This window comes from Latilactobacillus sp. VITA-14, assembly GCF_046580785.1.
Taxonomy (GTDB): Bacteria; Bacillota; Bacilli; order Lactobacillales; family Lactobacillaceae; genus Latilactobacillus; species Latilactobacillus curvatus.
Map to the genome: position 1 here is coordinate 1 of NZ_JBJKTM010000010.1, position 57,671 is coordinate 57,671.

Annotated in this window: 54 protein-coding genes, 1 pseudogene and 1 riboswitch (1 of these 56 running past the window's edge); of the genes and pseudogenes, 10 read left to right on the forward strand and 45 right to left on the reverse strand. The window is 41.1% G+C overall.

Features of this window, described 5'->3' with window-relative positions:
- Nucleotides 1-529 precede the first annotated feature (529 nt).
- The 5 genes and pseudogenes from ACF1X7_RS05530 to ACF1X7_RS05550 all read right to left on the reverse strand — a co-directional run.
- Nucleotides 530-1,195, reverse strand: a complete 666-nt coding sequence (locus ACF1X7_RS05530) for a Crp/Fnr family transcriptional regulator (protein WP_039098924.1) — start codon at nucleotides 1,193-1,195, stop codon at nucleotides 530-532.
- A gap of 20 nt (nucleotides 1,196-1,215) precedes the next feature.
- Nucleotides 1,216-1,764 carry a ferritin-like domain-containing protein gene (locus ACF1X7_RS05535; protein ID WP_039098925.1) on the reverse strand — a complete coding sequence of 183 codons (549 nt, stop codon included), beginning with the start codon at nucleotides 1,762-1,764 and terminating at the stop codon, nucleotides 1,216-1,218.
- Between the two features lie 12 nt (nucleotides 1,765-1,776).
- Nucleotides 1,777-1,998: a heavy-metal-associated domain-containing protein gene (locus tag ACF1X7_RS05540; RefSeq protein WP_035186794.1), complete on the reverse strand. Its 222-nt coding sequence runs from the start codon at nucleotides 1,996-1,998 to the stop codon at nucleotides 1,777-1,779.
- Between the two features lie 76 nt (nucleotides 1,999-2,074).
- Complete coding sequence (locus ACF1X7_RS05545; RefSeq protein ID WP_146955097.1) at nucleotides 2,075-3,937, reverse strand: heavy metal translocating P-type ATPase; 1,863 nt, start codon at nucleotides 3,935-3,937, stop codon at nucleotides 2,075-2,077.
- Between the two features lie 144 nt (nucleotides 3,938-4,081).
- Nucleotides 4,082-4,753 (reverse strand): annotated as a pseudogene (locus ACF1X7_RS05550) (glycoside hydrolase family 1 protein); the annotation flags it as partial.
- 73 nt (nucleotides 4,754-4,826) lie between these two features.
- Between ACF1X7_RS05550 and ACF1X7_RS05555 the strand changes: the two are divergent.
- Nucleotides 4,827-5,546, forward strand: coding sequence for a GntR family transcriptional regulator (locus ACF1X7_RS05555; RefSeq protein ID WP_004270964.1), 720 nt, complete (start codon nucleotides 4,827-4,829; stop codon nucleotides 5,544-5,546).
- Between the two features lie 51 nt (nucleotides 5,547-5,597).
- Here ACF1X7_RS05555 and ACF1X7_RS05560 read toward each other — a convergent pair whose 3' ends face one another.
- The 3 genes from ACF1X7_RS05560 to ACF1X7_RS05570 all read right to left on the reverse strand — a co-directional run bounded on the left by ACF1X7_RS05560 (nucleotide 5,598) and on the right by ACF1X7_RS05570 (nucleotide 11,721).
- On the reverse strand, nucleotides 5,598-8,432 hold the full coding sequence (locus ACF1X7_RS05560) for a YhgE/Pip family protein (protein WP_411162519.1): 2,835 nt from the start codon (nucleotides 8,430-8,432) through the stop codon (nucleotides 5,598-5,600).
- Between the two features lie 218 nt (nucleotides 8,433-8,650).
- Entirely contained in the window at nucleotides 8,651-9,931 is a 1,281-nt protein-coding gene (gene serS, locus ACF1X7_RS05565) for a serine--tRNA ligase (RefSeq protein WP_146955103.1), read from the reverse strand.
- Between the two features lie 296 nt (nucleotides 9,932-10,227).
- Nucleotides 10,228-11,721, reverse strand: coding sequence for a helix-turn-helix domain-containing protein (locus ACF1X7_RS05570; RefSeq protein ID WP_411162520.1), 1,494 nt, complete (start codon nucleotides 11,719-11,721; stop codon nucleotides 10,228-10,230).
- Nucleotides 11,722-12,018: 297 nt separating this feature from the next.
- On the opposite strand from ACF1X7_RS05570, the gene ACF1X7_RS05575 reads away from it, so the two are divergent.
- The gene (locus ACF1X7_RS05575) at nucleotides 12,019-12,687 is read left to right on the forward strand and encodes a deoxynucleoside kinase (RefSeq protein WP_004271313.1); all 669 of its coding nucleotides are present in this window, start codon (nucleotides 12,019-12,021) and stop codon (nucleotides 12,685-12,687) included.
- 46 nt (nucleotides 12,688-12,733) lie between these two features.
- Here the strand turns inward: ACF1X7_RS05575 and ACF1X7_RS05580 are convergent, their stop codons facing one another.
- The 3 genes from ACF1X7_RS05580 to ACF1X7_RS05590 all read right to left on the reverse strand — a co-directional run bounded on the left by ACF1X7_RS05580 (nucleotide 12,734) and on the right by ACF1X7_RS05590 (nucleotide 15,417).
- Nucleotides 12,734-14,152: a helix-turn-helix domain-containing protein gene (locus tag ACF1X7_RS05580; protein ID WP_411162521.1), complete on the reverse strand. Its 1,419-nt coding sequence runs from the start codon at nucleotides 14,150-14,152 to the stop codon at nucleotides 12,734-12,736.
- A 342-nt stretch (nucleotides 14,153-14,494) separates the two neighbouring features.
- A complete protein-coding gene (locus ACF1X7_RS05585; protein ID WP_146955106.1) occupies nucleotides 14,495-14,854 on the reverse strand; it encodes a hypothetical protein in 360 nt (119 codons plus the stop codon).
- A 26-nt stretch (nucleotides 14,855-14,880) separates the two neighbouring features.
- Nucleotides 14,881-15,417 carry a hypothetical protein gene (locus tag ACF1X7_RS05590; RefSeq protein ID WP_411162522.1) on the reverse strand — a complete coding sequence of 179 codons (537 nt, stop codon included), beginning with the start codon at nucleotides 15,415-15,417 and terminating at the stop codon, nucleotides 14,881-14,883.
- A 164-nt stretch (nucleotides 15,418-15,581) separates the two neighbouring features.
- On the opposite strand from ACF1X7_RS05590, the gene ACF1X7_RS05595 reads away from it, so the two are divergent.
- Entirely contained in the window at nucleotides 15,582-16,994 is a 1,413-nt protein-coding gene (locus ACF1X7_RS05595) for a polysaccharide deacetylase family protein (protein WP_411162523.1), read from the forward strand.
- Nucleotides 16,995-17,066: 72 nt separating this feature from the next.
- Here ACF1X7_RS05595 and ACF1X7_RS05600 read toward each other — a convergent pair whose 3' ends face one another.
- From ACF1X7_RS05600 to ACF1X7_RS05620, 5 genes are all read right to left on the reverse strand, one after another.
- The gene (locus ACF1X7_RS05600) at nucleotides 17,067-18,497 is read right to left on the reverse strand and encodes an amino acid permease (protein WP_411162524.1); all 1,431 of its coding nucleotides are present in this window, start codon (nucleotides 18,495-18,497) and stop codon (nucleotides 17,067-17,069) included.
- A 117-nt stretch (nucleotides 18,498-18,614) separates the two neighbouring features.
- Nucleotides 18,615-18,792, reverse strand: a riboswitch (Lysine riboswitch).
- A gap of 86 nt (nucleotides 18,793-18,878) precedes the next feature.
- On the reverse strand, nucleotides 18,879-19,919 hold the full coding sequence (locus ACF1X7_RS05605) for a DUF916 and DUF3324 domain-containing protein (RefSeq protein WP_064777534.1): 1,041 nt from the start codon (nucleotides 19,917-19,919) through the stop codon (nucleotides 18,879-18,881).
- A 270-nt stretch (nucleotides 19,920-20,189) separates the two neighbouring features.
- Nucleotides 20,190-20,705 carry an Rrf2 family transcriptional regulator gene (locus ACF1X7_RS05610; protein ID WP_004270106.1) on the reverse strand — a complete coding sequence of 172 codons (516 nt, stop codon included), beginning with the start codon at nucleotides 20,703-20,705 and terminating at the stop codon, nucleotides 20,190-20,192.
- A 30-nt stretch (nucleotides 20,706-20,735) separates the two neighbouring features.
- Nucleotides 20,736-21,272, reverse strand: coding sequence for a hypothetical protein (locus ACF1X7_RS05615; protein WP_052202725.1), 537 nt, complete (start codon nucleotides 21,270-21,272; stop codon nucleotides 20,736-20,738).
- Between the two features lie 90 nt (nucleotides 21,273-21,362).
- Entirely contained in the window at nucleotides 21,363-21,887 is a 525-nt protein-coding gene (locus ACF1X7_RS05620; protein WP_223315866.1) for a GNAT family N-acetyltransferase, read from the reverse strand.
- 167 nt (nucleotides 21,888-22,054) lie between these two features.
- Here ACF1X7_RS05620 and ACF1X7_RS05625 point away from each other — a divergent pair, with 167 nt between their 5' ends.
- Both ACF1X7_RS05625 and nhaC read left to right on the forward strand, forming a co-directional pair.
- Complete coding sequence (locus ACF1X7_RS05625) at nucleotides 22,055-22,339, forward strand: hypothetical protein (RefSeq protein ID WP_411162525.1); 285 nt, start codon at nucleotides 22,055-22,057, stop codon at nucleotides 22,337-22,339.
- 460 nt (nucleotides 22,340-22,799) lie between these two features.
- Nucleotides 22,800-24,173, forward strand: a complete 1,374-nt coding sequence (nhaC, locus tag ACF1X7_RS05630) for a Na+/H+ antiporter NhaC (RefSeq protein ID WP_004270096.1) — start codon at nucleotides 22,800-22,802, stop codon at nucleotides 24,171-24,173.
- Nucleotides 24,174-24,215: 42 nt separating this feature from the next.
- Here nhaC and ACF1X7_RS05635 read toward each other — a convergent pair whose 3' ends face one another.
- The 4 genes from ACF1X7_RS05635 to ACF1X7_RS05650 all read right to left on the reverse strand — a co-directional run bounded on the left by ACF1X7_RS05635 (nucleotide 24,216) and on the right by ACF1X7_RS05650 (nucleotide 28,841).
- Nucleotides 24,216-24,809: a TVP38/TMEM64 family protein gene (locus ACF1X7_RS05635; RefSeq protein WP_039098837.1), complete on the reverse strand. Its 594-nt coding sequence runs from the start codon at nucleotides 24,807-24,809 to the stop codon at nucleotides 24,216-24,218.
- Between the two features lie 89 nt (nucleotides 24,810-24,898).
- A complete protein-coding gene (gene spxB, locus ACF1X7_RS05640) occupies nucleotides 24,899-26,635 on the reverse strand; it encodes a pyruvate oxidase (protein WP_039098838.1) in 1,737 nt (578 codons plus the stop codon).
- Nucleotides 26,636-26,990: 355 nt separating this feature from the next.
- The gene (locus ACF1X7_RS05645; RefSeq protein WP_411162526.1) at nucleotides 26,991-28,208 is read right to left on the reverse strand and encodes an IS1380 family transposase; all 1,218 of its coding nucleotides are present in this window, start codon (nucleotides 28,206-28,208) and stop codon (nucleotides 26,991-26,993) included.
- A gap of 501 nt (nucleotides 28,209-28,709) precedes the next feature.
- Entirely contained in the window at nucleotides 28,710-28,841 is a 132-nt protein-coding gene (locus ACF1X7_RS05650) for a QueT transporter family protein (protein ID WP_311133686.1), read from the reverse strand.
- Between the two features lie 300 nt (nucleotides 28,842-29,141).
- On the opposite strand from ACF1X7_RS05650, the gene ACF1X7_RS05655 reads away from it, so the two are divergent.
- From ACF1X7_RS05655 to tnpC, 4 genes are all read left to right on the forward strand, one after another.
- Nucleotides 29,142-30,005, forward strand: a complete 864-nt coding sequence (locus ACF1X7_RS05655; protein ID WP_039098841.1) for a DegV family protein — start codon at nucleotides 29,142-29,144, stop codon at nucleotides 30,003-30,005.
- A 45-nt stretch (nucleotides 30,006-30,050) separates the two neighbouring features.
- Entirely contained in the window at nucleotides 30,051-30,233 is a 183-nt protein-coding gene (locus ACF1X7_RS05660; protein ID WP_039098842.1) for a hypothetical protein, read from the forward strand.
- Nucleotides 30,223-30,579 (forward strand): IS66 family insertion sequence element accessory protein TnpB, encoded by a 357-nt coding sequence (gene tnpB, locus ACF1X7_RS05665; RefSeq protein WP_411162527.1) that lies wholly within the window; start codon nucleotides 30,223-30,225, stop codon nucleotides 30,577-30,579. The genes ACF1X7_RS05660 and tnpB overlap by 11 nt, the downstream gene beginning before the upstream one ends.
- Before the next feature lie 146 nt (nucleotides 30,580-30,725).
- Nucleotides 30,726-32,306, forward strand: coding sequence for an IS66 family transposase (gene tnpC, locus ACF1X7_RS05670; RefSeq protein WP_411162528.1), 1,581 nt, complete (start codon nucleotides 30,726-30,728; stop codon nucleotides 32,304-32,306).
- A gap of 233 nt (nucleotides 32,307-32,539) precedes the next feature.
- Here tnpC and ACF1X7_RS05675 read toward each other — a convergent pair whose 3' ends face one another.
- The 5 genes from ACF1X7_RS05675 to flgM all read right to left on the reverse strand — a co-directional run bounded on the left by ACF1X7_RS05675 (nucleotide 32,540) and on the right by flgM (nucleotide 38,404).
- Nucleotides 32,540-34,621 carry a methyl-accepting chemotaxis protein gene (locus ACF1X7_RS05675; protein WP_411162529.1) on the reverse strand — a complete coding sequence of 694 codons (2,082 nt, stop codon included), beginning with the start codon at nucleotides 34,619-34,621 and terminating at the stop codon, nucleotides 32,540-32,542.
- A gap of 198 nt (nucleotides 34,622-34,819) precedes the next feature.
- Entirely contained in the window at nucleotides 34,820-35,761 is a 942-nt protein-coding gene (gene flgL, locus ACF1X7_RS05680) for a flagellar hook-associated protein FlgL (RefSeq protein WP_039098844.1), read from the reverse strand.
- A 3-nt stretch (nucleotides 35,762-35,764) separates the two neighbouring features.
- Nucleotides 35,765-37,294 carry a flagellar hook-associated protein FlgK gene (gene flgK / locus ACF1X7_RS05685; RefSeq protein WP_039098845.1) on the reverse strand — a complete coding sequence of 510 codons (1,530 nt, stop codon included), beginning with the start codon at nucleotides 37,292-37,294 and terminating at the stop codon, nucleotides 35,765-35,767.
- 392 nt (nucleotides 37,295-37,686) lie between these two features.
- Nucleotides 37,687-38,061, reverse strand: a complete 375-nt coding sequence (locus tag ACF1X7_RS05690; RefSeq protein ID WP_039099282.1) for a hypothetical protein — start codon at nucleotides 38,059-38,061, stop codon at nucleotides 37,687-37,689.
- Nucleotides 38,054-38,404, reverse strand: coding sequence for a flagellar biosynthesis anti-sigma factor FlgM (gene flgM / locus ACF1X7_RS05695; protein ID WP_411162530.1), 351 nt, complete (start codon nucleotides 38,402-38,404; stop codon nucleotides 38,054-38,056). Before flgM ends, ACF1X7_RS05690 begins: the two co-directional genes overlap by 8 nt.
- Nucleotides 38,405-38,575: 171 nt before the next feature.
- On the opposite strand from flgM, the gene ACF1X7_RS05700 reads away from it, so the two are divergent.
- Entirely contained in the window at nucleotides 38,576-39,592 is a 1,017-nt protein-coding gene (locus ACF1X7_RS05700) for an IS30 family transposase (RefSeq protein WP_411162531.1), read from the forward strand.
- A 62-nt stretch (nucleotides 39,593-39,654) separates the two neighbouring features.
- Here ACF1X7_RS05700 and fliY read toward each other — a convergent pair whose 3' ends face one another.
- From fliY to fliP, 20 genes are all read right to left on the reverse strand, one after another.
- Nucleotides 39,655-40,794, reverse strand: a complete 1,140-nt coding sequence (fliY, locus tag ACF1X7_RS05705; protein ID WP_039098661.1) for a flagellar motor switch phosphatase FliY — start codon at nucleotides 40,792-40,794, stop codon at nucleotides 39,655-39,657.
- Nucleotides 40,791-41,798, reverse strand: a complete 1,008-nt coding sequence (fliM, locus tag ACF1X7_RS05710; RefSeq protein WP_039098660.1) for a flagellar motor switch protein FliM — start codon at nucleotides 41,796-41,798, stop codon at nucleotides 40,791-40,793. Before fliM ends, fliY begins: the two co-directional genes overlap by 4 nt.
- Before the next feature lie 37 nt (nucleotides 41,799-41,835).
- The gene (locus tag ACF1X7_RS05715; protein ID WP_039098658.1) at nucleotides 41,836-42,231 is read right to left on the reverse strand and encodes a chemotaxis protein CheW; all 396 of its coding nucleotides are present in this window, start codon (nucleotides 42,229-42,231) and stop codon (nucleotides 41,836-41,838) included.
- Nucleotides 42,232-42,278: 47 nt separating this feature from the next.
- Entirely contained in the window at nucleotides 42,279-42,641 is a 363-nt protein-coding gene (locus ACF1X7_RS05720; protein ID WP_039098657.1) for a response regulator, read from the reverse strand.
- A gap of 14 nt (nucleotides 42,642-42,655) precedes the next feature.
- The gene (locus tag ACF1X7_RS05725; RefSeq protein ID WP_010498211.1) at nucleotides 42,656-43,246 is read right to left on the reverse strand and encodes a chemotaxis protein CheC; all 591 of its coding nucleotides are present in this window, start codon (nucleotides 43,244-43,246) and stop codon (nucleotides 42,656-42,658) included.
- Between the two features lies 1 nt (nucleotide 43,247).
- Complete coding sequence (locus ACF1X7_RS05730; protein ID WP_411162532.1) at nucleotides 43,248-45,326, reverse strand: chemotaxis protein CheW; 2,079 nt, start codon at nucleotides 45,324-45,326, stop codon at nucleotides 43,248-43,250.
- 215 nt (nucleotides 45,327-45,541) lie between these two features.
- Nucleotides 45,542-46,321 carry a CheR family methyltransferase gene (locus ACF1X7_RS05735; protein WP_039098655.1) on the reverse strand — a complete coding sequence of 260 codons (780 nt, stop codon included), beginning with the start codon at nucleotides 46,319-46,321 and terminating at the stop codon, nucleotides 45,542-45,544.
- A gap of 7 nt (nucleotides 46,322-46,328) precedes the next feature.
- Entirely contained in the window at nucleotides 46,329-47,336 is a 1,008-nt protein-coding gene (gene cheB, locus ACF1X7_RS05740; protein WP_039098654.1) for a chemotaxis-specific protein-glutamate methyltransferase CheB, read from the reverse strand.
- Between the two features lie 102 nt (nucleotides 47,337-47,438).
- Complete coding sequence (locus tag ACF1X7_RS05745; RefSeq protein ID WP_010498207.1) at nucleotides 47,439-47,942, reverse strand: chemotaxis protein CheD; 504 nt, start codon at nucleotides 47,940-47,942, stop codon at nucleotides 47,439-47,441.
- Entirely contained in the window at nucleotides 47,926-48,426 is a 501-nt protein-coding gene (locus ACF1X7_RS05750) for a chemotaxis protein CheW (RefSeq protein WP_411162533.1), read from the reverse strand. Before ACF1X7_RS05750 ends, ACF1X7_RS05745 begins: the two co-directional genes overlap by 17 nt.
- A gap of 43 nt (nucleotides 48,427-48,469) precedes the next feature.
- The gene (locus tag ACF1X7_RS05755) at nucleotides 48,470-49,777 is read right to left on the reverse strand and encodes a methyl-accepting chemotaxis protein (RefSeq protein WP_039098650.1); all 1,308 of its coding nucleotides are present in this window, start codon (nucleotides 49,775-49,777) and stop codon (nucleotides 48,470-48,472) included.
- A gap of 107 nt (nucleotides 49,778-49,884) precedes the next feature.
- Entirely contained in the window at nucleotides 49,885-50,592 is a 708-nt protein-coding gene (locus ACF1X7_RS05760; protein ID WP_010498204.1) for a cell division ATP-binding protein FtsE, read from the reverse strand.
- A gap of 14 nt (nucleotides 50,593-50,606) precedes the next feature.
- Nucleotides 50,607-51,362 carry a flagellar hook-basal body protein gene (locus tag ACF1X7_RS05765; RefSeq protein WP_039098649.1) on the reverse strand — a complete coding sequence of 252 codons (756 nt, stop codon included), beginning with the start codon at nucleotides 51,360-51,362 and terminating at the stop codon, nucleotides 50,607-50,609.
- Between the two features lie 104 nt (nucleotides 51,363-51,466).
- The gene (locus tag ACF1X7_RS05770; RefSeq protein WP_039098647.1) at nucleotides 51,467-52,168 is read right to left on the reverse strand and encodes a flagellar hook-basal body complex protein; all 702 of its coding nucleotides are present in this window, start codon (nucleotides 52,166-52,168) and stop codon (nucleotides 51,467-51,469) included.
- Nucleotides 52,161-52,868 carry a sigma-70 family RNA polymerase sigma factor gene (locus ACF1X7_RS05775; protein WP_250800305.1) on the reverse strand — a complete coding sequence of 236 codons (708 nt, stop codon included), beginning with the start codon at nucleotides 52,866-52,868 and terminating at the stop codon, nucleotides 52,161-52,163. The genes ACF1X7_RS05770 and ACF1X7_RS05775 overlap by 8 nt, the downstream gene beginning before the upstream one ends.
- 424 nt (nucleotides 52,869-53,292) lie before the next feature.
- Nucleotides 53,293-55,368, reverse strand: a complete 2,076-nt coding sequence (gene flhA / locus ACF1X7_RS05780) for a flagellar biosynthesis protein FlhA (RefSeq protein ID WP_382385310.1) — start codon at nucleotides 55,366-55,368, stop codon at nucleotides 53,293-53,295.
- A 50-nt stretch (nucleotides 55,369-55,418) separates the two neighbouring features.
- Nucleotides 55,419-56,483, reverse strand: a complete 1,065-nt coding sequence (locus ACF1X7_RS05785) for a flagellar biosynthesis protein FlhB (protein WP_039098644.1) — start codon at nucleotides 56,481-56,483, stop codon at nucleotides 55,419-55,421.
- Between the two features lie 23 nt (nucleotides 56,484-56,506).
- A complete protein-coding gene (locus tag ACF1X7_RS05790) occupies nucleotides 56,507-57,262 on the reverse strand; it encodes a flagellar biosynthetic protein FliR (RefSeq protein WP_411162534.1) in 756 nt (251 codons plus the stop codon).
- Between the two features lie 5 nt (nucleotides 57,263-57,267).
- Complete coding sequence (fliQ, locus tag ACF1X7_RS05795; RefSeq protein WP_039098642.1) at nucleotides 57,268-57,531, reverse strand: flagellar biosynthesis protein FliQ; 264 nt, start codon at nucleotides 57,529-57,531, stop codon at nucleotides 57,268-57,270.
- 12 nt (nucleotides 57,532-57,543) lie between these two features.
- On the reverse strand, nucleotides 57,544-57,671 hold the 3' end of the coding sequence (gene fliP / locus ACF1X7_RS05800) for a flagellar type III secretion system pore protein FliP (RefSeq protein WP_039098641.1). The gene runs 643 nt beyond the window's last position; only the last 128 of its 771 coding nucleotides appear in the window; its start codon lies beyond the right edge, outside the window — the gene reads right to left on this strand; it ends in the stop codon at nucleotides 57,544-57,546.

Genomic DNA, 57,671 nt, shown 5'->3' on the forward strand with positions numbered 1-57,671 from the left:
AGGATCAAACTCTCGATTAAAAGTTTGTAGCTCTTGTTTTGTTACTTAATTTATTTGCTAGCGAAATTGACTTTGCAAATATGTTTTGTGCCCCGAAGGGCGACCCTACACATTTGGTTTGTCGAAACTTTGTTCAGTTTTCAAAGGTCTACATCAGATATTAGTTAATCACTTATTAAGTTAAAACTCATAAGCAACACAATCTATCTTATCATGTATAAACCCGAATGTCAACAACTTTTTTTAAGTAATATTCATTCAACGTTTTGCTACATGCTCATCTCTCGACGACATAGAATATCTTACCATCCTAGTGGGACAACGTCAATCACTAATTTGAAAAAATTTCAAAAAAATTGAATTCCTGTATAAATATCGAAAAAATAATTCATATCACCCGGATTCTCATCCCTAATCTGCGCTATTGATTATCCCTCATAATACTTTTAAACTGCTATTTGTTCCAATTTTATCCAAATTGGTATAGGTAAACAAAAAGATCCTGCAAAATTCGCAGAATCTTCACGTCCTAATAGAAGTCTTCTAGGTTTTCATAGTCTAATATCGCAATCTTTCGACCGTTTCGTTCAATTAGCGCATGACTTTCTAACTGTTTTAACTTACGCGATAAGGTTTCAGGCGTTGTTCCAATATATGTTGCCAGTTCTTTTAACTTCATCGGAATCATCACTTCAGTTTCTCCGCTCGCTTTAGCTAAATCAAGTAGATAAGTCACGATTCTGGATTCAACTGACTCGATATTGATTAAGTTCGCCTGTTTTTCCAAACGCGTCATCTTATCAGTAGTTGCTTCTAGTAACTTTAAACTAATTTCGGGATAGGCTAACAGTAACTGTTGAAAATCACTCCGCGATAACGTACAAATTGTACTATCTTGCAAGACCTCACCGTACAACGGCTCATCTTCCGTTTTAAAAAGTAACTTTTCTCCTTCAAAATCACCGGGTTCCATCATGCGTAGCAGTTGCTCTTTGCCTGCTGTAGAGAGCTGATAGACCTTAATGCTCCCCTTAGCTAAGATCACTAACCGCTTCTGATCCATCGGGCTCATCACCAACGTCCCTTTTTTAACGCGTTCATGATGGGTAACTGCCGAAATCTTGACCAAACTATCACGGTCTAAATGATTAAAAATCGGTGCTATCTCAGCACAAATATGTTGTTCGTCAGTCACCTAGCCCACTTCCCTCTATCTTAATCGTCGTCTTCTTCATCTAATCCTTCGCGCGCTGCTTTTCCTAGTTGGCTTTGCAATTTACGGATTTGGTGTTGGTTGTAGCCCATTAAAGAAACCATATCCGCCGCTAGAGCAAATCGTTCTTCTTTTTCCGCAAGTTTAATCGCACGGGAAACAAATAGATTAGCAGTATTATAGTCCGCAACCATTTCCGCAATCATCGCTGGCATCTCCCAGTACTTAATCCGCGGCTCTTCTGTCAGCATCCCATACTCGGTATACTCAGCTTGCGTCGTCGGAAGCACTTCACCTTCGTCTAGTAGCCGTTCGGCCGTCTTGTCTAATAGCATATCATTTTCTGCAAGCAATGTGGTTAATTGCGCTTTAAAAGCTTGGTTATTGATTCCTTTAGCGTACCACTTCATTTGACGGAGTTTACGCCGTTGAATCGTTAAGTTAGCCATCACATGGCCGATCATGGCACCCGCGGTTGGTGTATGGTGATCAACATCAGCTTGTTTAACTTCTGCTTGGTAACGTGTTTCGATTTCTTCATTAGATAACATATTAATTGCCCCCTATTTCACTTTGATACTTTGAACGCTGTAGCCCAAGTCAGTTACAGCTTGTGTTAATTCATCTGGGTTTGTCACGGCTTCATCGTATTCTGCTTTCACTTTACTAGCATTAAAGAGAACTTTCACTGATTCAACCCCATCTTGTTGACTGACACCCGCTTGAATCTTTTGCATACATGACGGACATGATAGCTCGTCTAATTGCATCACCAATTTTGCCATTTCAATGACCACCTTTTCGTTTGATTACTGTTACTATATCGCGCGCTACATGATTAAAAATTGACCGCCATCAAGTTTAGCGAACTTTAAACCGAATCAGTCGCATCGCATTGAAAATCACGACCAGAATACTAATTTCATGAACAAACATCCCACTAGCCATCTGTACCCAGCCAAGCATCAGGCCAAGCAATAACAATCCGACCGTTCCAACAGCAATCACAATATTTTGAACTGTATTACGTGCCGTCGCCTTCGTGAGGTAATCGGCATACACTAATTCGGATAACGTCGATTGCATTAACACAATATCGGATGTCTCAATCGCGACATCTGTCCCAGAACCCATCGCAATTCCAATGTCAGCCAGTGCAAGCGAAGGACTATCATTAATCCCATCCCCGATAAAAGCCACTTTTTGACCGTTTGCTTGGTAGGTCTTAATGAATTCAACCTTCTCTGCCGGTAAAAGATTCGCGTGGTATTCAGTAATCCCGACGGCTTTGGCAATTGCTGCGGCCGTCTGGTCATTATCGCCCGTCAACATGACTAAATGTTTAACGCCCGCTTTTTTCAAACGCGTTAATGCTGCCTTGGCTTCCGGTTTAACAGTATCAGCAATCCCAATTAATAAAACAACTTGTTGGTCAACTGCGACTAACACGGTTGATTGCCCTGCTGTTTGACTGGCCGTGATCGCCGCAATCTGCGCACCGGTTAACCGGATCCCTGCTTCAGTCATCATCTTGGCCCGCCCAATCCGAATTGTTTGACCAGCGACTTCAGCTTGTACCCCCAACCCTTTGAGCGTTTCAATTCGTTCAATAGTTGGTAAGTCTGTCACCCCTCGTTCCCGTGCATACTGCACAATCGCAGTCGCCAGTGGATGATCTGACTGTGCTTCAACCGCGGTAGTCACTGCCAACGTTGCTTGTTCTGCCGCTGTATAAAATTGCACATGTGCAACTGCCGTGTCCCCTTTAGTCAATGTCCCAGTTTTATCAAAGACCATCGTATCAATGCCAGCCATCGCATTAACGACTTCGCCGCCTTTAATCAAAACCCCATGCTTCGCGCCATTGCCAATCCCCGCCACGATTGAAACTGGCGCACCAATTACTAGCGCACCTGGACAACCAAGCACCAGAATCGTAATCGCAAGTTTAAAGTCGCGCGTGATTAAGCCAATCGCTAATGCCAACACTAAAACGGCCGGTGTGTAATACGTCGCAAAACGATCAATGAATTTTTCCGCGGGTGACTTACTATCTTGGGCCTCTTCAACCAATTCAATAATTTGGGCAAAAGTTGTATCATCCCCAACCTGCGTTGCGGTAACCGTCAATGTCCCGTTATCCACAATTGCCCCGGAATAAACAGCATCACCCACTATTTTCTTAACGAGTTGTGCTTCGCCAGTGATGCTAGCCTCATTGACATAGGCACTACCTTGGACGACTTGCCCATCAACCGGCACCTGAGCGCCAGCTTTAACCAGTACTTGATCATCGATCTCGACATCATCAACACCCACCGTCGTAGTGGTGCCATCGGCCGCTAACACTTGTGCCGTTTGTGGCGCCATTGCAGACAATGCGCGAATTGATTCCCGTGTCTTTTTCAAGGTTCGTTGTTCAAGATAGCTCCCGAATAAAAAGAGGAACGTGACAATCGCCGATTCATTGAACTCACCAATGATTAGCGCTCCCAATACCGCAATCGTGACCAGCAAATCAATGCTGACGACTTTCACTTTTAGTGCTTGATACGCCTGCATCAAAATCGGTGCAACCCCCATCATTGACGCAACCAATAACAGCCCTTGCATCACAATTACCGCCCCACCAAGCCAATACCAGCCATAGGCCACTGCAATCAATCCGCCAACAGTCAGCGCAATCTGATTCTTCACGGATTGTAACCATCTTTGAAATTTCATTTAAAATCCCTTCTTCCTAACGATTGTCTTTAGTATAGAAGAAAGTCGATTTTAAGAACTTGATGGTTATCAAGTTTACCCGAATATAACAGACAAAAAAGCACAATCAACGATTGTTTCGTCGATTGTGCTTTTTCAATTCGATTAGGCTTCAAACCCATTTTGATCAGCGACTTGCTTGAACCAATGACCTGATTTTTTAATCGTCCGTTGGCAATCATGGTCTAAGTCCACCGCAATAAAACCGTAGCGGTTCTTATAGGCATTGGTCCATGACCAGTTATCCATACACGTCCACATATGATAACCGAGACAGTTGCTGCCTTCTTGAAGGGCTTGATGGACATACTTCAAATGATCCTGTACAAATTCAATCCGGTAGTCATCATTAATCTGGCCATCCGCATTGCGATAACGTTTTTCGCCTTCAACGCCCATCCCGTTTTCCGAAATGAAGCATGGAATGTTGCCGTAATTTTCGCGGACGTTCTTCAAAATATCGTAAATCCCACGTTCGTAGATTTCCCACCCGCGATACGGATTGACTTTCTTACCCGGCATATCGTAATTGTCGAAAAAATCATCCGGCATCGGGCCGTTTGTATGGTCGATTGGGGTTTCCTTGGCCTTCACGCGCCGTGGTTGATAATAATTAATCCCCAATAAATCCACAGTGTTCGCCTTAATCAATGCTAAGTCAGCTGGTTGATAGTCAGGTAAGATGGCTAGATCTTTTAAAATCGCGACTAAATCAGCGGGGAATTCCCCCTTCACGGCAGGATCTAAGAATGAACGGTTGAAAAAAGCATCTGCAAGATCCTCTGGCAAACTAAAGATTGTTTTACCCCGTTGTTTCCACTAAACTATAAGTAGAAAGCGGGGTATTTTTTTGCCAAAATACGAAGAAATTGCCAACATTATTCGACAACGGATTAAACAAGGGCGCTATCCTGCTAATACGTTGTTACCCAATCAAACCGACTTAGTTCAAGAATTCGATGCTAGTCGAATGACGATCAAAAAAGCAATCACGATTTTAACGATGGAAGGACTCGTTCTATCACGACGCGGCGCTGGTACAAAGGTGTTAGACCACTCTTTTTGGAATAAATCAACGGCACCGGCGGATCAATACCGTGGGATGTCACGTGACTTAGCCGACATTGGTAAAACACTCTCAAGTAAGGTCATCACGTTTGAGGTGACTTTCCCAACGCCTGAGATTAAAGAGCGCTTAATGCTTGCTGATCAACAGCCCGTCTACAAAATCATTCGACTGCGGATTATCGACGGCGTTAATAGCGTCCTCGAACATACCTACATGCCAGTGAGTCTAGTTCCCGGATTAACTGATGATGTTCTCGCACAGTCAATCTACACCTACCTTAAGGAGACCCTACACCTCACGTTCGCGGGTGCCTTTCGCAATATTCAAGCCGATAAGGCCGATGAATATGACCAGCAATATCTGGACTGCGCCCCAACTGATCCCGTCTTAGAAGTTGAACAAGTTGTTTATCTCGATAATGGCCAACCGATTGAATACTCAAGAAGTCGCAACCGTTATGATCGCCGCGGTTATACATTCTTAGACGTTAAGAATACTTAATTGCACTAAAAAAAGCCTGCCAGCATTTAGCTGACAGGCTTTTTCTAGTGATTATTTTTCGACATCTTGTAATTTTTGGTTATCGTCTAATTGTGAGCGACCACCGTTGCCGATTTTTTGTAAATGATTCATTCCTAACCATAATAGCAAGAGTGCTACGACGATGAAGGCTAAGAGAACAAAGAATGATTGAACAATTTGACCGGTACCTAAACCAGATGTAATTGCTTCTCTGAGCCCTAGAATTGAATACGTCATTGGTAAGAATGGGTGAATGACGTTGTAGAAGTGGTTCGTGATTTCCATTGGGAATGTACCACCTGAACCCCCTAATTGAAGCATCAAGAGGACCATTGCTAAGAAACGACCAGGATTATCAAATGTCATTGATAAGAACATAATGATCGACATCGAAGCAAGTGAGAAGGTAATTGCCATTAGGAAGAATTGTGCTGGATGATCGACGTTTAATCCAGCAACCATCATTAAGGCAGGTTCGATAATTGCCATCCCGACAGCGACTAAAGCGCCAACCGTGATTTTACTTAAGAACCATGCTGTTGATGATTGACCAGTCATTGAGATCTTCCGAATTGGATAAGCAAAGTTGAAGACAATTGCGCCAACGAACAATGCTACTGAAAGGACGTAAGGTGCTAAGGCATGACCGTAGTTAGGCACATAGCTGTAATTTGAATGTTTCAATTCAGCTGGTGCAGCAAACATATCGGCTGTCTTATCCGTTAATTGAATTGAGTTAACTTCATTTGCACCAGATTTCAATGCAGATGCTAATGTTTTATTACCATCTGTTAATTGACCAGCACCATCTGTTAACTTAGCTGAGTTATCCGTTAATTGATTTGTACCAGCAGCTAATTGATCAACACCGCTTGTTAACGTTGGAATTTGACCATTTAATTGACCAAGACCATTGTTCAAGGCTGTTGAACCAGTTGCCAATTGACTGATACCACTTGTCAATTGAGGTACTTGGGCATTTAAAGCACCAGTACCGGCAGCAAGTGCAGCTGAACCAGTTGCTAATTGGCTAACACCGCCTGTTAAGGCTGGAATTTGACCGTTTAATTGGTTTGTACCTGCGCTTGCTTGTGAAACACCAGCAGTGTAAGCATTTAATCCTGGAATTAAGCCCATTTGACTTGGTGTACCAACAAGGCCTAATTTCATTTGACGTAAACCAGCATTAATTGTTGCAGTTGCTTGAATAGCACCCATTGTATCAGCAGTATTACCGGTTCGTGTTAAACCAGCGTTAACAGTTTTTAACCCACCTGTTAATGTATCGATGGCTGCATTTACACTGGCTTTTGCTTTGGGTGATTTGGCACTTAAATTCTTAAGGCCATCTTTTAATTGTTGAAGACTTCCCATCAGTGTAGTCATTTGTGCTTGAATTGATTTTAAGCGCTCCTTATTGTCAGCAGCTTTACCACCAATAGCAACTGCATCTGCACTAGATGATGTTAATTGATCACCCGTAGCTTTAACACTAGCACCTGCACTTGCTAGCGCAGCATTTAATTTCGTTTCTAACGCTGGGTTAGCTTTTAATGTTGCTTGCATAGCAGGATCTGCCATAACTGCTTGGATTGTACCTAATTGGGCACCCGTATTAGCTACTTGACTTGCAGCACTTGTGCTTGAATCCGTATCGTATAACTTCGCTTTAATTTGGTTAAGTGATTCCGCTGTACTTGCGGTATTTGCACCAATACCAGTTAAATCAGCAGTTACTTGATTTGTCACTGCATCCATAGCAGGGTCATGAATACCAGCGTTCAATCGTTGAATGCCATCATCCAGGGCAGTCATACCATCTTGAAGTTCTTCAATCTTAAGTTGACCTTTTTCTAATTGATCAGAAATTTGGTTAGATGCATCCGTTAATGCTGCGTTCAATTTTTGGCTACCATCAATTAATTGATCAGTCCCACCATCTAATTGACCGACACCACCGACTAGTTGGCTACTACTACTATTTAATGTGTTTAAACCAGTACTTAGCTGAGTAACACCACTAGATAACGCACCTGTTTTACTGTTCAATGTTTGGAGACCAGCGTTCAATTGACCTGCACCGCTATCTAATTGGCTTGCGCCTGATGCGAGTGCACCCGTCTTGCTATCTAATAATAGTAAGCCGTTGTTAAGTGTGTTTGAGCCATCAGCTAATTGTTTAACACCATCTGATAATGGCACAACACTTGTTTTCATCGTCATGATACCATCGTTGACTTGGGCAACACCGGCTGTATAAACATTTAAACCATCTGATAACGTTACAGAACCGTCTGTTAATTGTTTAGCACCCTTGGCAGCAGTACTGAACCCTTTACCGGCAGTCTTAACCTGTTTGAACATCACTTTAGCGTAAGCATTTGTGACAGTTTCCCGAACTTGGGCGTTCAATTCCTTGGCACCCATTTCACTGATCACTTCACCGATGAAGTTCAATGAATCGTTGGTTTTGTATTGAATTTGCATCTTCTTAGGATTCTTATCCAAGACTGTAGCAGCATTGGCAGAGAAGTTCTTAGGTAGGGTCACTACAGTGTAGTATTCCTTATCTTTAAGCCCTTGTTGTGCTTTTTTTGCTGATACGAAACGCCAACCAAGTTGGTCGTTTTTCTTCAATTCTTTTACCATATCTTTACCAGCGCTCAACGTTTCACCGTTGTAAGTGGCTGGTTGATCATTATTAACGACAGCGACTGGTAATTCACCAGAGCTACCATAAGGATCCCAGACAGATTTAAGGAAAAAGATACTGTACAAGAATGGAATAAACACGATTGCGATTAACGAAATCATGATTAAACGATTCTTGGCAATGAACTTAAATTCGTTTTGAATCATCTTCATGCTAAAATCTCCTTTAATTATATAAGTTGCTTAATTGATTACATTCAATATCCACGATAACTAAATTAGTCTAACCTTTTTTCATTTAAATTTCAAGTCTTATGCGCCAAACTATTCTCTATTCACAACTGTTTCTAATCTAACAAAAAAAGACGGTCGTTATTTATATAACAACCGTCTCCCTTATGGAAGAAACAAATGACTTCCTATTAAATTAATTATTTTGCTTCAATCTTCGTCATGCCACCCATGTATGGTACCAATGGTTCTGGGATTGTGACGCTGCCGTCTTCGTTTTGATAGTTTTCCAAGATGGCGGCAACTGTCCGGCCGACTGCTAAGCCTGAACCGTTCAATGTGTGGACCAAGTTGACGTGGCCATCTTCGTCACGGTAACGAATTTGGGCGCGGCGTGCTTGGAAGTCTGTACAATCTGAACAACTTGAGATTTCACGGTACGTATTTTGAGCTGGTAACCAAACTTCGATATCGTATGTCTTAGCTGATGTGAAGCTGGCATCGCCAGTTGCCAATGTGATGACGTGATATGGCAAGTTCAATGCTTTTAAGATATTTTCAGCATCGGCGGTCATTTTTTCTAGTTCATTGAATGATTCTTCTGGTTTCGTGAATTTCACCATTTCAACTTTGTTAAATTGATGCATCCGGATTAAACCACGGGTATCACGGCCGGCACTTCCTGCTTCTGAACGGAAAGCTGGTGATAAGGCAGTGAAGTAGATTGGCAATTGTGCGCCATCCAAGATTTCGTCGCGGTAGAAGTTCGTCAATGGCACTTCGGCGGTTGGAATCAAAGTCATGGGTTCGCCTTCGTTGGTCATTGTGTAAACATCTTCCGTAAACTTAGGAAATTGGCCAGTCCCAAACATTGATTCGCCATTCACTAAGTACGGCGTAATCATTTCTTCATAGCCTTCTTTAGCATGTTGATCCAACATGAAGTTATAAACGGCCCGTTCAAGACGTGCACCGGCACCCTTATAGTAAACAAAGCGACTACCTGATACTTTAGCGGCGCGTTCAAAGTCTAAGATGCCTAATTTTTCACCGATATCCCAGTGTGCTAATGGTTCAAAATCAAATTCACGGGGTGTTGACCATTTGCGTTCTTCACGGCTAAAACTTTCATCTGGGCCAACGGGTGCTGAATCATCTGGGAAGTTGGGTAAGCGTACTAAGATGTAGTCCACTTTGGCCTTCACTTCAGCCAATTCGCTATCCAAAGCCTTGATTTCGGCCCCAACATTCTTCATGGCAGCGATTTGTTCAGTCGCATCTTCTTTATTGCGCTTGGCAATGGCAATGGCTTCTGAAGCAGCATTGCGATTTTTCTTCAATTCTTCGGTCTTCACAATTAAGGCACGGCGTTTTTCATCTAATGCGATGACCTCATCAATTTCTGCAGCTTGAACACCGCGGCTAGCTAACTTATCCTTTGCCCATTGGACATTTTCTCGAATGACTTTAATATCTAACATTGCACTCTCTCCTTTTAATGATCTTTAATTAACAACAATAAAAAAAGCCTTCTCATCCCTTAATTGGGACGAAAAGACTTCAATTCGCGGTACCACCCAAGTTCACCCACTACAAATAATAGGTGCCCTCAATTACTGATAACGGCCAGGAACCGTGTAGTTCATCACTACCCACTATTGCGCTGGAATGCTGGATTCAATACCTTCCACCAACCGGTATCTCTCTGTCAATCCATATAGGCGCTTATTCACGTGTTTACTTCTTAATGTAAGAATACCGCATTTAATCTTTAAATTCAATCATCAATAGATGATTTTTGAATCCATAGACCTCGTAATAAACCGAGCATACGTCCAAAATGATCGCTATCTGCATTTTGATGCCATTTAAACATCACCGCTTCTGGGTTAACGATGCCAGTTAAATCAATGATCGAAGTCGTAACCACCATATCAGCATCCATTAAATCCGCGTCAGATTGACTAACATCCACATACAAAACACTATTCAGTGCAGTCATCAAATCAAAGTACCCGAGGAAGGATTGTTCCGTCACAACGACAACCTTCACTTTATTCATCGGTGCAAACCGTTGAATCATCTGACGCAAGACGTTGTAGTAACCACTGACCAATTCTTCACGTAATTTGACTAAGAATGACACTTTCGGATTGATTAATAAGTAATCCACCGTATCATCAATATTTTGTTTTAGGACATCATTTGGCTTGAGATATTCAACACTTTCCATCATTTGGTCAGCGAGCACCGATGTCACATCTTGTTTAAACATGTAAGTGGTCATCGTCATCGAAATCATCGTTTGCACGAAACCTTGATAATTCGCATCGTCTAAGTTTAGGTATTTCTTGATGTCAAATGGAATTTGATCAATAAAAGCTTCTACAAACTCGTAAATCACTGGAATATACCGCTTGTATCGCGTTTCGTAAGATTCCATGTAGGGATTAGCATCCTGAATCTGAATCGGTCCAAAATTAATGATGTCATATATATTGAATGATTCAGCCATCGCTTCTTCTTGGGTCATTTGTGCAAGGATGCTCTTGATCCGTAAAGCTTGGTCTTCAAAGGGCTGTTTTAGATATTCAGAAACCATATTGGGAACTGGATAACGGATAAAATCGCCATCTAGTTCAGTTGAAACCGTGTGACCTTGTAGTAATCGGAAATAGGTTATGACGATTGAATACGCCCCTAGTTCACGGGTCAAAATATTGGTTTTTTCCAATTGGAACCGATCAATCGCAACATCGAACGCCTTAAGTGCATCGTCTCGTTTAACATCTTCAAAGGGCCAGGTATGCCCTTCCGTTGCCATCCAGAATAACATCGTTAAGACTAAACGAATTTTATTTTCGTCGCCTTTTAACCGAAGTGGATCATAATACATACGGATATCAAATGAGCGAATTAAGTCGCGCACCCCTTTTAAATGGCGTAGCACCGTTGCCTTACTCGTATCATGGGCTTCCCAGAATTCTTGGAATGTAACGGTCTCACCCTTGAGTAAGATTTTGATAAAATCAAACGCTTCTGACTTATTCACTAATAAATAGTGATAGGCATCTGTTGGAACGCTGAACAAGGTTCTAATATCATCAACATCCGGTCCGGTAATTTCCTTTAGGTCCCCAATAATGCTCATGTACATATTGTACAAGCTACCGTAACTGCGATTTAATAGTATTGCTACTTGTTTTAGATTCACATCTTCAACGAGCGGCTGATTATTACGCGATAGTTCAATCCGCTTTTTAACAGGCAACTCATCCCGTTTTAAACCAACAATCTCCATTAATAAGGCGTACTTATCATTTTCCGCTTACGTTAGAAAAATACTCTCACTTGCGTTCAAACCGACTCCCCCTAGTAAAAATCCTTATAATTAGTAATTAACCCTACCATAAATTGTGCAAATAGTAACTATTGCGTTGTCTAAAATCAAAGATTGCTTTTTACGTCAGAAATGCTAGAATATTTAAGTGACGTTTGGTTGTAAAACACCATATGTTGTATATCAATAATAATTTAAACACATTTTATGGTCAAAAGAGGGAGACTGATGACATTGCTCGTACTTGCTGGCACAATTGGTGCAGGAAAAACTAGTTTAACCAAATATCTATCTGATCACTTAGGCACTGAAGCCTTTTACGAATCAGTAGACGATAATGAAGTATTACCATTATTCTACAAAGATCCAACTAAATATGCGTTCTTACTACAAATCTATTTCTTAAACAAACGATTTGATAGTATCAAACAAGCATATACAGATGATAACAACATCTTAGACCGTTCAATTTTCGAAGATTCATTACTCTTCCACTTGAACGCTGATCTTGGTCGCGCTACCGCAACCGAAGTCCGTGTCTACGACGAATTATTAGCCAACATGATGCAAGAATTGCCATTTGCTGCCCACAAGAAACGCCCTGACTTATTAATCCATGTACGCGTTAGTTTCGAAACAATGCTTTCACGGATTCAAAAACGTGGTCGTTCATACGAACAACTAGAAGCCGATCCAACCCTCTACGACTATTATAAAGAATTAAACAGCCGTTATGATGCTTGGTATGAAGCCTATGACGAAAGTCCCAAGATGCAAATCGATGGTGACAAATTAGACTTCGTTGAAAACGAAGCTGATCGTCAAAAAGTCATCGAAATGATTGACGAACGGGTGAAAGCCTTAAACGCAGAACAAGAAGCAAATATGGGTGCCTAATTGCACAAAAAAAAGCCGTTCGACAAATTGTCGAACGGCTTTTTTATTATGCTTGGGTACCTTTTTGCATCCATAATTCATGAATAATGCCATACAGCCGGGCATAGTGATCGCTACTAGCATTTAAGCGCCACGTAAAATACAACGCCTCCGGATTAACGTTTTCGGGTAAGGCAATGCTCGACGTCCGAACAATCAGGTCTGCATCCCGTAAAGCTTCATCGGTCGTACTAACAGCGACATATTTGATATTATCGAGTGTTGTTAAGATATCCATATAGCCAATGTAATCTTGCTCAATCACGAGTGCGACCTTCACCTGGCTTACAGGATGATACTGCTGGATGACTTGTTGAATTAAATTATAGTAAGCCTTTATCAAATTCTCCCGCCCACTTGCTAAAAAACTAAAAGCTGGTTCGAATAAGAGGTAATCTACGGTATCACTAATTTTTTTATGGAGTAGTTCATTGGGTTTTAGCTGCGGCATACGAATGACTAATTCATTAAAAACGACAGAGGTCGCGTCCATCCCAAGGATATAGGTCGTCACCGTAGTCGTTAACAACGCATTTTTGAAAATATCATATGTGTGCTGCGAAATCTCTAACTCATGCATAATATCAAATGGAATACGCTCCAAAAAGGCAGTCACAAAACGATGAATTTCTGGTATATAACGTTCATCTGCCCAATCAGCAGTCACCTTAGTACTTGTTATTGAGCGTAACGGCACTGGACAATACCGTAACAAGAAGAATAGTCCAGCGGCTTCTGAACGCCCTTCCGTTAACGTTAACTCTGCCAAACAAGTTCGTAATCCCGTTGATTCTTTAGTGAAATCGGCTGCAAGTAAATCACTGATTAAATTAGGATAGGGATACCGAATAGTTGCTAATTTTTCATCGGGCTGCACGACTGCACCGGCCATCACTCGATAATAAGTTACTGCCAGAATCGTGGCGCCAATTTCGTGCGTTAATAGGTTAGGCTTTTGCAATTGAAATTCATCACAGACATAGTCAAAGGCCGACAAAACACATTCGTGATTGATTTCTTCAAATAGCCATTGATGCCAACCAGATGCCAACCAGTATAAGGCGGATAAGACCAATCGAATTCTCTTCTCATCACCTTCCAACCGGATTGGTTCGTATGAAACCCGTAAGTTGAAAGCGCGGGTTAGATCGCGGACTTGCTTCAAATGACGTAATACAGTTGCTTTACTACTATCATGCTCTGCTAAGAAGGTTTTAAACGATATATCCCCGCCCCGCAATAGAATCTGTACGAAATCATAGATGTCAGAATGTTGTACTAAATATAAATGATAGACATCACTTGGAATTGCGAAGAGTCGCTTAACATCATCTTCCTCCGTCCCTAATATTGCCTGCAGATCCCCAACAATACTGACATACGTATTGTATAAGCTACTATAATTACGGTCTAACAATGTTGCCACTTACTTCAAATTGACGTCATCGATTAGTGCTTCGCCCTTTTTAGCCATGCTCATTCGTTTTCTAATGGGTAATTCATCCCATTTGACATTAATAATATCTAAGAAAAGAGCATACTTATCTTTTCTGCCGATGTTAAATAAACACTATTGGTATCCACATTGCCTAACCCCTTGTTCCAAATAATTGATATATATTTTACCATCAATCGATATTAAAGCATAACCATTCTACAGCGATATTTGTTGCGTATAACAAAAGGCGATGCGTTATTAATACACACCGCCTCAAAAGCTGAAAATAATTTCATCATCAGCTCTAATTAAACCTAACACGCTAATAACTTAAATCACCAATTGCCATTTCAAATCAGCATTATATGGGCCAATCTGATAAGCATCATTATAAGGTAGTGATAACTGCAACTGACTTTGTTTCCAACCAACTGTGGTTCCATAACTCGTTAAATCTTGCTCACTGATTGGCCGCTGTAGAATCCCATCAACCCATTGATTATCAGGCGACTCATTAGTTAATGCTTTTGCATCACTATCATTTAAGCGGTATTTAAAATTTTCTTGCATATAAAAGGGATTATTGGGTCGTTGATTTATCCCCAGATAGCCTAGTTGTAAATCAAAATGACTACACAACGGATTACATATGACTACTTTCGGCGCTTTTGGTGTACCAGTATCTGCCACTTTTAGTTGTACACTTGGTACCTCATTTAGCGCAATCGTCCGATTAGTCCCCCCCTACTTTGACCCAAAATTTCGTCATCAAACGTAATTGTTTTCGGGATGCCAACCTCTACTGCCCCGTTTAAAGTTAATTTGAATTGGAATTTAGCAATTGGATTTAAATCATCATTTGCAATAGGTGCACTTGCCGCCTTTTCAGACAACGTAAACTCAATGTCGCTTGTCCGCATGACATCACACTGCAGCCCTTGCTCCGTAGTAGTCGGATTCCCTGTCTGATTCTGACTAGCATTAATTAGCTGTGCCATAAAGCTCTCCGATAAATGCAACTGCGAATCGGTTATCACCGGTTGCCACACTGCATTTTGATCTGCATTAACACGATAGTATAACCCAAAAGAATCAGGCGGGTTAACTAGGTCGACTTGTCCTGTAATCCCGTAATGCGGGGCCGCATGCAGTGTGCCATCCGCATAATTAAACTGCGCATGGCCATTCGATTTTACAGACTGTGCATTTTTGGCACCCGGATCAGCTAATGTGACAGAGCGAATCTCAGGCACCTGAATGCCTGGAAAATCGTGGCCCTGACCAAAAACGGCTTTATCATGATTGGGTGAAATCGGAGCATCGGGTATGTAGATTAGTTCACGAATAATACTTTCAAGTCGCGATTAAATTCAGTATACTAAATTTAGATAAACAAACTTACTGGAGGATAGTATTCATGCGGACTTGGCAAAAATGGACTTTGATTGTTCTGACACTCTTCTTAATACCAATTATGTATTTTGAGAACCAATATTTTATGAGAGAGCAGTTTAAACAGTCGCAAAAGAATATGCAGCAGTCAACTTTAAGTGATTTTAATGACCAAGCAAGTGGTCAATACGCGGCCTTTAAAATCTACGCTACAGCCAAACCGCATGGAAAAATCTATTATTTTGTCCCACAAAACCAAAATGGGGCCAATATCGATTTACAAAAACAAGAAGTCGCACTCGGTAATCAGCTTTATGCAAAAGCACACAAAGAATCACCCGACATTGACCATATCACATTGTACGTCAGTTATACTGCTAAGAACTTGCAAGACAATACGTATGCTTTTAAGCCAACCGCCGAGGCTTATGGTTTTGTGAAATCACGGTTTAAGACCCGTTATCAACGCTTATTTTCACAAACTGGAACTGAAGCCATCTATGATATGCAGCACAATACAACATCGGTTTCGTTTAAAGATTTGCAAAAAGATAGCACAACAATTCCGATGATTCGTCAACTTGCAATTGACCAACAATTACAAGCCCATAATTATACCCCCGAACAACTTACACAATTGGAAGCACTTGATTTCCCAGGAAATGATCAAGCAACCAATTTCGAATTTACAACCGATGGTCTAACATTGAAATTCGCAAAGAATCCTCTTGATATCGAAACAATTGCCCTGCCAATGGCAACGGTTGGTCCATACCTCAATCCCAACCTTGTCCCAGAAGACAATCAAATGCCTTCCAAAAAAGGTGGTGCTAAAAAGATTGCACTCACCTTTAATACGACATTAAAACCTAGCACTATTACGAGTGTCATTAATCAACTAAACGATTTAAACATCAAAGCAACTTTTTTCACTACTGGTAAAGCAGCTAAAGAACATCCGGATCAACTGAAGCAATTACTCAAAGCTGGCCATGTCGTTGGCACCCAAGCGTATAACAACGATGATGACTTGGACACAATGAGCGCGTCAGAAATTGCCGATAACCTCAAGCAAACCGATGCCGCCTACTTCAAAGCCAGTGGTCAATTGCCACACTTATTACGGGTCACAACCGAAACCCCTAGTACGGAATTAACAACCGCTGCTAGCCGGGCACTAATCGCTTGGAGTGTTGATTCGGAAGATTGGCGCTTAGATATTGATGCGCCGACAGTTGCCAAAAATGTAAATGAACGTATTACAGGTGGTGATATTGTCTTACTGCACACAAGTGAGGCAACGATTAAGGCATTACCCGCAATTGCTAAAGAACAAACCGCTCAAAAACGACATTTCGTGACAGTCAACGAGCTCTTCAAGCAACGATTAACACCTTATCAACAATATTTCAAAGCTGGTGATCAACGCTCGCTATAATAACGCAAAAAGGCCCGACAACTTAAATTGTCGGGCCTTTTTGTAATCTAAACGTGCTCCGTAAGCCGCACGCTATTTATGTTTTGATAAATCAACTTCTTCTAGTGGAATCATCTTAGTTTTGTACCGTACTTTATAGTAAACATATAGTACGACAAACAATGGAATGCTCATATAACTAATCCCAATCGCTGTCCAATCGAAGTTCTTAAAGGCTTGAATATCTTGCCCTGCAATCACCAATAAACAAAGCACGAATGCAAAAATGGGACCAAATGGGAACCAACGTGCATGATATTTCAATTCGCTCAACTGATGACCTTGTGCCTTGAACGCACGACGGAAACGATAATGTGACACAGCAATTCCTAACCAAGCAATAAACCCAGTCAACCCACTAGCTGCCACTAAGAATAAATAAATCCGAGTTCCAAAAATACTTGTCACAAAGGTTAAAGCTCCTACGATTGTTGTCCCAATCAGTGCCATTACTGGGATGCCACGTTTGCTTGTCTTAGCGAAGATTTTAGCTGCATAGCCATCTTCAGCCATTGACCACAACATCCGGGATGAAGCGTACATCCCTGAGTTTGCCGCTGATAACACTGATGTTAAGATCACTGCGTTCATGATGCTAGCTGCAGAAGCTAACCCAGCCCGTTTGAACACTAACGTAAATGGACTAACAGCAATATTCGTTTCACTCGCGCCCAACAATGAGTGGCTATCATAAGGAATTAAACAAGCAATCACGAAGATTGAAAGAATATAAAATAGCAGAATGCGCCAGAAAACTTGTTTAATGGCCTTTGGAATACTCTTTTCTGGAGTCTTTGATTCACCAGCTGTAATCCCAATTAGTTCGGTGCCTTGGAATGAGAAGCCAGCAACGACGAAGACACTCAACATCATTGGTAACCCACCAACAAATGGGGCCTTCTTATAAGTGAAGTTACTCAAGCCAGTATGATGGCCACCCATAATCCCGAGAATCGTTAGTAACCCAACACCTAAGAAAATAATGACCGTAATCACTTTGATTAACGCAAACCAATATTCCGTTTCGCCGAATGATTTAACACTCGTGATGTTAATCAAGAAAATTAATAATAGTGCGACTAAGCTAAAAATCCACCCTGGCATATCAGGAAGCCAGAATTCCGTAACGAGTGCCGCGGTACTAATATCAACCGCCAACGTAATCGCCCAGTTAAACCAATAATTCCACCCTAACGCAAAACCAAGGGCTGGATCAACAAACCGCGTTGCATAGGTTGAGAAAGAACCTGAGACAGGCAAGTACGTTGCCATTTCACCCAAACTGGTCATCAAGAAGAAGACCATAATCCCAATCCCACAATAGGCTAACAATGCACCACCTGGACCTGCCTTTGCAATTGCTGAACCACTTGTCACAAACAAGCCCGTCCCGATACTACCGCCCAACGCAATCATCGAAAGATGCCGCGTCTTTAACTCCCGCTTCATTTCATTTCCTGCCATAATACTTCGCTCTTTTCTCTATGATTTCAAGAAAAAGCCCCAACCACGTTCTAGCAAACAAAAAAACAGTCTTTTTGTCTGCTAAAAACGACAAAAAGACTGATAGCCTTATAATATCCGTTGATAGCGCCCCGTAACATTTCGTTACGACAGTCCTTGATTTATTCAACCAAGTCCCAACATCAAAATGAATAAGCAATTTGACATTTCGGCAAATTCCCCTTTAATTATCCCTCATTACTGCTTAGTCAGTTCAGGATAACGACTCATGGTTTTTGCGACCTCTTATCTTGTTAGAAATGAGTATACAGAATTCACACAACCACGTCAATTATTTCCATTAAAAAACCACGATTATTTCAATCGTGGTTTTCATTTTGCTTATTGTTCTTTATCTTTGCGTGATTTCCGCCATAAAAGAATTATCAATAGTAGGATAATGACAATCATAATACCGATAATGACATATAACCACCAGTTATTGTTCTCTGGTAATTCAACGGCCTTATCGTTATATTTTGCAACTTCCTGACGGGTAATCTCGAAGTTTTTAGAAAGTAGCCAACTCCCCTTATTCGATGTTACGCGTAACTTAATATTATATTTACCGGCTTTTAATGGTTGATTCTTTAAATCAATCCCGTAATTAAAGTTTGAATTAGGGGCCATCTCTAAGTCGCTGCGTTTGTTCTGATACAGAACCTTGTTTGACCCAACTTTGCGGATTTCACCTTTAACAACCATCTTACCGACTGAATTAGCTTTGACGTTCTGAACATTGGCTAAAACAGCAGTATGACTATTGATCAATCCTGCTTTCACCTTATTCAGCCGTAGACTAGGATGCACCATTTCATCTGATTCAGTCAGTTTAGCTGCAAGAATGTAGGAATATTGGTTGGTTAAAGTAGCCCCACCTTTTCGTTCCAACGCCTGATCAACCTGACTCTTAGGGACTTGTGAAATATAAAAGCCACCTAAAACCAGCCCTTTAAATGATTCATTTGGCACTGTTAAATCGAAAGTCACCGTCTGTTCACCGTTAGCCGGTACCTTTACCCGTTGCGCGCCCGACATCATATCACTAAACGAATACTTTAACGAGCTATCTCGCTTAGTATTGGTTCCTGTATAATCAATCAATCCATTTTCGTTGGTTGTCGCTGTCGTAGGGGTCACATCGACCGTAATTGGTTTTGTTCCACTATTTTGAACCCGCACACCAACTTCTTGTTTTTGACCAGGAGTAACTTTTAAATCATAATAGCCCAACTCCGTATCCGTTTGATTATCAGGATAGACGGGCGTAACCGAATAAGTCACTTTCTCCGCCTGAACTGGTTGATGACTAACCATCAACATCAGGCCAAAAGTGGCAACCACCGCTAATAACAATCCAAATCGTTGCTTCATTCGTCTCATTCTATTCGCTACTCCTTCTAATTCATAGTACGTTTTATGTAATAAAATAATAAGTTTTCAGCAAATATATATTTTTAATTTTGGTGTTAATTATTTTCTTCACTATTAATCTTAATCCTTTGTTAACAAGTGGTACGGCGTTAATTGGATATGCCATTGTCCATTTTTTAAATAAATTATCAATTTTCTGAAACTATCAACTAATCAATTGAAAACTAATTTTCAATTCCAGCACAAAAAAAGCAATCCAACAACCGGATTGCTTTCACTCTATTTTAAATTTTTAATGATCTTCTGGATGAGTAATTCACGTTGTTCGGCTGATTGATTCCAATCAATCACTGGAATGGCTTGGTGCCCAATTGTCTCAATAATCAAGCCAGAAACAGTTTGCCGTTTTAACTCGTTCGCCCATAGCATGTCCGCCTTGTGGAACGCAGCGTTAATAATCAATGTTCCTTGTTTAGCAACGGGTTGGAAGTCATTGAAGACCGTATCCAACTTACCCGTATCTGGATAAGACTTAATTTGTCCTTCCGTGGCCAACACAACATCGTAGATTGAAACTTCATCAGCTGGCCGCGCTAGTGTAAAACCACCACTATTACCAGAAGCCGATTTCACTAGCCCAGCCACTACTAACTTACGAATAATTTTGCGTAGGTAAGTCTGTGACCCGCCTAAGCGATGATGAATGACTTCAGACGAAATTGTGTGTTCAGGATCTTGCGTCGCCAAAAGTACGATAATACAAGTTGCTTGTTCAAACGCCCGTGTTAAATGCATTAGCCCTATCCCCTTTTTAACAGTCGCGCACTACGCCTTTCGCGTCTTAATGAATGAACCAGAGGATTGACCTGCGTCGGTTTGTACCTCAAACCCATATTTTTCAAGAATGTGTGCAACTTTCTTAAAATCATCTCTATCGAACGTACTGATATTACCATCAATTGTTTCGATTTCCAACTTATTCGCTAAATTACAGAAGGCTTTCACTGCCAATTGTGCTAAACCAAGATTTTGGAAATCATAAACAGCTAAGCGTGAAGCTGCTCCCAATGTTTCAAGAACTGTAATGTGCATTTCTTTTTTCCATTTATTGGTTTCAAATAAGAGTTGTGCTTGAAAATCAACCGTTGAATGTCCAAAGCGGTCGACATTAGCGTATGGTGTGTAGACAAAAATCGAACTTGTCGATTCTTGTTGACCATTTTCGCGATAGTCTGTATAGACGATGTACTGCTTAACCTTTTCATCATTAACCTGATTCATACTTGATAGAATCGTCAAATTTTCGTTTGCCTCAATTTGCGCTAACTTTCGTGCATAGGCTTGGTCGTTTTCGTTTGCCATTTGATTAACCCCCCATTTGTCTTTCAAACCGATTATACCATAGCTTTCTCATTTAAACCGTGATTTATTACGGTTATAACCATGTTATTTTTACAATTTGAAAACGTTCACTATTCGGCGGTAGTACTGAACTCGTTGCCCGCCTAAATAATCCGGTAGTTGTGATTGATAAGTCTTCTCGAACTGAACTTTCTGTAAACTCGCTTGCGATGCTTGGTTGGTTAAAAAGCAGGCCGCATTAAAGGTGTTTACACCAGTTTCTTGCGCATAGGCTTGCATCGTTGCCGGCAATACTGCGCTGATAATCCCACGTCGTTGATATGCCGGTAAGATGGCAAAACTGAGTTCATATGCCGCGACTGATTGTCCATCCGCACTAAGGGTAGGGGCGAGCATTATCAATCCTTGCACCACCTGCGTTGTGCGATCAACAATCGCCCAAGCATCCTCATCATTCATCAACATTGTTAGAAACGACTGTGCTTCTTGTTGAGATTGAAAAGCCGTCATATTTAGCTGCGTCACAATCTTTTTTTGACAACCAATTTGATAGACCACTTCAAGATCCATTAGTTGAAAATGCCGTAGTTCAGTTGTGGCAGTCCTAATCTGCATCTGGAACAACTCCTTTGTCATATCAACACTCATAGTAACCCACTTACAGTGTTGCGCCAAGTAAATTCTTATGTTTCCATTAAACAAAAGCGCCAAATTTGTGGTATACCACTTTTTCAGTTTATACTAATAACGATTAATTACTCTTGTAGAAAGCGAGCATACCGATGACATTCCGCGATTATTTCCATTTATTTTCGACCGTTTCTCAACAAGCCGAATCCCATGATTATTTTTTACACTTTATTGAGACACCCGTTCCTGATTTACAACGGTATCCCGAATTAACTAAAATTTGTGACTGGGCCGCTTATGATGATCACAGTTTTCGTCTGTGGACAAGCTTGCCCCTCGACGAATTCGAGCAGCGTTTTGCTGAAACTGTCCCATTACCAAGCGATTCTTACCAGTTAGATTACAGTTACAATTTGCAAGATACAAATTTTTTCTAAAGTTCATGCTTGACTTTTAATTCGAACTACCGTAAATTGAATAACAATCATAAGTCATCTTAATTCAAACTAAGTAGTGCATTATCTGGGTGTCAGAAAGTCGGTGGTTGCTGCAAACCGATCAGGGTAATTGTTACGAAATACTGAATGGATGATTCGGCTAATTAACAGGACCGTTATCACCTGTAAGAGTGGTGTGTTACCTTAAAATGACACGTTAACTGGGTGGTACCGCGGTTTCCAATCGTCCCTATTCGCATCAGCGAGTAGGGACTTTTTTTGTAGAGTGCGTGATTTAGCGCTTAATATCTAAACATTTGCATAGAACATTGCCAATCAAAAACACATTTCAACTATGGAGGGATTTTCATGTTCAAGATTGCATCGTGCGGGGGAATCCTCCGTTATCAGTCTTTTGTCGCACCAGCCTAACCATTAAACTTAAAAGGATGCGATTTAAATGACAAAACACAAAACTAGTTTATTAGAAGCAAGTATCGTTTTACTTATTCTGCTAGCCATCATGGGTAGCGGCGTGATTGTTTTCCAACTTTCACCACAAACACCCGTCTTAACGGCGATTGCCCTCTTGATTCTATGGGCCCGTTGGCGGCACTTTAGCTGGGACGCCATTCATTCTGGTATCGAAGATGGTCTCAAAAGCGGAATCATTCCTATCATTATTTTCATTCTCGTCGGCGCCTTAATCAGTATCTGGATTGCCGCCGGTGTGATTCCTAGCCTGATGGTCTGGGGCTTCAAAATGGTCAGTGTACACTGGTTCATTCCCTCGATTTTCGTCGTCTGTGCGCTTGTCGGCAGTGCCATCGGGAGCGCCTTTACCGTCATTTCAACCGTCGGCATTGCTTTCTTCGGGATTGGAGCCACACTCGGACTAAACACTACCATCGTGGCCGCAGCTATTATTTCCGGGGCAATATTCGGTGATAAGTCATCACCACTTTCACAATCAACAAACTTAACCGCAGCGGTTACTGAAACAGATCTATTTGAACATATTAAGAACTTGATGTGGACCACGGTTCCAGCGTTTGTTGGCTCATTAATTTTATACGCTATCATTGGCCATACCTCGAAAAATGTCTCCCTCGATAAAATTGGTGCGACGGTTGCTGTCTTAAACACGCACACTTCAGTTAGCCTACTTGCACTAATTCCAATCATCTTAATTTTCGTTTGTGCTCGCCTTAAAATGCCAGCAATTCCAACACTCTTTTTAAACATTGCCGTTTCAATCGGTTTAATCTTTTTCCACAACCCACACACACCAATTGCTAAAATTGCGAGTTACATTGAAAATGGGTTTGTTGCCCACACCGGCGATAAAAGTATCGATGCCTTGCTCTCACGCGGTGGGATTAATAGCATGTTAAGCACCGTCGCCTTAATTATCTTGACCTTAACCCTCGGTGGCCTCTTAATGAAGCTTGGTTTAATCGAACGCGTGATGGCCCCTCTTGCTACTCATCTTAAGACGCCAGGTCAATTGCTCAGCGCCGTTATTGCTTCTGGGATTGGCGTTAACCTCTTTATCGGTGAAGAATTCCTTTCTGTGATTCTCCCTGGTAAAGCCTTCAAGAGCACCTTTGAAAAATCAAACTTGAGTAATCTTGCTTTAGGGCGCGCCCTTGAAGATGGTGGGACAGTTATCAACTACCTCGTTCCATGGGGCGTCGCTGGCGTTTTTGCCGCTAATACTTTAGGCGTCCCTACCTTGAGTTACCTTCCATTTTGTTTCTTCAGTCTCTTATCACCAATCTTCTCAATTCTCAGTGCCGTTACTGGCATCGGGTTAAAGAGAAAAACCGCCTAAACACGCAAAAAAGGCCCAGGATAAAATATCCTGGGCCTTTTTTTACATTAATTGCATTAGGAATTGACCGCCATACACCAGCGCAAAACTATACACTGCAATTGAAGCTGGCTTGCATAAAATAATGATCCATGTAAATTTCTTCAATGACATCTCGGTGAGCCCAGCCATCAAGCACAAGACATCGTCTGGTGCGACCGGTAAGAAAATCGCAAGTGCGAAGAAGCGCGCAAAGTTTTTCTTTTCCGTAATTGTCCCGATATACTTGTCATACGTTTTTTCACTGATGACGTGTAAGATGAACGGCTTCCCAAATTGTCGTGCTAATAAGAAGTTCAAGATAGAACCAATTGCAATCCCGACGTAATTATAAACAAACCCCCAAAGTGGGCCGAATACCAAAACCCCGGCTGCGGTGCTAATCCCGCCTGGAATGACAGGAATCACAACTTGAATAATCTGAATCGTGATGAAAATCAGCGGACCAATTAGCACAGAGTGCCCCAAATACGCCTGCAACGCGGTCGTGTTATTAAAAAGACCAAGCCGAGACCAATAAATAGCCAATGAGATGCTTCCGATTAATGCCATGAGAGACGTTGCGCTGATTAAGCGTCTTGAAATTGTTCTACTCATCCGCTGAATTCCTTCCAAGGTTAATTTTAATTATAATTTACCACATTCAACATTATTTTTTATCGGTCGCTAGTCTGATTTAAAAAATCTTAACTTTCTAAGAACGTCCGAAATGGTTTCAATCCTTGTGCATGATATTTTTCAACAAAGGCCGCTACTTCTGCTGGATCCTGTGTTTGATCATCAATCACGAGTTGTTCAACGGGTAACGGACGTTCGTTAGCAATTTTAACATCAATCACAACAGGTTCCTTCGTGCCTTTAGCAGCAGCAAAAGCAGCTTTCAATTCAGCTAATGTCCGTACCGTAAATCCTTTTGCGCCCATCGCTGTTGCTGCTGCACCGTAATCTGCCCCCTGAATGGCAACCCCTGAGTGTGGTTGACCCTTATCATCTTGTTCAGCTTCAATGAATCCGAATGAATCGTTGCTTAATACAACGTTGATGATTGGCATTTGGTATTTAACTTGCGTGATAATATCTTGCATCACCATCGTGAAGCCACCGTCACCACTAATCGACCAGATTTGACGGTCAGGGTAGGCAGCCTGGGTCCCGATTGCTGCAGGCACTGCGCAACCCATTGTGGCATACCATGCTGATAACGTCATACGTTGGCCTGGATGCATTTTCAAGAAACGCACCCCATCGATTGAAACATTCCCAACATCGAGATTAAAGATGGCATCGTCAGTGGCCATCTCATTGATTTGTTTGAAGACGGGTTCCACACGTAACGGTGTTTGATCGTTTTCTTCAAAACTGGCTTTCCATTCATTCCAGTTTTCTTTGTTGGCGAGTGCTGCTTTATAAAAGGCAGATTTTTTGGCAACTGGTTCACTCGCGGCTAGCAATGCCTTTAATGCCGTCTTAGCATCCGCTAAAATTCCGACATCCACATGGTGTCTGTGTCCTAGTTTAGTAGGATCGATATCAATTTGAATAAATTTGGCATCTGGCTTGAAGAAGTATTGACCGAATTCATAATTGCTACCGACAAATAAGATTAGATCAGCAGCTTCTGCCAAATCAACTCCGGGTTTCGTGGCTACTCGCCCAGCTGAAACCATATAAGCTGGATGGTCATCGGCAACAATCCCTTTTGAAAGGGCTGATGACATCATTGGGATACTCAACCGATCAGATAAAGCAACCAATTCTTCACCCGCAGCACGTGCACCCTGACCAAAATAAATAATGGGTTGTTTTGCATCTTTAATTAACTGTAATGTACGATCAATATCCGCGCTTCTTGGCTCTGGATAATTGCCCATTTGGAATAAGTTTGCAGTAGCCTCGAAGTTATCTTCAATCGGTTCCCAGCCTAGGTTAGTTGGAATCGTGACAACTGCTACGCCGCGGTGTTTATAGGCTTGTTGAATGGCTTGGTCGACTACAAGTGGCATCTGTTCAGCCGTCATTACCGTCCGATTATAGACTGCCACATCAGCAAACATGGGGTTTTCATTCATTTCTTGGAAATAATCCGTATTCATCACACCCGTAGCAACTTGTCCAACTAATGCTAATACAGGAACATTATCATATTTAGCATCGTAGAGACCATTTAACAAGTGGACTGCACCAGGTCCGGCTGAGCCAAATGTAGCAGCAATCTTGCCAGTTGCTTTGGCTTCACCCGCCGCTGCTAGTGCACCGACTTCTTCATGGCGCACTTGAATGTAACGCATAATCGCTTTCTGGTTATGTAGTGCATTCATCGTTGAATCAAACGAGCCACCGGGTAAACCAAAAATATGGTCAATTCCCCAGTCTGCCATGACTTTTAACATTGCATCTGATGCGTTTATTTTCTGTGCTACCATTAATAAAGACCTCCTGATGATTTTATGTTTCACTTACTTAAGTATACCGCTTAAAATGTAAGCGTTACAAATAATCCTGAATAATTCATACTTTGTTGCGTAAAGGTAATTTGCCCCTTTTAACGTTTAATTTAGCTCAAATTTAATCCGCAACTATTTTTGAGTGTATTTGAGCTATTTTTAAGACAATTTTATTTTTGATTGGTGTCAAAAGAGTAAACTACTCCCTTGATCGTACTTAAATTTTTTAAATTGTCTTTTTTAATTACTAGTGAGCTGAAATTCTTGAATCCTAAACAATGTTTGCCAGTATAAATCATCAAAAACATTGGTACTAGAAAGATGCAGCCATAATTTACGTGCATGTTGGGTGACTCTGCCGGCCAAATGAAAGAGCTTGAAACGTAAAGTGGCGCTTCGTTGCGTTCCCTAATTCAGCTGGGAAAACCAGTTTTTTCATGGCTTGAACTAAGTTATAAGCCACACCGGCGAGTAACATTCTAAACTGGTTAGCCGTAAAACTGGAACTATCCGTTTTATCAAAGGCAAAGCCACTTTTAACTTCTTTGATCAGATCCTCCATGGCTCCACGTTGGTGATAGAGTTCAAAGACGTCACTGGCAAAAGCCAGCTCCAAGTTAGTCACGATAAATTCGTGTTTAAAGAGTAGCTCGCCAGCAGGGCGAGTTGATTTAATGATCACGGGGTAAGCGCGACCCCAAGTGTCCGGTTGGTAATCTGTCAAACGGTGCCACTGGACATCTTTTTCGGCGAAGTCTTCCCCAGGTTGCCCCACATGGATCAAGTGCTCGGCGATCCGTTGTAGTTTTGGATTAGCCTTGAGACGGATCGTAAACTTTGCCCCAGCTTCTTCACAGGCGGCATAAATTTCTGGCTTGGCAAAACCCGAGTCAGCCCGGATTAGTACATCTAAAGCAGCGTATTGTTTCAGTAGCGGTTTCAAAAAAGCTTCCGCATTTTTGGAAGTGTATTCGTTACCTGGCCGTAATTTAGCTCCTAAGAGACAACCCGAAAAACCATCAAAAGCCAACAGGGGATGATAACCGTTCGTTTGATAATGGGTGTTAAAAGCACTGCCTTTCTGGTAACCAAATGTATCGGAATGAGTCGAATCAAGATCAATGATCAGTTGACGTTGCTTCTTTTGTGTGATCACTAACTGCGCTAACTTGGCGACTAATTTTGTGATCCCGGCCAAGTCGTCTGCGGAAATTTGGTTGATATAGCGTGAAAGAGTTGGTTGCGAAGCAACTAAATTATCTAAAACAAGCTCAAAGCTCATGTCTGCGGTCAGTTTATTAGCGGCAGTATCGTCGAAATAACCCGCAATCAGCTGAATCAACAGTTGTTTAAACAGCTGGTTCTTATGGTACCTATAGAACTTGCGGTTTTCCTTAAAATGGAGAGTTTCTTTCAAAAGGCGCTTAAAGTGGATCTGATGCATAAATTCAGCCACTAAAATTAGACCCGCATCGTTAGATAAATGACCACCATTATTAGAAAGAACCAGATTTTTGTTGAAGTTAACGGTTTGTTGTTGTAAAGTCGACATATGGAGCACTCCTGTTCTGTGTTGGTTTTGGTCGACTTAACAATAGCACAGGCTGTGCTCTTTTTGTATACGCAATTAAACACCTAAAAGGTGTTGGTTTGGATCACGGACAAACAAGATGATAACAGGCAAAGAAAGAAAAACTGTTAAAGATATGAATTATTCAGGATTATTATTAGTAAAAATATGACTCCTAACAAGCAACCGCAGCCGATGTTGAAAAAGAAGCTCAAAACGCTCCACACAAAAAGGACGCATAATATAAACAGGAATGTCAGCATCATTGCCACCTCTTTATTTGCAAACCACGCTCACTTTTACCGGCTTAGATCAACTTTTTCATTGATCAGCCACACAACAATGTCGCCAATTAAAACCACAACAAATTCACCAATGCCGACTGTCAAATATGTCATCCAAAACAAAACTTCACTGACCAGATGTAATTCTAGTGCGACTGCCTATGACATTCCGGCCCCATTGATGACTATAAATTAGCAATCAAACACCCCTCATGTAACGTTTGTTGAAAACCACCATAGTATTGAGCAGTTCTGACAAACGAAATTGAATCGGTCTATAACTCAATGGTGTAAAAGCAAACGTTAAAACTACATAAAGTGCAGCAATCAAAACTGTTTTAGTGATCTCAGCAACTTTATTATTAAGACGTGCCCTTTTTAAGAATCTCCTAGTTTTTAGGTGGGATGGTCACGAACCACCATGTAACAAGTAATTATTCCATTAATACTGTACTTTCAAGTATAGAAAAAAGACGACCGTTTATCAACCTGAAAAGCATGTTATAATTTTATTATTAGACATTTTAACAACCGAGTAACTAGTCGCTAAAAATCGTGGATCAACTAACTGTCTAGCCTAACAAATATTTGACACGACCCACGAAATTTATACAATGAATGGATATTACTAATGAAAATCGCTATTTTAACTGACAGCGCTGCGATGATCAGCAGTAAAGTCGGATCACAACCGAATATTAGGGTCTTACAGATCCCACTTTCATTGGATGGAGAAGCTTATTATCCCAATGAATTACCAGAAGTTGCTGGAATAGAAACGCTAAGGGAAGCCACGCTTAACACTGTAACAGAAGAGCAGATCCCTCTAACCACAATTTCTGCAGTAACCGATGAACTTCAACAAGCTGGTTATACTGACGTACTTTGTATACATATTGCCAGTTCGATCAGTGGCTTAGGCTCAAATCTCTCTACTTTCGCCAAAAGCTGTCAACAGCCGCTTAAGATCCATCTCTTTGATTCTCATACTCTTGGTCCTGCAGAAGGAGCGTTGGTTGAACGAGCACTTACTATGATTACTCACGGACTAAAAATTGCTGACATTTTAGCAGAACTAACCAAGTATCGCCAAAAGCAACATACACTGGTCATAATGGAAAATCTCAAAAACTTGCGTCGGATCGGTTCTATTTCAAATAATGCACATCTCTTCAGTAATAATATGCTGCATTATAAAACCTTGCTACATTTTTCCGAAAATGGTGAACTTGAAGTCTTGATGAAAAGTTCACGCACGAAAAAAATTGCAACGGCGCTATTGAATAAGTTTCGCAGCTCTGCAGCAAAACCGGAACTAGCAATCGTGGCAGACAATACAATGGTCTTGGAAAAATATGTTTCTTGCCTGAAAGAAATTATGCCGCAACTTCAACTAGTAACTGATCTATATTCACCTTCGATATTTTCCTTCATCGGTCCACAAGCACTGATCATTAGTAAGCAGTGTTTAAGTGGACGTATTTCAATCAAATGAAAGATATTATATGATCATCTCATCAAAAAGGATGAGGTGGTTTTTTTGGAAAAAAAACATGATTTTGTGGAAGTTAAACTTAATGGTCGTTCACATGAAACACCAAAAGTACCGCAAAAAGCGCTCCAAATTCGGCTGGATCAAAATAAGACGGCTGTGATCTATAACCGGATCAACAACTATATCCTAGATGCATTCTTGAAGGCGGCGTTTGACCATGATGCTTGATTTAAATAAAGTTGACCAGATCTACTTAGTGTGTAGCAAAACTGATCTGCGCAAAGGGATCGACGGGTTAGTCGGCGTGGTCACTGAACAATTTGAATTGGATCCATACCGACGAACTTTATTTCTCTTTTGTGGGACTCGCAAGGACCGCTTCAAGGCTCTTTTATGGGAAGGTGACGGTTTTTTGCTCTTGTATAAAAGATTTGAAAACGGTAGTTTACAATGGCCACTTGACCAAGCCGCTGTGCGTAAATTAACGTCATTTCAGTTAAAGAGGCTCTTACAAGGATGGTCTTTAGATGCCACGGTCCATCAATATGACCCCCACAAAGTTTTTGAAGCCTAGCGGACATATCCACCTGTGAATATCTTTTTAAAACCCTATCCACAGATTTAAATCTGTGGATGCTATTTGCGTGGGAGCGTGTTATGCTAAAACTTGTCAAGATAAGCCGGAGGGCTTATTAGTCATACTGGTGGGTGGGGATAGAAATGGACCAACAAAAACAGTTCGCAGCATTAATGACACAAGTCAAAGAACTAACTGCACAAGTGCAGCTATTAAAACAAGAAAGCCAGGCTAAAGATGCTCGGATCGCAGAACTTGAAAACATGAACACATATCTAACTAAAAAATTGTATGCACCAAAGTCCGAAAAATCTGTCCCGGTTGATGCTAATCAAATGGAACTCTGGGGAGAAAATGAGGGTGTTTTTACCCAGTCAGAGCCCACTGACGAACAAAGCACGCAAGAAACTCAATCAACGAACCAAAAACGACCGCAAAAAAGGCAGCCACGTCAAGCACAAGTAGCTGATCTACCTGTTAAAGAAAAAATCTACGAACTGCCAAACTTGGTTTGTCCTGAAGGACAGCCTCTGAAAGTCGTGGGCAAAAAACTGGTGTCTAGTAAATTGCACTTTGCTCCGGCAAAATTATGGGTCGAGTATGAATATGTTCGTACTTATGCCTGTGATTGTGCTGCTTGTTTTGCTAAAAAAGCACACACGGCTTTTTATCAGGCCGACACACCTCGACCGTTGTTTCCACATAGTTTGGCGACCCCGGCACTTTTGGAAAATATCGTTTATCAAAAGTTCGTTTTGGGCACCCCACTTTACCGTCAATTAAAAGATTGGCACCGCTTAGGCTGGCAAGTCGCGGAGTCCACTCTGGCAAGTTGGCTCGTGCAGGGGGCAAAGCTGATGACACCCTTGTATAACTTGATCCACCAAGAACTTTTGCGACGCCCTTATTTACAAGGTGACGAAACAGTCATTCAAGTTTTACGAGAACCCGCTAAGAGTCCTACCTCCGAATCAAGGATGTGGGTCCTGCGGACAGTTCAAAAAGCCTCGCGGCCAGGGATCTATTATGCTTACAAGCCCGACCGCACACAAAAGTCCGGTCGGGAACTCTACCAGGGATTTCAAGGTGTTTTGCAGTGTGACGGCTACCAAGTTTATCATGCAGTCGATCACGCAGATCGAGTAGGCTGTTTAGCTCATGTGAGGCGTAAGTTTTACGATGCAGCCAAATTTGACTCACAGGCTAAGCGGCCTTTAAAGCTCTTAGATGATATTTTCCGGCAGGAAAAAGCCGGGACGGAGCTTTCCAGTCAGGAACGCCGAATTTACTGCCAACGTGAACTCCGACCTTTATTCGATAAATTTTGGGAATGTGTCGCTACTTTACCAGTCTTGCCCAAATCAATGCTCGGAAAAGCAATCACTTATGCAGTAGGGCAGCGAAGTGCCCTGGATAAATTATTAGAGTATGGTGCGTTTGATCTCTCTAACAATACTTGCGAACAGGCTGTCAAAACCTTAGTGATCGCACGGAAAAATTTTCTGTTCAGCACTAGTGTGGCAGGCGCCCAGGCTAATGCGGTCTGGTTGACCTTGATCGAGAGTGCGAAAGCCAACGGCTTAGATCCTGAACAATATTTGATTGAGCTCCTAACTCAGATCTCGCAATTAGGACCATTTCCAAGTACAGCAGAGTTAGAGCCTTATTTACCATGGAATCAAAAACAACCTAAAATTGAAAAATTGCTTGAAAAAAACGCCTGAAGTTCAAACCACGAACTTCAGGCGTTTTCTTAACTTCAAATAATTTCCTAGCGAAAGCTACACGTCCAATTCAACACTGCTTACGATCATTAGTTGGCAAAATAATTAACTACATGCAAAAAGATCGTCCTTCAATTTAAAGAAGAACGATCTTTTTTGTTTGCAGTTCTCTTATATTAACTTTTTGCTATTTAATAACGGACTCGCAATTGGCCAGCTTCTCAGCTTTCTGCTTAGTTATCTAAATCAAATTGACCCGTCAGTTTTTGCAACTGAGCAGCAGTTTCTTCCAAGGTCGAAACATGTTGGGTAAACTCATCCATCGTAGCTTGCACTTCTTCAGAGTTAGCCGAAACTTCCTCTGTTCCTGCTGCGTTTTCTTGTGTTGAAGCTGAGATGCTTTCAAGTTTATCTAAGATCATCTTTTGAGTTTCACTGATCTCTTTTGTACCCTCATGGATCTTTTGAACATTTGCACCCATAGCTTCATTATGCTTATAAACGTTCATTGTCGACTTGATGGCTTCTGTGATCAAACCAGTCTGTTTTTCACTGCTTTCCAGTGAGTCTGTTGTTGTCTTGACCAAACCAGTTGATTGCTGTCTGATCTGTTCAATGATCGACTCAATTTCTTTAGTCGAATCATTACTTTGTTCAGCTAACTTCCGGATCTCCGCTGCAACAACTGAGAATCCTTTTCCTGCTTCGCCTGCACTAGCTGCTTCGATCGATGCATTCAAAGCAAGCAAGTTCGTCTGTCTTGCAATATCATTGATAACGTTAATGATCTTAGTAATGTTTTGTACATCACTATCCATTTCCTGAACACTACTCATCAAAGCTTGCATTCCGTTGATCTCATTTAACCAGTGACCATTGACCTTGTCCATGACATCCAGGTTATTTTGTCCAACTTTTGAAGCTTCTTTGGATGAATTAGCAAGCTCTTCCATATTCGCATTGACATTATCAATATGTGCAGTGATTTTTTGAACGTTATCCACGCTTTCAGTAGTTTCTTTTGCTTGTGATCCTGTCACTTCAGCAATTTCAGTGATCGTCTGTGCGATTTCTTCAGAAGCAGTTGTTGTTTGTTTCGAAAGGTCAAGTAATGATGCAGCTTGTTCAGAAACATTCTTGGCTTCTTGCTGTGTTTGTCCGATCAGAACAGTGACAGAAGCGATCATATTATTGTAACTAGCCGCTACTCTGTTAAACTCATGTCCATTCACATCAGCTCTGGTCATCTTTTGAGCTAGACGTTCTATTGGTACCTTAGAATACTCGATTTTTTCACCCACTGCAGGCACGTAACTCATCTTACCTTGGCCAGCATCTATAAAGAACTTCTCAAGTATTAATAAAGCACGTTTGATCAAATCTGCACTATAGTAAGATATTATCACGGCTAAAATGATGATCGCCAACATTGAGATTGTCAAGATTATCAACATATGATGTGTGCCTGCGCTCAAATCACTATTGTTCATTTGGGCGATGGTCCAATTGTCAGTTGTTCCATTGCCCTTGTCAAAGGTAACCTTATTGATCTGCGAACCTCCAGGAACTTTGATCGTCCCCTTCTTTTTCGCTGAAGCAGCCACTGCTTTATAAACGGCTGTCTTGTTGATCATTTTACCTGCTTTAAAAGTATTATTGCTTTTACCAGTGTTCTTTTTGATCAAAACCCTGCCGGCTTTAGTTAAAACGGCGGCTTGACCATTGTTTCCGATTTCCATCGATTCAACAGATTTTTGTACTGATGAATATGAAACAGTAACTGCTAAAACATGGGCTTTCCCCTGCTTATCTACGATTTTCTGGGAAACACTTGCACTATACGAATGATTAGCCGGATCTTCATAAGGAATCGACCAATATGCATGTCCTGTGGGTGCTTTTTGATACCAATCTTGATCTAAAATATTCATATCTTTAGGCATCGCAAAATTCGAATAAGCATATGTACCATCAGTGTTGACATACATCAAGTTGGTGATCGTTCCCTGGGCGTCGCCATTGGCAATTTTCAAAGTTCTGTTAGCATCTTTTAAGTTGACATTATTGGTCAACTCTGGTCTTTTTTCCAAACTAGCAATTTGTCCAGTAACATCTTGCCGCATGTCAACTTGTTGCCGTTGCAAAACATTTACAGCCGTCACTTTTAAACGGTCATTTTTCTCGATCAATTGCTGACGTGTATTCCCGTATGAGATCAAATTCATTATAATTGCCGGTACCAATGCTATCAATAAGAGTGACGATAAAAAATACTTCTGAATACTCTTTTTAGCAACTTTTTTCTTACTTGCCATTTTCTTTCCCCATCTTTCCCTAACTATCTAATTTGATCCCCTAAGGATCTCATGACTATCGTTCACAAAAGCACTGAAGCAAACAACCCCTAAATAATATGTTTGCCAGTATTTGCTTTTGCTTGCGCTGAAGTCATCAAATTAACGAGCAATTACTGCTCTTTTACCCCTTTAGCCCCACTAAAACAAAATATAACTTTAACGCAGATAATCTAATATCGAGGTTTGCATGACCTTAGTCCCCATAGCCAAGGTCGAACGATATGCAATCATTTGATTTTGATATTCCATATACTTCTCTGCAACATCAACATCTTGTTTATTAGACAAAGTTTCCGCTAAAGTATTTTTCTCAGATTTATTTCGAGCTGATGCTGAACTTAAACGATTTTCGATCGAACCGATCTTAGATCTATAGTCAGTAAAGTTTTCAGTAAATTTATCGATCCCTGACAAATATTCACTGGATAACTTTCTATCTGGATCCCCCGATTTCAAAGTATCGATCAAACCGCTAAAGAATTCGGTCAGTTCAGACTTGCTATCTTTATCAATGCCAGACGAACCATCGGCATGCATCAAACGTGAACCATCAGTAGCTAAATCTAAGCTGACACCATCTGAGATCTCGCGCTGTAAATTATCCACGTTGCCTCTGTATTCTAAACTGACAGCTGCCCCTTCAGCATCTTTAATAACAGCAAATGGTGGCTCTTGTGTCTTTGTCCCCCCAAAGATATACCTGCCATCATAGTTGGTATTCAAGGCATCAACTATCCCTGAGATCGACTGTGAGATTTCTTTACGGTTCGCATTGTAAACGGCAGGTGTAGCTGTTCCGCTATTGGCCGACGACTCGATCAAATTTCTAATGTTAAGCATCAAGGTCGAAACATTATCTAAAGCTGAGTCTTGCGTTTGCGACCAGAGCGTGGAATCAGAAATTGTTTGGCCATACGTTTTGTTTTGTGAAATTGAAACATTCAGATCTAAGATCTTTGCGACTAACAAAGGATTATCAGAAGCCTTATTGACCTCTTTCAAACTAGACAGTTGATTCATTGTCTTTTGAACCTTGTTAGTACTGATCTGTAAATTCTTCAAGAAATCAGAATATTCCATTTTACTGGAAACCCTCATTGATTAAACCCCCGTTCTATTGATCAAAGTATCCAACATTTCTGAAACGACATTTAACAATTTGGCATTAGCTTGAAAACCTTGTTGAAATCTGATCACATCTGACATTTCTTCGTTCAAATTAACACCAGAAGCTGCTTGATCTTTGTATTCCAATTGATTCAACGCTGATAATTGAGCAGATGCCATATTGTCTGCTTTTTGTTTAGATATCCCATTTTTTGTAACAATACTGTTGTAAGCACCTGGGATCGTTAAACCCTCTTTAGAATTATTGAAGGTCAAAGTATCTTTATTATAATTTTTCAGCAAATTCGCTGTATCGACCGGATAACCAAGCTTACTCTTTAAAGCTCTAGCCATCGCTAAAGCACGTCCATTATCTCCTTCGGCCGGATCATCACCAGTACCGACTTTCATTTTGCCTGGATCTGCGACTAAATCATCGTTGATCTTAATACTTAAAGCCGGATCACTGGGATCAGTGATTTCAAAAAAGCCGCTATCTGGAGTTTGCCCGTCAGAATAAACGATATTTTCAATTTCTACAACGCCTTTAGCAAAATCATTTAATTCAGCTCGATGGCTTTCCACTTCAGCCAATGATTCTTGCAAACCGCCGATCGAACCTGACTTAACTGCTAACTTGCTATACTTACCTGAACCGTTCGCTGTTTCAAAAACGACTTCTCCGACCGTGAAGTCTCCATCGATCGTTTGCTTTGGTTGTGTTTCATCACCATTTGGCAAAATCTGAGCTTTGCCGTCAGAGTTACTGACAACAACATTTAACTTAGTCTGTACTCCTTTTTCATTGTCAACCACTGCATGGTCACCGATACTAAGTGAAGCACGGCCATATTTGTCAAACGAAACTGTTAAATTACTTTCAGCAGACATATCCTTTAATAAACTATCGCGCTGATCTAACAAATCATTGGGCTGTTCATCACTTAAATGACTGTCATACAACTGTTGATTCAAATTAGCGAGTTGTTCCGCCTTTTCATTAAAATCTAGAACAGTTTTCGCCAAAGAAGAACGTGTATCAGTAGAAACTTGTGAAACTTGCCGTGCAGTTTGCTGGATATAAGAAGCTAAAGCAACACCCATTTGAACACTATTAGTTTTAGCCGTATCCAACTCGGGATTGTCGGCTAACTTTTGTAAGCTGTCAGCAAAATTATTCAATTGTGTAATGAGTCCATCGTCTGACGGCTCATGTAATGCATTTTCTAATAAAGCCAAAACATCTGACTTTTGGACGTTAAAATTGTAATCTGAATTAGAATCTCGAACCTGTGAACGTACAAAGTCATCAACGATCCGTGAGATACCATCAGCTTGAACACCGCTACCGATCAAACCGACTCCTGTTTTTGCATAAGGGATCTTCGTTGATAAATCAACACGTTGGCGCGAGTAACCTTCGGTATTAGTATTAGCAATATTATGACTGCTAGTCTGCAAGCCGATTTGGTTAGCATCTAACCCACTGCGAGCAGTATTCAAAGTACCAAATAAACCTGACATGAAAGTCCTCCTAAAGAATAACAAGGTGAAGTGAACCGCATAAAAGTTGAGCACTATCGGACTTTGACAATAAGTCGTGGTTTGCGACTTGTTGGCGAAGTTGGATAGGCACAGACTTTTGGTTCACGCAACCTGACTAAGAATAACAAGGTGAAGAAATGCGGTTAGAAGCCGAGCATTAACGGACTTTAACAATAAGTCGTGCATTTAGCGACTTTTTGTTGAAGTTAGTTAAGCACAAGCTTTTGCATTTCGTAACCTGACTAATAACAAGGTGAAGTGAACCGCATAAAAGTTGAGCACTATCGGACTTTGACAATAAGTCGTGGTTTACGACTTGTTGGCGAAGTTGGATAGGCACAGACTTTTGGTTCACGCACCCCTTCTACAACCTAAAATGACTGATCTACGATTGCCGCAGGAATATCTTCTCGCTTAGGTTGACTTTGAGTCCTATGCTGATCAACATAAGTATTTTCCTGTTTTTCCAAGCTGTGTTGGATCGTATCCATCATTTTTTTCTGATAAGCCAAGGCTTGTTGCGTCAACAATAAATTAGTTTCTTGCAACTCTTGGATTTCTTGAATCAGCATCTTTGTTTTGTCGCCAATTTCACCAGTATACTTCTCAAAAATCGGTAAGAAATCTTCCTTTTGCGGAACAATTTCATTTAGCGATTCTCCGTCATCAAGAACTAAAAACTTTTGTTCACGTTTCAGTATTTTGATAAATAATTTAAGCTTAGCCTGAAATGCCTTTTCATTCATCTTTATTTCCTTCTTGTTTCATTTCCTGGAACATCTGATCAGCAATCTTTTCTGGTGAGACCTTATATGTTCCGTTTGCCAACTGCTGTTTGATTTTGTCGACCTTAGCCGCATCCACATCATCGTCTATATCACGATTTTTAGCGTTGTTTACTAATCTTTGAGCAGTATCTGATAATTTAACATTAAACTGTTGTGGTGCACCCTTTTTCGTTGTTTTCGAGGCTTGATTGTGATAATAGTTTTGGATCATTTGTGAATTGATTGAAGAAATATCTCGATTAATTTTTATGTGAATGCCTCCTTTTTCCTTTTTGACTCTACAAATACAGTTATCGGCCAAAATAAAAAAAGTTAAACCTAAAAGTTCAACTTTTTTTAACTTAATTTATTTCCCCGATTTAAAATTGAAGTGCAACACTTGATAACTAGACCAATTAGACTAGCTTAAAAGGCCATGAAGGCCTATTCTTATTATTAACGACAAAATCAACAGATAAGGATAGGTGTCTTCATGACCCAAACTAAGAATATCATGCCTAAGCATTACCAACAACTCCAATCTTTTGAACGCGGTCAAATTGAGTCCCTGACTCGATTAGGATTTGGCGTTCGTCAGATTGCCAGCCGGCTTCACCGGAGTCCCAGCACCATTTCTCGCGAATTAAAACGCGGGTTAACCACCCAGATTGATTCCCAGAAACATCGGTCATATCAGGACTACTTTGCCGAGCGCGGGGCGGCTTACTATCGAGAACAGCGGGCCAAGTGTCACCCCAAAGGTTTACTGCAGCGGGCTGCCGTGTTCTTCAAGTCCCTGCCGAAAGCTTTAAAAGCTAAGCCACGAGTTTTCAGTGTCGACACGTATGTCCACTATTTCAAAGCTCATTACCCGGGCTTTCCCTGCCCATCAACGGCTACGGTCTATCGGTATATCGAGGCTGGCAAGCTCCCGGAGCTTCACAACTATGATTTACCCATGAAGCTACGTCGCCGCGTTAAACGCCCGAATCACCGACATGCCCGCCTGAATAAAAAACGGCTTGGACAGTCCATTGAAGACCGGCCCGCAGTGGTTCGGAAACGTCAGGAGTTGGGCCATTGGGAAGGCGACTTAGTGAAAGCCAAACGGGTTGAGTCCGAACCAGCTTTAATGACGTTAACCGAGCGAGTTAGCCGGATGGAAATTATCGTTAAATTGCCTGATTACCGGGCAGAGACTTGCCGGCAAGCCCTCCAAGATACGATTGATGATTACGGTGCAGAAAACTTTCGGACTATCACGTTTGACAACGGCTCGGAATTCGCTAGTTTAAATCAGGTTCAAGGAACGGAAATCTACTTTGCCCATCCATATTCTCCCTGGGAACGGGGCACTAATGAGAATGTGAATGGTCAATTAAGAGAGTTCTTCCCAAAGGGGTATTCCTTTAAAAACCTCTCATTAGTGGATCTGCAGTTGGTTCAAGACACGCTGAATCACCGTCCCCGCCGCTGTTATCCAGCGGATGTTATGCCACAACTGGTTTAACTTTCTAGACCAATTATAAGAATAGGCCATTAGTGTTGCACTTAACTTGACAATTGAGGAACTTAATTTATTTTATTGATCCTTTGTTTTTGAGAAATGATCTTATTGATCCGCACGCCAAAGTTTTCATTGATCACAACAACTTCCCCAGTTGCGATCAATTTTCCGTTCAACATGATCTCCAAAGGTTCGTCTGTTAATTTATCAAGTTCGATAACTGAACCAGTGTTAAAGTTCAAAATATCTCGAACAGTCTTTTTAGTCCGCCCCAAGACAACGCTTAGGTTTAATGGAATATCTAAGATCAAATCTAAGTTATCACCGCTGATTTCTTGGTGACTCGACAATTCTTCAAATTCGGGTTTAGAAATTTCCACGTTACTGACCTGCGCCTTTCTTTGTGGTTGTTCATTGCTTGGTTTTTGCGGGATCTTAACTTGTTGCGGAGCTGGTTGTGGTTTACTAATAGCCTTGGCTTTCTCGACTGCTGGTTTCTCCGCATCACGTTTGACAACTGTTGCTTTGTCAGACATCATTGCTTTCACAATATCTTTGACCATTTCCAAAGAAAAGATCTGCATAATTTCACTCTCGATCAGTCCTTCTACATCCAAGTTAAATGAAATACAATAAATTTCTTCCTCACGGTCCAAAGAGTCTTCATTCACATCGCCGGGATTTTCCCACAAATGCACTTTTGGAGGAAGAATATCGACTTTTTGGTTGATCATAGTAGCCATGGATGTCGAAGCTGAACCAATCATTTGATTCATCGCTTCACCCACGGCACTTAATTCGACTTCAGTAAATTCTTCTGAAGCTGACTTTCCATCGCCACCCATCATCAGATCAGCAATAACCGTTGCATCACTGACCTCTAGCAACATTAAGTTAGTTCCTGCTAAACCTTCACGAAATTCAACGGTCGTAGCAACTTTGGGTGCATGGATCTGGTCGAGTAATTCACCAAAATGGATTTTTTTAACACGTGGTGTCGTAATTGCCACACGATGAGTCAGAATTGATGACAGAGTTGTTGCTGCCTGTGACATGGAAATATTACCAACTTCACCGATCAGGTCTTTGACCCCTTGGCGATCTAACCCCTCCAATAATTCTTCATCATCTGATTGCGCAGCTTCTTGAGCATCACTGCCATTCATCAAAGCATCTATTTGTTCTTGTGTTAAACTCTCCGTCATTCTTCTTCCCCCTCGATCTTGCTCAATAACTCAATTGCGAATTGTCCATTCTTTTTCCCTGGTTTGACCCAGTAAAACGGTCGGTCTTCAATGTACGTATCTAACGGACTGGAGATTTTAGAGTCCAGCTTGATGACGTCACCTGGTTCTAATTTCAAGAAATCAGCCAAGTCCATTTGGGTGTTGCCCAAAACGACTTCCATTGGCAGATCTATTGCGTTTAACCCGTGTTTTAATTCGCTTTGGTCATCTTCACTTAATTCCTGGCTTGAGTCGAACCAATTATGCAAACTCAATTTATCTAGGATACCTTCGAATGAAACATAAGGAATACACAAGTTAATAAATGTTGAAACTCCGAAAAGCTGTACTGTGAAAGTAGCTAATACAACTGGTTCATTAGGCGATAAGGACTGTAGTAATTGTGGATTTGTTTCTAGAGATTCAAGCTCAACATCAAGTGTTAGGACTTCTTTCCAAACTGATTGCAAAATTTTAGAGAATTCACCCATAACCTCATCTAATAATGTTAATTCGATATCTGTAAAACCATTTTTATCCAAAGGCGGTTGATTTTTCCGATTACTCTCCAAATCAGCACCGCCACACAACAATTCGACTAAAGTCATACATAGTTGGGGATTGATTTCGATCATGTGTGATCCTTTAAGGGGAGCTGCTTTAAACATTCCAATCAAAGTCACACGTGGGATAGAATGAATGAATTCGTCATAACTGATCTGCTCGATCGATGCTAATTGCATATCCAAGTTAGTCCGCAAGATATTTGAAAGAACATTGCCGCTCATCTTAGCGAAGTCTTCAAAAATCATGTGTAAGGTATTTATATATTCTTTAGATAGCCGTGTCGGCCTTCTAAAATCGTATGGCTTCGCTTGTGATTCGTCATTTTGCTCTTCATCGATCACTTCTTCGTCTAATTCGCCCGAATCATAGGCATTTAAAAGTGAATCGATTTCCTGCTGTGATAACACCTGATCCACAAAGACACTTCCTCTCGCTCATTAGTTCATTCCACAATTAAAAAATCTTATCATTAACGTCGATCACATCAGCAATCGTTTGTTCACCCAAGTCTACCACACCGGTAAAATAAAGGGCGGCTTGATCTTCACTTAGTTGAATATCATCAGGATCAACATCCACAACTTCGATCACTTCATCGATCAATAATCCACGACGTTCATCATCTTTTTTCATTATCATAATATTTCGGTTTGTTTTTGATTCCGGCAGTCCTACTAACTGTGCCAAGCTGATCACCGTCAACACTGTGCCTCGCAAATTTATCAAGCCCTTGACCCAAAGCGGAGCAAGCGGGACTTTGGTAATTTGAACCGTATCAACAACTTCTTCTACAGTTTCGGCAGCTATCAAATAATGTTGCTGATTCATTTTAAACAAAATCATCTGCATTAAAACACACTCCCTTTCTTAATTAAATTCAGTCAATAGAACTTTAATTAAGACAATGCCTTATCTAAGGCTTTGATCACCCGATCAGTATCAAAAGGTTTGACGATAAAATCGACTGCTCCAGCTCTGATAGCATCCATGACCATTCCTTGTTGGCCCATCGCACTGCACATTACAACTTTTGCACTGCTATCAAATTCCTTGATCATTTTCACGGCCTGGATCCCATCCACATCCGGCATGGTAATATCCATTGTTACCAAGTCCGGTTTCTCAGACTGATAAAGGTCGAAGGCTTCTTGCCCATTTTGCGCTTCTCCAGCGACCTCATAGCCGTTCTTTTCTAAAATATCCTTTAATTTCATTCTCATAAAAACAGCGTCATCGACGATCAAAACTTTATTTGCCACGCGACATTCTCCTCTCAAACTCCAAGTGATTTTATCATTTTGTCAATTACACCCAACTCTGGGATGAAGTATAGTGAAGCTTCCAAGTAATTAGAATCATAAGTAAATTCATTTCTGATCACCATGATCTCATCACCAAACTGTTCAAATTCCATATATGCACTACTAATCACGGCACCAAACATATCAAACGAACTTACCGGAACTTCTGGTTTTAATTTCTTTTCCAGCATCCCGCCGATCGATGTTAAAAATGAACTTGAAACAATGTTAGTCAATTCACTAACTGCAGAAACCTTAATTTCTTCGGTCACACCTTGATCTGTTCCCATCATCAAACTTGAGATCTCTTTAGCGGCCGGGTCCGTAATAACAAATAGCATCGCACCCTTTAAGTCACCATGGATGCTGCTTAAAACGGCATAAACTTCCTGGTCATCGGCCATAACTTGCTGGTAAAGCTCGTCATAACTTAAGATATTGACTTCTGGAACACGCATCCTGATCACACTGCCAACCATTTGTGATATTGTTGTAGCTGCTTTGCCGCCGCCAATATTCATAACTTCTTTTAACGCATCTAATTGTATGTTTGAATATGCCATCTTAACCCACCTGTGCGTCTTTACAGATCGTATTGACGTCCAAGATCAATGCGATCGAGCCGTTGCCAAGGATCGTCGCGCCTTGGAATCTTTTGATTTTTTGCAACATCGGATCAATCTTCTTGATTACGATTTCTTGCTGTCCGATCAATTCATCAACTACGATCCCAAAGTCTTTATTATCACCCTTGATCAAGATCATATATTTCTTTCCCTGATCCTTTTCAGGGATATTCAAAATGTTGGCAGTCCGGATCACTGGTGTCAATCCTGTCTGTAAAGGATAGACTTCCTGACTAGCAGTTTGTAAAATATTATCTTCATGGATCATTTCGACCCGTTCAACAACATCTAACGGGATAGCAAATGTTTCTTCGCCTAGTTTGACCATCAGTGCCTGAATAATAGACAAGGTCAACGGTAATTTGATAACTGTTTTCGTACCCACATTGACTTTACTGTCAACTTCCAATGAACCGCCCAGTTCGTTGATTTTAGCTTGAACAGCATCCAAGCCGACCCCACGTCCTGAAATGTTAGTGATCTTTTTAGCCGTTGAAAAGCCAGGATTAAAGACTAACATTTGCAGCTCTTTATCACTCATACAGGTCGTATCGATTCCACGCTCTTCAGCGGTAATTTTAAGGACTTGTGGATCAAGGCCTTTACCATCATCGCTCAAAGTGATCATGACCTTATTTCCTTCTTGATAAGCCGATAATTTTATCTTTCCTTCTTCCGGTTTGCCAAGTTTCTTTCTGTTTTCAGCATCCTCGATCCCATGGTCGGCTGAATTTCTAACTAAATGGATCAAGGGCTCACTGAGTTCGGTAACCACAGTTTTATCTAATTCAGTTTCTTCGCCCTCAATTTCAAGAGTCATCTTTTTATTTAACTGGTTGGAAAGATCGCGAACCATCCGTGGAAAACGACTAAAGACAACGCTGACTTGCTGCATCCGAATTTTCAAAACCAAATCCTGCAGTTCAGATGTCAAGCGTGAAACCTGTTCTAAAGATTCATGCACTTCTTCTAAATTTTGGCGACTATTGGCATCTTCTAGTTGATTGCGATAAACGACCAACTCAGATACAACATTCAAAAAGGTATCCAACCGAGAAAGATCAACTCTGATCGACTGATTTTTGGCATTTTTTTGATGCGAAGTGCTCTTCTTAGACGGGGCTTTTGCTTTCTTAGGTTCAGGAGCAGCGCTTTTTTTCTCAGTAGTATTTTCTTTGTCAACAGCTGGTTGTGCGTCTTTTTGTGGTTCTTCAGCGGCTGCCTTTTGAGTTTTCTCATCGAATTCTGCCGTCAAAACTTCAGCGATCTCACTACTAGATTCAATGATCTTCTTAATGTCATCTTGATTACTTTCAGTTAGGATCAACAATTTGAAATCTGTATCAAAATTGCCTTCTTCCAGCTGGTCAGGAGCCGGTTCAATGTGAATAATATCTCCTTCACTGTCGAGCTTATCGATGACTAAGAATGCTCGTGGGCCTTTCAGCATTGACTCTGGATCGATTCGAACTGCCGCACTGATCACATTAAGATGTTGTGTTTTAGCCTGTTCGATCACTGATAAGTCAGCTTCTTCTAAAGTTTCAAATTTCAGTTCGAGCTGACTATCTTCTGGAGCTTTCTTCTCATCTACATTTTTATCAGCGGTTTTTGTTTGGCCGCCATCTAATTCATTTTCAACTTTATCTAATTCATTCCATAATTCTGTGATCTGATCTTCGCTTTGTTCTTCTTCATCTCGCAAGCCGTCTAGAAGTTCGGTCAATTTATCTAAGCACCGAAAAATCAGAGAAATATGATCACTTGTTACCTTCAACTTGCCTGATTTGAAAAGATCAAAAATATCTTCCATTTTATGAGTCAACTTGCTCATGACAGTATATCCCATAGTTGCTGACATTCCTTTTAGGGTATGTGCAGCTCTAAAAATTTCATTGATCAAATCGATATTGTCTGGTTCTTTTTCAAGTTCTAGAATATTATCATTTAGTTGTGTTAAATTATCTTCGCTTTCTTCGAAAAAGATATCGCGATAAACACTATTATCGTCAGCCATCAATGATCCCCCCATTCAAATTATTTACACCTAAGCACGAATGGTCTGTGCTTATTGTTAAAGTCCGCTAATGCTCGACTTTTAACCGGCTCACTCCACCTTGTTTTCTTAGTCAGGTTGCTTGAGACAGAAAGCTCCGCCTATCCAACATTAGTTCCACATCGCAAAATACGCAATCTGAATCTAGTGTCCGATAGTGCTCACTTTCTCCCGTCTCACTCACCTTGTTTCTCATATATAAACGACTCTATTTTCTTTAACCCCAGCTTTTCTGCGCTGTTAAGTGTTTCTGTTGCTCCCGTGAACAATATTCCACCTGGTACCAGCGCCTCACTTATTTTTTGATAAACTCGATCGCGTGCCATGGGTTTGAAATAAATCGTTACATTGCGACAAATTATCGCATGAAAACCTGATTCATACTGGTCAGCCAATAAATCATGTTTCTTGAACGAAACTCGTTGTTTGACGGCTGGCCCTATTTGATACTGGTCTGGTCCTAATGACTTAAAATATCGTCTAACATCAGTATCAGAAACATTTTTTAACTCATTTGTCGAATACTGACCTAAACGTGCTTTCTTTAAAATGTCATCATCAATATCCGTTGCTAGAACATTGCCCATAAGATGATTTTTTTCTAAGATCATCGCTAAGGTGTATGGTTCGGCGCCGGTCGAACAAGCCGCACTCCATAGTTTCAAATTATTAAATTGTGGAGCAACTTTTTCTAACAAACATTTTTCAAAATTACTAAATATTTCTTGATTGCGGTAAAATTCAGTCACATTAATTGTCAAATGCTCGATAAACTCCGCTCGTTTGATTGGATCTTTGTCCAAAAGGTGTTCATATTCATGCAACGAGTTGACCCCGTTTTTATCCATAATATTTTTGATCCTGCGTTGCATTTGTCTTTCTTTATAATCATCGAGATGGATATGATATTTCTGCTCCACCCACCTATTAAAATCAGTAAAATTTTCTTCCAACATTTTAATTTCACCCAACGATCGTCTGTAGTATTTTCCCGATCTCATGCAAACTTACAACTTCATCGACAACTTGAGCTTCAATTGCAGATCTTGGCATTCCAAAAACGGTACAAGATTCCTGATCTTCAGCTATTACATAACCGCCTTCATCCATGATTGTTTGCAATCCTGCCGTTCCATCATGCCCCATTCCAGTCAGGATAAAAGCTGTTAAATTAGCACCATAATGAGCAGCCGCCGTTTCAAACAAGTAATCAACGGCTGGCCTTGTCCCATGCATCTTCGGACGTTGATCTAACTTGAGCCGGTCACCTTGGATCGTCATGTGATAATTACCAGGACACAAGTAGATCTGATTTTTGACCAGCATATTATCACTAGCCTCAACGACTGTAGCGCCGCTTTCTTCATTTAAACGCTCAGAAAACGTGCGGGTAAATCCCGCTGGCATATGTTGTACGATAAAAACAGGAATGTTTGTATGACTCACACCTTTAATAATTTCTAATAGTGCTTTTGGTCCACCCGTTGATGAGCCGATCACAACGGCTTGGGGCCTGATGTTACGCTTTTTATGTGCTCCGTTGGGTTTGGCTTTATGATTGGCAGCAACTGGCGGTTTACTAGAACGTCCGCAAATATTTTTGATCTTTGCATACAGTTCTCTGACCCACTCGTCTTGAATTTCCATCAGGTTCACAGGTTTTTCGATAAAATCGGCCGCACCATATTCTAGAGCTTTGATGGTTACTGCCTGATCACTGACTGCACTTAGCATTATGACCGGGATAGAATAATCCTTTTTGATCTGTCTAAGGGCGCTCAAGCCATCCATAACAGGCATTTCAATATCCATTAAAATTAAGTCAAAATCATTATCTGCATCAAGGATGTCCAAACAATTTTTACCGTTTCGTGCAATTCGAACCGTTGAAACACTGGGCATTTTATTCAATATATCCGAGATCACTTTGCGCATAAATGCAGAGTCATCAACCATCAAAATCCTATTCATAAGGTATAAGAATCCTTTCACATCTTTACTTTTCTCTCTTAAACAACATTCTCAAGTCATCAATGAGCAAATTTTCGTTAATTAAAAAACAGTACATAGTTTTTAAATGTATCTATTTTCCTGTCTCACGACCCTGATCAAGGTCGAAAAATCGTTTAAATCGACGACCATGGTCCTTCCGCTGCTGCCGCCCGTATCTTGGCCAACTAACGGGATCTGCAGGCTTGCCAACTGATTTAAAACAGCGTCAACATTTCTCTGACCAATATTAGCTGTCGTGAGGTTGTTTTTAAATCCAAACATATTTGCACCACCAGAGATCTTAGCTTGAAATTTAGCTCGTGGTGCTTTTTGCTTAAGTTCTTTGACCATCAGGGGTAACGCCGTATTGGCATACTTAGCCAAGTTCAAACCTGAAGTCCCGTTCTTTTCAAACGGTTTACTATCAGGGAGCATAATATGACTCAATCCACCGATTTTTGAAACTGGATCATAAACGATCGTTCCAATACAAGAACCTAGCCCCACGGTCATTATTTTATTAGGCGCGTATGAAATTTTATAATCAGAGATTCCTACCCTGGTTTCGTTAGTGTTCTGCAGCATCATCCGTATTCTCTTCTTTTTCCGAATTTTCAGTAATGGAATCTACGGATGAAATGATCTCCTCTTCTTGTGAAGAGTTGAAAAGATAATCTAAGTTCAACTCGATCACTACTTCATCGCCCATCTTCAAAAATTGACTGATATACGGGCGCTTCAGTGATGATCTGTCCAAATCTTTTTCATAATCCGTCTCAGTCAGCGACATGATCCCTACGATCTCCTCGACAAAGATCCCCATCGTCCGTTCGCTCCAATGTGCCAAGATCACCTTATAGTCCAGCGTTGCAGGCGATAATTCGCCGTAAAGCCGCTTACTAAGATCAACGATTGGCAACATCTGTTCTTGATATTCATACACACCTAATACATAGTCTGGCAATTCCGGCAACGAGATAAACTTTTCAGTTTCGATCACTCGTTTAACCATTTCAACTGGCAAAGCAAAAACTTGCTTATAACTTTTAAAAACAACATATTGTCCCATTTTTGTACCCCTCTTTAACTTCTACAACTAAGAATTGACGCTGCTAGTTTTTTAATTTGAAACTGCCGATTTGCAAACGTCTGATCTCATCAGCTTGTTGAAGCTGTTCGACACTTTTTTCGAGTTCTTCGATCAAGGAATAAAAATCATCCAAGTTAGCCGATACTTCCTGTGTACTTGCAGAAGTTTCAGCGATCTGTGAATCCATTTGCTGAATAGAATTATTGACTGCATCTTTTTTATCTTTGATCTCATCTGCATGTGAACTAACATCGGTTAGGCCATCGCTCAACTGCGTGACATCCTCGGTGATTTGTTCGCTAGCCTTCAGTACACCAGAAATATTCATCTGCTGTTGCTGACTGCCCTTGTATGATGCATCCAGATCAACAGTCATTTTCTTAGACTTAGCACGGATCGATTCGATCAGTTCTCTAATATTAGTGGTTGATTTGCCGGATTGTTCTGCCAGATCACGGACTTCCTCAGCAACGATTGCAAAGCCTTTACCTGCCTCGCCTGCACGAGCCGCCTCTATTGAAGCATTCAAAGCCAACAAATTAGTCTGTTCTGAAATATCATTGATCAACTGCACGATATTGCCAATACTTTGAATATCTTGATTCATCGCCGTCATTTCAGAAACAATCTTCTTTTGACTTTCTGTTTCTTGGTTCCAAGACCGTGAAACTTGGCGCATCATTTCCATGTTTTGAATATTACTTTGCTTTGATTCGTCAGCATAGCTATTCATTTTTTCAATTTTCTGGCGTATCTCTTCAATTTGGTCACCAAAAACATTCATTTGAGCAACTGTACTTTGAGAAGCTGTTGCTTGCTGTCCAGCATTAGTAGCAATAGTCCCCATCGCTTGACGGACACCATCGATCGAACTTTTAGCGTGCGTCGATTTTCCACTTAGATCGTTGACCATTGTTTCCGACTGCTCAGTTTCTTCCTTGATCCCAGTTAATAAAGCTGAAAATGCATTGGCTAAACCAAGCAACTGGTCACGAGTTTTAATAAACATTGGGCTTTGGCCGGGAACTTTGCCGATCTCGTCGATCTGACTGAAATCTCCCTCTACCATCTTACCGACCTGAACAGAAAGTTTTTTTAATCCGCCGGCTTCTCCTCCCGTTACTGCCGTATTTTTATGACCAAATAGTACATACAAGAGATGCAAAGCGACTACAATGACCGCGAGTATCCAAAACCTTCTCATCTCCGCTGTCTGTGCCGAACTTAAAACAAAAGCCCGAAAAACAATTAAAACAATGACTGTCCCTAAAACTGGCAAGAAAGCTACTTCGGAGTTAGCTTTTTTAGCCGTCTTCTTACGTTTTTCCATTTGTTTTCCTTCCCCATATAAAAGATTTGGTATCTGTCATAATACTCACTTAAGCAAAACGACACTCCAATCTGTTATATCGGTTAAAATTTTATTTTTTTAACCGTTTACCAAACATAGACATCTTTTGGATCAGAAAATCTTGAATATCCACCGTCTGGATCATCTCGGATCAGTTCTCCATTTTTTAGTTCCAAAGTTCGATGACGCAAAGAATTAACCATGGTACTGTCATGTGTTGCTAAAATGATCGTTGTCCCCATCTGATTCAGGCGAAAGAAAATTTGCATGATCTCTTTGGCCGACTTAACGTCTAAATTAGCAGTAGGTTCGTCCGCGATAATAACTGGCGGATCATTCAATAACGCACGAGCGATCGCAATTTTCTTTTGTTGCCCGACTGAAAGTTCCTGAGGCAACCGCTCAATAAATAGCATCATTTCGACACTGGTCAATACCTCTGCCATCCGCTCTTCCCACTTTTCAGTGGGGATCTCTAGCGCTGACATACAGGTTTCCATATTTTCTTTGATCGTCAATCGCGGTAAAAAAAGGTCTTTTTGCGAAACGATCCCCAATTGACGGCGTAGTTTGTATATCTGTTCATTTCTCAAATATTCAATTTCAATATTGCCGATCCGGGCTATACCAGAATCAATGGAGCGTTGAGCACTTAAGATCTCAAGTAAAGTTGTTTTCCCAGCCCCACTTGGACCAACTACATAAACAAATTCACCTTGTTCGATCACGCATGAAATATTTTTATTTGCCCAAACATTGCCATATTTTTTTGTTACATTTTTAAGTTCGATCAATTTTTTCTCCTAAATCAGTCGGTAAAGTGGTTGATGGTCTCCATCATTTCATCTGTAGATGAAGCAGCGCGGGCATTCATTTGGTAAGACCTCTGTGCTGTTAATAATTCTGTCATTTGAGTAGCCAGATCTACATTGGAACTTTCAAGAGTTCCTTGCATCACACTACTACCTGCCCCAGCGGCTCTAAAACCGCCATTGGCTAAATACAAGTTATCACCAACTGACACCAATGAATGTGCGTTGTTTGGTTCAAATAAACGTAAAGACCCTAAAACCTGATCACCGGATCTGATCGTTCCGTCTGAAGAAACTTTCAAGTCCCCTGCTGGCCAATTTTGTTCTGGCACCCGCGCGTCAACTGCAACCCGATAGCCGTTGCTGGCGATCAAACCACCGTTAGCATCACGATGAAAGTCTCCTGCCTTAGTCAAGTATGTATTACCATCGGGACCAATGATCCCAAAAAAAGCATTGCCGTTAATAGCCATATCAAGTGCACGACCGGTCGTTTCAAATTTTCCGACTTGATCATCGACTCGTGCTCCCGCGGCATTTAGACCAGTATTCGAATCAACTCTTGCATTAGAATTACCAAGTGCACCGTCGCTATTAGTTAAATTATTATTCATCAGCTCATTAAATGAATTGATGATTCCCTTATAGCCTACTGTGTTTTCGTTAGCAATGTTATGTGAAACATTATCCAGATTATTTTGCAAGCCGTTCAAACCTGTTCTGTTAATGGATAAAATAGAATTCAAGTTCATTTTTACTTACTCTCCTCATTTCCTACATGATCTGTTTTCTCAAGCCTATACTAAGTACCATCAAGACTCACTGTACGCCTGAGAAAAATAACCAACTATTTGATCTAGATCCGACCTAGTTGGTTGACTGCCTTATCCAAGGTCGAATTAGTAGCTGATAGCACTTTTTGTTGAGCCTGAAATTGGCGCCCGGTTTCCATTAATGAGACCATCTCATCAGCAGTAGAAACATTAGAATTTTCAAGCATTCCAGCTTGGACCGGCAAATCAATTTGCTGGGCTCCCTGCCCGGTATAAAGCGTTCCGCCGACATTTTGAAGTTGTGCATTTGCTGGGAAAGACACCACCATCAAATTTTGTTGTGCTTGCTGGGCATCAACTGGGCCGCCATTTCGACCTATCACTTGAAAACCTTCTTCAGTGATCAGCTGACCGGCATCATTCACTGAAAAATGACCATCACGCGTATACGCGATTTGACCATTTCCCATTCTAACGGCAAAAAAGCCATTGCCTTGAACTGCAAAATCCGTTGCCAAGCCTGTCGGTTCAAGCGAGCCTTTTTGCATGTCCAGAGCACTGCCCTGAATTTGATTGCCCCATGTAAAACCGCCAATCTCATGGCGGGTTTCATTTTTGGGACCAGCCTGGTTATTATGTAACTGTGCCTCGTTCATTGTTGCTTCAAACAAATTTTTTTGCAAGTAGCCAGGTGTCTTGATATTAGCGATGTTACCGCTAATATTTTCTTGTTGAGCTTGCAAAACATTAAAACTATGTCTTAAAGTATCAATTCCTCTAATCATCATTTTCCTCCATAAATCCTTTTAGTTTTCCAACTGCACGCCCATGGATCTGTGAAACGCGTGCAATAGAAACGTCTAAGACCAAACTAATTTCTTTAAGTGTCATTTCCTGTTCGTAATACAAACTCAAAACTAATTGTTCTCTTTCAGAAAGCTTGCTGATCGCCGCTGCCAACTCCTGTTTCATTTCTGTTTCCAACAAATGTTCTTGTGCATCGCCCGTTTTTTTATCACGAAAGATCTCTTGTCTGCTAGGCGATTGTTCTGCTGAAAACAAGACATCCTCCAAAGAGATACTAGCCATATAATGCAAGCTATCATAAATATCGTTCAGCTTTTTCTGATTGATTTGGAGCTTACTGCATAATTCTTTGTCAGTAGCTTCTCGTTTCAATTCTTGCTCTAATTCCTGCTTAGCCCGATAATAGCGAGTCAAATTGTCAAATTTATAACGAGACAACCGACCGTGACTGCGGATCTCATCAATGATGGTCCCACGGATCCGTACATAAGCATAACTTTCAAATGGTACTTTCTTTTGTGGATCAAATTTCTTAAGTGCATCGATCAAGCCGATCACTCCAGTATTGAAGAGATCTTCGTAGTCATAATCGGAGCTTTTAACAGTGATCCGAGCGACGACCTTTTCAACTAAAGGCAAATATTTGATAACTTGATCTTCCATATTCATCTCATACAAGAAAAAAGCTCCTTTCTGAAAATACCGGGTGAAGTAATTGTCTTCTATCCTTGTTCCTGCAAATATGTGTTGCAAATTGGAATGTGACGCTTACTTTGGCATAGTTTGTCTCACAAATCAGAATGTAACGCGTACTCTGGCATAGTTTGTGTCACAAATCATAATGCAACGCATACTCTGGCATAGTTTGTGTCATAAATCATAATGCAACGCATACTCTGGCATAGTTTGTGTCACAAATCATAATGCAACGCATACTTTGGCGTAGTTTGTGTCGCAAATCGAAATGTGACGCTTTCTCTGGCATAGTTTGTGCCACAAGTCAGAATGTGATGCGTACTCTGGCTATGTTTTTCTCACAAGTCAGAATGTGATGCATACTCTGGCCAGCTATCTTCAACACGCCTTCCCACAGAGTGCCTTCCTAAAATTGCAACTGCCCGACTGCCTCGATCCCGATTTCATTTGGGATCTCATTTAACGACAAAATTGCCAAATCTGGGAAGTTAAACGACAACAACTTTCTAAACGCAGTTCTAGTCTGTGGATTTGTCAAAAGGACAAAGGAAATATTTTCCACCAGCATTTTTTGATTCAGCTGAGTGATCGCATCCAACATCTTATTGACCGTATCCGGCTGCAAAACAGGATACGAACCAGTTGCTGTTTTTTTAATACTCTGTGCAACCATTTCTTCAATTTTGGGATGCACAGTAACGGCATAAATTTTGTTATCTTCACCGACATACTTGTTGGCAATTGTTCTTCTTAATGCTTGGCGAACGTATTCTGTCAGCGTTTCGGTATCTTTGGTGACGGTCCCATAATCTGCCAGAGTTTCTAAGATAGTTGATAAATCATTGATCGGTACCTTTTCTTCCAACAAATTCTGGAGGACCTTTTCAACTTCTCCTAAGCGTAAAATATCTGGGATCAATTCATCGATCACAACGTTGCTTTGTTGCTTAATGCCTTCCAATAATTGCTTAACTTCTTGGCGTCCCAAAAGTTCAGGAGCATGTGAGTAAATAACTTCCTTCAAATGAGTGGCGATAACAGTCAAAGGTTCGATAACTGTGAATCCTTGCAGGTCAGCCGCTTCTTTATCACTTTCATTGATCCACATCGCTTCTAAATGAAAGGCTGGTTCCACGGCTTGGATGCCATTAAACGGGATCTCATCCCCAGTCGGACTAAAGATCATGTATTTATCAGGATAAATATCACCCGTGCCGACCTCATTGCCCTTGATCTTGATAGAATAATTATTTGCATCCAGGTACAAGTTATCTCGGATCCTCACTGGACTGACCAAGATCCCTAATTCATGAGCAGTTTGTTTACGTAAAGCAATGATCCGGCTCATCAAACTATTGTCGATCGAACTATCGACCAGCGGTATCAGTGCATAACCAATTTCGATCGCTAAAGTTTCGACTTGGAAATCGGCTACATCTTCGTCTTCTTGGACATCTTTTTTCTTTTGTAAAGCCAAAGTCTGTTTTCGTTGTTGCTCTTCCTTAACTTTCTTAGCATCCTGTTGTTTGATCAGGAAGCTAACACCAAGTAGGGCTAACCCCATAACCATAAAGGGAATAAACGGAAAACCGGGGACAAGGGATAAAACCATTAAGATCCCCGCTACGATCCGGAATATTTGCGGATTGCGCAACGCATCTTCAGCAATATCTTTACCAAACGTACTATCATTATCAGAGCGAGTAACAATAATACCTGAGGCAATTGAGATCAATAGTGAAGGGATCGAACTGACCAAGCCATCACCGATCGACAGCTTGCCAAACTGTGATAAAGCTTCCATTGCGCTGAGATCACCTTTCATAGTAAAGATGATCGTTCCACCAATCAGATTGACTAAAACAATGACGATCCCCGCAATGGCATCACCTTTAACGAACTTGCTGGCACCATCCATCGAACCATAAAAATCTGCTTCACGTTGCAGGTCTTCCCGTCGTTTTCTAGCCTGCTTTTCATCGATCAAACCCGAGTTCAGATCCGAATCGATCGCCATCTGTTTCCCTGGCATAGCATCCAAGGTGAAACGGGCCGACACTTCTGAAACACGGCCGGAACCGTTAGTCACAACGACCAACTGCACGATCATGATGATCACGAACAAGATGATCCCAACAATATAGTTTTTCCCTGCCACAACGTCAGCAAAGGCGGCAATAACATGTCCCCCATCACCTTGTGTTAGGATCGCACGAGTCGATGACATGTTTAAACCTAACTTGAACATCGTTGTGATCAAAAGTAAGGTTGGAAAAGTAGTAAATTCCAAGACTGAGTGAGTAAACATGGTGATCAATAATATGTTCATGGCGATCGCCATGTTGATGGTTATCAAAAAATCCAAGACTGGCAGCGGAAGCGGAATGATGATCAAACCAATGATACTGACCACCAAAAGTGAAACGATCAGGTCAGCTGGTCTGAGTGCATTCTTCTTAGCTGCTTTTTGCTTGTTTTTCATCAGTTACTCTCTCTCCTATCAACTCAAATCCGGTTCAACTTTAACCAGACTTATATTTTATACTTAGCTTCTTCATCCAACCGGTAGACCAAAGCGATCAAATCAGCGACTGGCTCAAAAAACTCTTCCGGAATGAATTCTCCTGCCTCGATCTTGAGATAAATTGCTCGTGCCAGCGGTTTATTCTCAATGATCGGTACATCATTTTTTCTGGCTTCTTCTTTCATTTTCATGGCGACCTCATCAGCTCCTTTAGCAAGCAGCTGTGGGACTGGTGTTTCTGTCTTATCATACTTGATTGCCAACGCTAAATGAGTCGGGTTCGCCAAAACGACTGTCGCATCTTTAACTTGGGCGATCGAGTTCCGGACCATCGCCTGATACTTAGCTTTCCGCTGCGCTTTGACCTTCGGATCGCCTTCCATTTGTTTCATTTCTTCTTTGATCTCTTGTTTAGTCATCTTCAATTTCTTAGTCCGACTGAAACTTTGATAGGCAAAATCTGCCAACCCCAAAACCAACAAAACCAAGGCAATCTGCATCCCTAGTTCTTTACAAAAATTGAGAATAAAAAACAAGATCTTGGCAGGACCAACAGAACCAGCATTTAAAATGTCACGTAACGTAGATATGTATTTGCGATAACACAGATATGCGATCAGTAAGAACTTTGCCAGCGTTTTTCCCAGGTTGACTATCGCATCCAGACTAAACATCCTTTTGAAACCACTTAAAGGGTTCAAACGTTTGAAATCAGGCTTTAATGGTTTAGCCGTAAATAAAAAACCAATTTGCACAAAATTCCCCAAAAAACTGATCAAATAACCGACGACCAAGAATGGTGCTGCCACGATCAAAACCGTTAAGATCGCCTGCAAGCCAACCTTAGGTAGGTCTGCGTATAAGACCTGGTAGTTATCCAACTGCTCGATAAAGCCTGTCATATAAGGAAAAAACTTGCCTAATCCAAATTGCCAAGCAGGAATAAAGATAAACGAAAAGGTCAATAAAGCCAAAGCAGCTGTTAAGTCTGGACTTCTAGCAACATTTCCCTTCTTGCGCGCATCTCTTTTACGCTTAGGGGTCGGTTTTTCAGTTTTACCATCTTTATCCATGAAATAACCTTTCCTTTATCAGACTATGCCTGACCTACCGAACGCAGGAACTCGACTAGATACTCATATGACTGTGGGATTATCTTTCCCAACAATTCCACGACATTTGGCAGCATGATCAAAAAGATGATCATTCCTACAGTAGATTTAAGAGACAAACTTAACATCAGCACGTTCATTTGCGGCACAGACCGTGACAAGATCCCCAATACAATACCGATCACCATCACAGCAATGATCAAAGGTGCAGCAACATTAAAAGCCATGGCAAGGGTCTTACTAGTCAAAATGACCACACCCTTAACACTTGCATTCGTCAAAGTGGCGGTTCCTAAAGGAACAATCGTAAAAGATAGCATCACAGCGCGAAACAATTCCAGATGCAAATTTAACATGAAGAAAACTGCCAGTGCCAACCAGTAGTACATCCGACCAAATTGTGAACTGGAAACTTCCATTGTCCTGTCATAAGCCTGGCCCATCGAAAAACCATTTTGAAAATCGATCAGGGAACCCGCCATGATCACAGCTTGAAAAACCAGTTGACTAACATAGCCCATGGCAAGCCCCAATAAAGTCTCCTTTAAAGCCGCCAAAGCGAAGATAACCACACTCATCGCCTTGACCTTGCCAACTAAAGGAATGGCAGCAACTACCAAACTCCCCCCAACGATCAGCTTAGCAGTATTAGGAAAACTTCTTTGTGATAAAATCGGCGCTGTGACCATAAAAGAAAATATCCGGCAAATCACCAAACTAACTAATTGTACTTCGGCCACTGACGTCACACCCCCGAGATCAAGCGGAAGATATATTCCGTGAATTCTTTTAGCGTTGTGATCATAAAGTTTCCAGCCAAGATCAGGGTCACAAAAATTGCGACCAACTTAGGGACAAAACTCAAAGTTTGTTCTTGAATCTGGGTCGTAGCTTGAAAGATACTAATGACCAAACCAACGACCATCGCAACTATCACGATTGGACCTGAAACTACTAAGATTCTGATCACCGCTTCACGCATGACCGTCAAGACTAATGAAATAGACATTAAGCTCCCCCTCTAACTGAAACTATGAACCAACGATTCGACTAACAAGTACCAGCCATCTACCATCACGAATAATAATAATTTAAACGGCAATGAGATCATAACCGGCGACAGCATGATCATCCCCATCGCCATCAGCA

Bases quoted from the DNA above. Each gene is read 5' to 3' on its own strand.
- nhaC (WP_004270096.1), top strand. From the start codon at position 22,800: ATGACAAAACACAAAACTAGTTTATTAGAAGCAAGTATCGTTTTACTT.
- cheB (WP_039098654.1), bottom strand. From the start codon at position 47,336: ATGAATAGGATTTTGATGGTTGATGACTCTGCATTTATGCGCAAAGTG.
- ACF1X7_RS05595 (WP_411162523.1), top strand. From the start codon at position 15,582: ATGCGGACTTGGCAAAAATGGACTTTGATTGTTCTGACACTCTTCTTA.
- tnpB (WP_411162527.1), top strand. From the start codon at position 30,223: ATGATGCTTGATTTAAATAAAGTTGACCAGATCTACTTAGTGTGTAGC.
- ACF1X7_RS05635 (WP_039098837.1), bottom strand. From the start codon at position 24,809: ATGAGTAGAACAATTTCAAGACGCTTAATCAGCGCAACGTCTCTCATG.
- ACF1X7_RS05750 (WP_411162533.1), bottom strand. From the start codon at position 48,426: ATGGGACAATATGTTGTTTTTAAAAGTTATAAGCAAGTTTTTGCTTTG.
- tnpC (WP_411162528.1), top strand. From the start codon at position 30,726: ATGGACCAACAAAAACAGTTCGCAGCATTAATGACACAAGTCAAAGAA.
- ACF1X7_RS05735 (WP_039098655.1), bottom strand. From the start codon at position 46,321: ATGTTGGAAGAAAATTTTACTGATTTTAATAGGTGGGTGGAGCAGAAA.
- ACF1X7_RS05605 (WP_064777534.1), bottom strand. From the start codon at position 19,919: ATGAGACGAATGAAGCAACGATTTGGATTGTTATTAGCGGTGGTTGCC.
- ACF1X7_RS05785 (WP_039098644.1), bottom strand. From the start codon at position 56,483: ATGGATAAAGATGGTAAAACTGAAAAACCGACCCCTAAGCGTAAAAGA.
- ACF1X7_RS05625 (WP_411162525.1), top strand. From the start codon at position 22,055: ATGACATTCCGCGATTATTTCCATTTATTTTCGACCGTTTCTCAACAA.
- ACF1X7_RS05755 (WP_039098650.1), bottom strand. From the start codon at position 49,777: ATGGAAAAACGTAAGAAGACGGCTAAAAAAGCTAACTCCGAAGTAGCT.
- ACF1X7_RS05730 (WP_411162532.1), bottom strand. From the start codon at position 45,326: ATGGCTGACGATAATAGTGTTTATCGCGATATCTTTTTCGAAGAAAGC.
- ACF1X7_RS05620 (WP_223315866.1), bottom strand. From the start codon at position 21,887: ATGCAGATTAGGACTGCCACAACTGAACTACGGCATTTTCAACTAATG.
- serS (WP_146955103.1), bottom strand. From the start codon at position 9,931: ATGTTAGATATTAAAGTCATTCGAGAAAATGTCCAATGGGCAAAGGAT.
- ACF1X7_RS05675 (WP_411162529.1), bottom strand. From the start codon at position 34,621: ATGGCAAGTAAGAAAAAAGTTGCTAAAAAGAGTATTCAGAAGTATTTT.
- ACF1X7_RS05770 (WP_039098647.1), bottom strand. From the start codon at position 52,168: ATGATTAGAGGAATTGATACTTTAAGACATAGTTTTAATGTTTTGCAA.
- spxB (WP_039098838.1), bottom strand. From the start codon at position 26,635: ATGGTAGCACAGAAAATAAACGCATCAGATGCAATGTTAAAAGTCATG.
- ACF1X7_RS05535 (WP_039098925.1), bottom strand. From the start codon at position 1,764: ATGTTATCTAATGAAGAAATCGAAACACGTTACCAAGCAGAAGTTAAA.
- fliY (WP_039098661.1), bottom strand. From the start codon at position 40,794: ATGACGGAGAGTTTAACACAAGAACAAATAGATGCTTTGATGAATGGC.
- ACF1X7_RS05560 (WP_411162519.1), bottom strand. From the start codon at position 8,432: ATGAAGATGATTCAAAACGAATTTAAGTTCATTGCCAAGAATCGTTTA.
- ACF1X7_RS05715 (WP_039098658.1), bottom strand. From the start codon at position 42,231: ATGCAGATGATTTTGTTTAAAATGAATCAGCAACATTATTTGATAGCT.
- ACF1X7_RS05615 (WP_052202725.1), bottom strand. From the start codon at position 21,272: ATGGCAAACGAAAACGACCAAGCCTATGCACGAAAGTTAGCGCAAATT.
- ACF1X7_RS05690 (WP_039099282.1), bottom strand. From the start codon at position 38,061: ATGAATGAAAAGGCATTTCAGGCTAAGCTTAAATTATTTATCAAAATA.
- flgL (WP_039098844.1), bottom strand. From the start codon at position 35,761: ATGAGGGTTTCCAGTAAAATGGAATATTCTGATTTCTTGAAGAATTTA.
- ACF1X7_RS05645 (WP_411162526.1), bottom strand. From the start codon at position 28,208: ATGTCGACTTTACAACAACAAACCGTTAACTTCAACAAAAATCTGGTT.
- ACF1X7_RS05545 (WP_146955097.1), bottom strand. From the start codon at position 3,937: ATGAAATTTCAAAGATGGTTACAATCCGTGAAGAATCAGATTGCGCTG.
- ACF1X7_RS05575 (WP_004271313.1), top strand. From the start codon at position 12,019: ATGACATTGCTCGTACTTGCTGGCACAATTGGTGCAGGAAAAACTAGT.
- ACF1X7_RS05765 (WP_039098649.1), bottom strand. From the start codon at position 51,362: ATGAACTTGAATTCTATTTTATCCATTAACAGAACAGGTTTGAACGGC.
- ACF1X7_RS05700 (WP_411162531.1), top strand. From the start codon at position 38,576: ATGACCCAAACTAAGAATATCATGCCTAAGCATTACCAACAACTCCAA.
- ACF1X7_RS05655 (WP_039098841.1), top strand. From the start codon at position 29,142: ATGAAAATCGCTATTTTAACTGACAGCGCTGCGATGATCAGCAGTAAA.
- flgK (WP_039098845.1), bottom strand. From the start codon at position 37,294: ATGTCAGGTTTATTTGGTACTTTGAATACTGCTCGCAGTGGGTTAGAT.
- ACF1X7_RS05540 (WP_035186794.1), bottom strand. From the start codon at position 1,998: ATGGCAAAATTGGTGATGCAATTAGACGAGCTATCATGTCCGTCATGT.
- ACF1X7_RS05745 (WP_010498207.1), bottom strand. From the start codon at position 47,942: ATGCTGCAGAACACTAACGAAACCAGGGTAGGAATCTCTGATTATAAA.
- ACF1X7_RS05600 (WP_411162524.1), bottom strand. From the start codon at position 18,497: ATGGCAGGAAATGAAATGAAGCGGGAGTTAAAGACGCGGCATCTTTCG.
- flhA (WP_382385310.1), bottom strand. From the start codon at position 55,368: ATGAAAAACAAGCAAAAAGCAGCTAAGAAGAATGCACTCAGACCAGCT.
- fliQ (WP_039098642.1), bottom strand. From the start codon at position 57,531: ATGTCTATTTCATTAGTCTTGACGGTCATGCGTGAAGCGGTGATCAGA.
- ACF1X7_RS05725 (WP_010498211.1), bottom strand. From the start codon at position 43,246: ATGGCATATTCAAACATACAATTAGATGCGTTAAAAGAAGTTATGAAT.
- ACF1X7_RS05610 (WP_004270106.1), bottom strand. From the start codon at position 20,705: ATGCATTTAACACGGGCGTTTGAACAAGCAACTTGTATTATCGTACTT.